The sequence below is a fragment of the Flavobacterium sp. genome, assembly GCF_041392085.1.
In the GTDB taxonomy this organism is placed as follows: Bacteria; Bacteroidota; Bacteroidia; order Flavobacteriales; family Flavobacteriaceae; genus Flavobacterium.
Window position 1 is genome coordinate 115,343 of record NZ_JAWKMW010000006.1, and the last position, 57,671, is coordinate 173,013.

Annotated in this window: 52 protein-coding genes (2 of these 52 running past the window's edge); 14 read left to right on the top strand and 38 right to left on the bottom strand. The window is 32.8% G+C overall.

From position 1 onward, the window contains the following. From R2782_RS05330 to R2782_RS05390, 13 genes are all read right to left on the bottom strand, one after another. A protein-coding gene (locus R2782_RS05330; RefSeq protein ID WP_371267046.1) for a sensor histidine kinase crosses the window boundary here: on the bottom strand, positions 1-859 show its 5' portion. It extends 725 nt beyond the left edge of the window; the window shows 859 of its 1,584 coding nt (coding positions 1-859); it begins with the start codon at positions 857-859; its stop codon lies off the left edge, out of view. 71 nt (positions 860-930) lie between these two features. Next, positions 931-1,515, bottom strand: a complete 585-nt coding sequence (gene coaE / locus R2782_RS05335; RefSeq protein ID WP_371267047.1) for a dephospho-CoA kinase — start codon at positions 1,513-1,515, stop codon at positions 931-933. Then, on the bottom strand, positions 1,508-2,521 hold the full coding sequence (locus tag R2782_RS05340) for a glycosyltransferase family 2 protein (RefSeq protein WP_371267048.1): 1,014 nt from the start codon (positions 2,519-2,521) through the stop codon (positions 1,508-1,510). Before R2782_RS05340 ends, coaE begins: the two co-directional genes overlap by 8 nt. Positions 2,522-2,603: 82 nt before the next feature. Continuing rightward, positions 2,604-5,066 (bottom strand): GEVED domain-containing protein, encoded by a 2,463-nt coding sequence (locus tag R2782_RS05345; RefSeq protein ID WP_371267049.1) that lies wholly within the window; start codon positions 5,064-5,066, stop codon positions 2,604-2,606. Between the two features lie 90 nt (positions 5,067-5,156). Then, a complete protein-coding gene (locus tag R2782_RS05350) occupies positions 5,157-5,969 on the bottom strand; it encodes an enoyl-ACP reductase (RefSeq protein WP_371267050.1) in 813 nt (270 codons plus the stop codon). Positions 5,970-6,015: 46 nt separating this feature from the next. Then, a complete protein-coding gene (gene recN, locus R2782_RS05355) occupies positions 6,016-7,668 on the bottom strand; it encodes a DNA repair protein RecN (RefSeq protein ID WP_371267051.1) in 1,653 nt (550 codons plus the stop codon). A gap of 88 nt (positions 7,669-7,756) precedes the next feature. Beyond that, complete coding sequence (locus tag R2782_RS05360) at positions 7,757-8,641, bottom strand: DUF4835 family protein (protein WP_371267052.1); 885 nt, start codon at positions 8,639-8,641, stop codon at positions 7,757-7,759. Then, complete coding sequence (gene coaBC, locus R2782_RS05365; RefSeq protein ID WP_371267053.1) at positions 8,634-9,845, bottom strand: bifunctional phosphopantothenoylcysteine decarboxylase/phosphopantothenate--cysteine ligase CoaBC; 1,212 nt, start codon at positions 9,843-9,845, stop codon at positions 8,634-8,636. Before coaBC ends, R2782_RS05360 begins: the two co-directional genes overlap by 8 nt. 8 nt (positions 9,846-9,853) lie before the next feature. Beyond that, entirely contained in the window at positions 9,854-10,171 is a 318-nt protein-coding gene (locus R2782_RS05370) for a DNA-directed RNA polymerase subunit omega (protein WP_371267054.1), read from the bottom strand. 12 nt (positions 10,172-10,183) lie between these two features. Then, the gene (locus R2782_RS05375; RefSeq protein WP_371267055.1) at positions 10,184-10,990 is read right to left on the bottom strand and encodes an outer membrane protein assembly factor BamD; all 807 of its coding nucleotides are present in this window, start codon (positions 10,988-10,990) and stop codon (positions 10,184-10,186) included. 170 nt (positions 10,991-11,160) lie between these two features. Beyond that, the gene (locus R2782_RS05380; protein ID WP_371267056.1) at positions 11,161-11,670 is read right to left on the bottom strand and encodes a ferritin; all 510 of its coding nucleotides are present in this window, start codon (positions 11,668-11,670) and stop codon (positions 11,161-11,163) included. A 31-nt stretch (positions 11,671-11,701) separates the two neighbouring features. Further along, the gene (gene dapA, locus R2782_RS05385) at positions 11,702-12,583 is read right to left on the bottom strand and encodes a 4-hydroxy-tetrahydrodipicolinate synthase (RefSeq protein ID WP_371267057.1); all 882 of its coding nucleotides are present in this window, start codon (positions 12,581-12,583) and stop codon (positions 11,702-11,704) included. A 2-nt stretch (positions 12,584-12,585) separates the two neighbouring features. After that, complete coding sequence (locus R2782_RS05390) at positions 12,586-13,104, bottom strand: hypothetical protein (RefSeq protein WP_371267058.1); 519 nt, start codon at positions 13,102-13,104, stop codon at positions 12,586-12,588. 49 nt (positions 13,105-13,153) lie between these two features. On the opposite strand from R2782_RS05390, the gene R2782_RS05395 reads away from it, so the two are divergent. Together R2782_RS05395 and R2782_RS05400 are read left to right on the top strand one after the other, a co-directional pair. Beyond that, positions 13,154-13,933, top strand: a complete 780-nt coding sequence (locus tag R2782_RS05395; protein WP_371267059.1) for a 5'-nucleotidase C-terminal domain-containing protein — start codon at positions 13,154-13,156, stop codon at positions 13,931-13,933. Between the two features lie 10 nt (positions 13,934-13,943). Next, complete coding sequence (locus R2782_RS05400) at positions 13,944-14,858, top strand: bifunctional UDP-sugar hydrolase/5'-nucleotidase (protein WP_371267060.1); 915 nt, start codon at positions 13,944-13,946, stop codon at positions 14,856-14,858. Here the strand turns inward: R2782_RS05400 and R2782_RS05405 are convergent. The 7 genes from R2782_RS05405 to R2782_RS05435 form a co-directional block, all read right to left on the bottom strand. Then, positions 14,804-15,520 (bottom strand): hypothetical protein, encoded by a 717-nt coding sequence (locus R2782_RS05405; protein WP_371267061.1) that lies wholly within the window; start codon positions 15,518-15,520, stop codon positions 14,804-14,806. The genes R2782_RS05400 and R2782_RS05405 overlap by 55 nt on opposite strands. A gap of 102 nt (positions 15,521-15,622) precedes the next feature. Beyond that, positions 15,623-16,285, bottom strand: a complete 663-nt coding sequence (locus R2782_RS05410; RefSeq protein ID WP_371267062.1) for a lysoplasmalogenase family protein — start codon at positions 16,283-16,285, stop codon at positions 15,623-15,625. 124 nt (positions 16,286-16,409) lie between these two features. Then, on the bottom strand, positions 16,410-17,420 hold the full coding sequence (locus tag R2782_RS05415; RefSeq protein WP_371267063.1) for a peptidylprolyl isomerase: 1,011 nt from the start codon (positions 17,418-17,420) through the stop codon (positions 16,410-16,412). A 14-nt stretch (positions 17,421-17,434) separates the two neighbouring features. Next, positions 17,435-18,559, bottom strand: coding sequence for a peptidylprolyl isomerase (locus R2782_RS05420; protein ID WP_371267064.1), 1,125 nt, complete (start codon positions 18,557-18,559; stop codon positions 17,435-17,437). 19 nt (positions 18,560-18,578) lie between these two features. Then, complete coding sequence (gldI, locus tag R2782_RS05425) at positions 18,579-19,166, bottom strand: gliding motility-associated peptidyl-prolyl isomerase GldI (RefSeq protein WP_371267065.1); 588 nt, start codon at positions 19,164-19,166, stop codon at positions 18,579-18,581. Between the two features lie 2 nt (positions 19,167-19,168). Further along, positions 19,169-20,179: a bifunctional oligoribonuclease/PAP phosphatase NrnA gene (locus R2782_RS05430; RefSeq protein ID WP_371267066.1), complete on the bottom strand. Its 1,011-nt coding sequence runs from the start codon at positions 20,177-20,179 to the stop codon at positions 19,169-19,171. A gap of 64 nt (positions 20,180-20,243) precedes the next feature. Beyond that, positions 20,244-21,476, bottom strand: a complete 1,233-nt coding sequence (locus tag R2782_RS05435; protein WP_371267067.1) for a chloride channel protein — start codon at positions 21,474-21,476, stop codon at positions 20,244-20,246. A 489-nt stretch (positions 21,477-21,965) separates the two neighbouring features. On the opposite strand from R2782_RS05435, the gene R2782_RS05440 reads away from it, so the two are divergent. From R2782_RS05440 to R2782_RS05450, 3 genes are all read left to right on the top strand, one after another. After that, positions 21,966-25,673, top strand: a complete 3,708-nt coding sequence (locus tag R2782_RS05440) for a PAS domain S-box protein (RefSeq protein WP_371267068.1) — start codon at positions 21,966-21,968, stop codon at positions 25,671-25,673. A gap of 50 nt (positions 25,674-25,723) precedes the next feature. Beyond that, positions 25,724-26,575: a neutral zinc metallopeptidase gene (locus tag R2782_RS05445; RefSeq protein ID WP_371267069.1), complete on the top strand. Its 852-nt coding sequence runs from the start codon at positions 25,724-25,726 to the stop codon at positions 26,573-26,575. Between the two features lie 155 nt (positions 26,576-26,730). Further along, on the top strand, positions 26,731-28,086 hold the full coding sequence (locus R2782_RS05450; RefSeq protein ID WP_371267070.1) for a hydroxymethylglutaryl-CoA synthase family protein: 1,356 nt from the start codon (positions 26,731-26,733) through the stop codon (positions 28,084-28,086). Positions 28,087-28,134: 48 nt separating this feature from the next. Here the strand turns inward: R2782_RS05450 and R2782_RS05455 are convergent, their stop codons facing one another. Continuing rightward, a complete protein-coding gene (locus tag R2782_RS05455; RefSeq protein WP_371267071.1) occupies positions 28,135-29,670 on the bottom strand; it encodes a YifB family Mg chelatase-like AAA ATPase in 1,536 nt (511 codons plus the stop codon). A gap of 73 nt (positions 29,671-29,743) precedes the next feature. On the opposite strand from R2782_RS05455, the gene R2782_RS05460 reads away from it, so the two are divergent. The 5 genes from R2782_RS05460 (at position 29,744) to R2782_RS05480 (ending at position 34,605) form a co-directional block, all read left to right on the top strand. Continuing rightward, positions 29,744-30,475, top strand: a complete 732-nt coding sequence (locus R2782_RS05460; protein WP_371267072.1) for a DUF2490 domain-containing protein — start codon at positions 29,744-29,746, stop codon at positions 30,473-30,475. A 321-nt stretch (positions 30,476-30,796) separates the two neighbouring features. After that, positions 30,797-31,231 carry a GNAT family N-acetyltransferase gene (locus R2782_RS05465; RefSeq protein WP_371267073.1) on the top strand — a complete coding sequence of 145 codons (435 nt, stop codon included), beginning with the start codon at positions 30,797-30,799 and terminating at the stop codon, positions 31,229-31,231. Between the two features lie 5 nt (positions 31,232-31,236). Then, positions 31,237-32,391, top strand: a complete 1,155-nt coding sequence (locus R2782_RS05470; RefSeq protein ID WP_371267074.1) for an amidohydrolase — start codon at positions 31,237-31,239, stop codon at positions 32,389-32,391. Then, positions 32,381-33,532 (top strand): alanine racemase, encoded by a 1,152-nt coding sequence (gene alr / locus R2782_RS05475; protein ID WP_371267075.1) that lies wholly within the window; start codon positions 32,381-32,383, stop codon positions 33,530-33,532. Before R2782_RS05470 ends, alr begins: the two co-directional genes overlap by 11 nt. Beyond that, positions 33,532-34,605 (top strand): alanine/ornithine racemase family PLP-dependent enzyme, encoded by a 1,074-nt coding sequence (locus tag R2782_RS05480; RefSeq protein ID WP_371267076.1) that lies wholly within the window; start codon positions 33,532-33,534, stop codon positions 34,603-34,605. The genes alr and R2782_RS05480 overlap by 1 nt, the downstream gene beginning before the upstream one ends. 28 nt (positions 34,606-34,633) lie before the next feature. Here the strand turns inward: R2782_RS05480 and R2782_RS05485 are convergent, their stop codons facing one another. Genes R2782_RS05485 through R2782_RS05500 form a run of 4 tightly spaced genes read right to left on the bottom strand, consistent with a single transcriptional unit; the run spans position 34,634 to position 39,837 of the window. Then, positions 34,634-36,631, bottom strand: a complete 1,998-nt coding sequence (locus R2782_RS05485; RefSeq protein ID WP_371267077.1) for a protein-disulfide reductase DsbD family protein — start codon at positions 36,629-36,631, stop codon at positions 34,634-34,636. Then, a complete protein-coding gene (gene tilS / locus R2782_RS05490; protein WP_371267078.1) occupies positions 36,631-37,935 on the bottom strand; it encodes a tRNA lysidine(34) synthetase TilS in 1,305 nt (434 codons plus the stop codon). Before tilS ends, R2782_RS05485 begins: the two co-directional genes overlap by 1 nt. 37 nt (positions 37,936-37,972) lie before the next feature. Beyond that, on the bottom strand, positions 37,973-39,283 hold the full coding sequence (locus R2782_RS05495; protein WP_371267079.1) for an anthranilate synthase component I family protein: 1,311 nt from the start codon (positions 39,281-39,283) through the stop codon (positions 37,973-37,975). Between the two features lie 14 nt (positions 39,284-39,297). Next, on the bottom strand, positions 39,298-39,837 hold the full coding sequence (locus R2782_RS05500) for an NADPH-dependent FMN reductase (protein WP_371267080.1): 540 nt from the start codon (positions 39,835-39,837) through the stop codon (positions 39,298-39,300). A gap of 166 nt (positions 39,838-40,003) precedes the next feature. On the opposite strand from R2782_RS05500, the gene R2782_RS05505 reads away from it, so the two are divergent. Continuing rightward, positions 40,004-41,665, top strand: coding sequence for a GLPGLI family protein (locus tag R2782_RS05505; protein WP_371267081.1), 1,662 nt, complete (start codon positions 40,004-40,006; stop codon positions 41,663-41,665). A 45-nt stretch (positions 41,666-41,710) separates the two neighbouring features. Here the strand turns inward: R2782_RS05505 and R2782_RS05510 are convergent, their stop codons facing one another. The 5 genes from R2782_RS05510 to R2782_RS05530 all read right to left on the bottom strand — a co-directional run bounded on the left by R2782_RS05510 (position 41,711) and on the right by R2782_RS05530 (position 48,067). After that, positions 41,711-41,899, bottom strand: coding sequence for a DUF2892 domain-containing protein (locus R2782_RS05510; RefSeq protein WP_371267082.1), 189 nt, complete (start codon positions 41,897-41,899; stop codon positions 41,711-41,713). A 95-nt stretch (positions 41,900-41,994) separates the two neighbouring features. After that, the gene (locus R2782_RS05515) at positions 41,995-42,300 is read right to left on the bottom strand and encodes a hypothetical protein (RefSeq protein ID WP_371267083.1); all 306 of its coding nucleotides are present in this window, start codon (positions 42,298-42,300) and stop codon (positions 41,995-41,997) included. Between the two features lie 65 nt (positions 42,301-42,365). Then, positions 42,366-45,566, bottom strand: a complete 3,201-nt coding sequence (locus R2782_RS05520; protein ID WP_371267084.1) for an efflux RND transporter permease subunit — start codon at positions 45,564-45,566, stop codon at positions 42,366-42,368. A 68-nt stretch (positions 45,567-45,634) separates the two neighbouring features. After that, positions 45,635-46,717: an efflux RND transporter periplasmic adaptor subunit gene (locus tag R2782_RS05525; protein ID WP_371267085.1), complete on the bottom strand. Its 1,083-nt coding sequence runs from the start codon at positions 46,715-46,717 to the stop codon at positions 45,635-45,637. A gap of 36 nt (positions 46,718-46,753) precedes the next feature. Continuing rightward, complete coding sequence (locus R2782_RS05530) at positions 46,754-48,067, bottom strand: TolC family protein (RefSeq protein WP_371267086.1); 1,314 nt, start codon at positions 48,065-48,067, stop codon at positions 46,754-46,756. A 158-nt stretch (positions 48,068-48,225) separates the two neighbouring features. Here R2782_RS05530 and R2782_RS05535 point away from each other — a divergent pair, with 158 nt between their 5' ends. The 3 genes from R2782_RS05535 (at position 48,226) to R2782_RS05545 (ending at position 50,677) form a co-directional block, all read left to right on the top strand. Beyond that, positions 48,226-48,822 carry a Crp/Fnr family transcriptional regulator gene (locus R2782_RS05535; protein WP_371267087.1) on the top strand — a complete coding sequence of 199 codons (597 nt, stop codon included), beginning with the start codon at positions 48,226-48,228 and terminating at the stop codon, positions 48,820-48,822. Continuing rightward, positions 48,822-50,036: a hypothetical protein gene (locus R2782_RS05540; protein WP_371267088.1), complete on the top strand. Its 1,215-nt coding sequence runs from the start codon at positions 48,822-48,824 to the stop codon at positions 50,034-50,036. The genes R2782_RS05535 and R2782_RS05540 overlap by 1 nt, the downstream gene beginning before the upstream one ends. Positions 50,037-50,122: 86 nt before the next feature. Next, positions 50,123-50,677, top strand: coding sequence for a fasciclin domain-containing protein (locus R2782_RS05545; RefSeq protein ID WP_129464826.1), 555 nt, complete (start codon positions 50,123-50,125; stop codon positions 50,675-50,677). Between the two features lie 65 nt (positions 50,678-50,742). Here the strand turns inward: R2782_RS05545 and R2782_RS05550 are convergent, their stop codons facing one another. From R2782_RS05550 to nosZ, 8 genes are all read right to left on the bottom strand, one after another. Beyond that, positions 50,743-51,180, bottom strand: a complete 438-nt coding sequence (locus R2782_RS05550) for an Rrf2 family transcriptional regulator (protein WP_129464827.1) — start codon at positions 51,178-51,180, stop codon at positions 50,743-50,745. Between the two features lie 184 nt (positions 51,181-51,364). Then, on the bottom strand, positions 51,365-52,087 hold the full coding sequence (ric, locus tag R2782_RS05555; protein ID WP_129464828.1) for an iron-sulfur cluster repair di-iron protein: 723 nt from the start codon (positions 52,085-52,087) through the stop codon (positions 51,365-51,367). A 97-nt stretch (positions 52,088-52,184) separates the two neighbouring features. After that, on the bottom strand, positions 52,185-52,556 hold the full coding sequence (locus R2782_RS05560; RefSeq protein ID WP_129464829.1) for a group III truncated hemoglobin: 372 nt from the start codon (positions 52,554-52,556) through the stop codon (positions 52,185-52,187). A 19-nt stretch (positions 52,557-52,575) separates the two neighbouring features. After that, entirely contained in the window at positions 52,576-53,343 is a 768-nt protein-coding gene (locus R2782_RS05565; protein ID WP_129464830.1) for an ABC transporter permease subunit, read from the bottom strand. Next, positions 53,340-54,047 (bottom strand): ABC transporter ATP-binding protein, encoded by a 708-nt coding sequence (locus R2782_RS05570; RefSeq protein WP_371267089.1) that lies wholly within the window; start codon positions 54,045-54,047, stop codon positions 53,340-53,342. The genes R2782_RS05565 and R2782_RS05570 overlap by 4 nt, the downstream gene beginning before the upstream one ends. Next, on the bottom strand, positions 54,044-55,270 hold the full coding sequence (locus tag R2782_RS05575) for a nitrous oxide reductase family maturation protein NosD (RefSeq protein ID WP_371267090.1): 1,227 nt from the start codon (positions 55,268-55,270) through the stop codon (positions 54,044-54,046). Before R2782_RS05575 ends, R2782_RS05570 begins: the two co-directional genes overlap by 4 nt. Positions 55,271-55,281: 11 nt before the next feature. Then, positions 55,282-56,289 carry a nitrous oxide reductase accessory protein NosL gene (locus R2782_RS05580; protein WP_371267091.1) on the bottom strand — a complete coding sequence of 336 codons (1,008 nt, stop codon included), beginning with the start codon at positions 56,287-56,289 and terminating at the stop codon, positions 55,282-55,284. Positions 56,290-56,338: 49 nt separating this feature from the next. Continuing rightward, a protein-coding gene (gene nosZ / locus R2782_RS05585) for a Sec-dependent nitrous-oxide reductase (RefSeq protein WP_371267092.1) crosses the window boundary here: on the bottom strand, positions 56,339-57,671 show its 3' portion. 644 nt of this gene lie beyond the right edge of the window; only the last 1,333 of its 1,977 coding nucleotides appear in the window; the start codon falls outside the window, past its right edge — the gene reads right to left on this strand; the stop codon is at positions 56,339-56,341.

Here is a 57,671-nt window from a genome sequence, read left to right on the forward strand (position 1 = left end):
TGGAATAAGCAATAATAATAATCAACGTAAAAATCAAGGATAAGATTGCAATTCCGATTAAATCAGAAAAAATAAACTTCTTTTTTTCCGGAAAACTCACCAATAACTGGTATTTACTCATCCCTTCATTGTCGGTAAAAATAGGAATACTGTACGTATCGTTTTTATTGAATTTAAAATTATCCGATTTTACTTTTGTGGCCAAACCATTACTGTAAATTCCAAATTCGAAAGAAGTGTTTACCCCATATTCTTTTAATTCTCTTTGCAAAAGTTCTTTTAATTTTTCTTTTGAAATTCTTCGCTGAATAGGATATGTCAAGGCTATATCATTGAAAGACATATCATAAAGTAACTTATCTAAAATAGCCAAATTTCCTGATTTTTCAATTTTTAAGTCAGGAGTAGATGTATTCTGCAAATTAAATTTATCGATACCATTATGGTAAATTTCAGTTTTTCGTTTTGAAGAAAAGCTTTTAATTTTTAAACTATCTTTATTTTTATCAAAGAACGAAGATGAAATAGTAAAATCTTGAGAATTAATACTATTTGAATAAATTATTGTTTCGTTTGTTTGAGAATTTCGCTCATAGTAGCCAAATTCTAAAAAATCAGTATTTTCAACCTTTTCAGCTCCGGTACTGTCCTTAAATTGATTAATCTTATCAACAAAAGCTAATATTTCTTGATTTTTTATATCTTCCGAAACATTCCCTAAAACCTGTTTTACATGAAACTTGAATTGCTCTTGGTTATTTTCTAATGAAGAATTGAACCAATATACCTGTACAAAAATTATTCCAACGAGCGATAAACTCATTAAGATAACAAGCAATCTAAACAATACCTTATTCATCAACGCAAAATTAAGATTTTAACATTTGTTTTGTTAATAGATTAACCAAACATTAACATCAAAGTCGTTTATTAAACTTTATTCAATTTTTTAAAGATATTTTCAACTTGAATCTTAGTTTGTTCTAAATCAATATTTTCAATCACAAAATCACTTAATTCAATTTTCTTTTCATCAGTCCATTGGTTGTTCATTCTTTGTTGAACACTTATTTCATCTACTTTATCTCTACGTATAACACGTTCTAATCGTATAATTTTTGGAGCTACAACAGTAATTATTTTATCACATTGTTTATAACCTCCTGTTTCAAATAATATTGCAGCTTCTTTCATTACAAATGGAGCTGTTTCATTTAATTTCAACCATTCTTTAAAATTTTTTTGTACTGCAGGATGAATAATTTTATTGAGTATTTCCAATTTATCAGGTTTGTTAAAGACAATTTGAGCCAATTTAACCCTGTCTACACTTTTATTTGAAATAACCTCCCCGCCAAAAGCATTTTTTATTTGCTTAATTATCATTTGAGATTCCATTACTTTTTTTGCCTTATCATCTGCAATATATACCGGAACACCCTTCTCCATAAACATCTTGGCTACGGTTGTTTTTCCGCTACCTATGCCACCTGTTAATCCTATAATTTTAGTCATTGATTGATTTATTAAAAAAAAGTTCCGGAAATACTTCTTTAGGATTTTTATTCATCAATTGAATAAGTATGAATGATTGTAAAAAACCAAAACCATATCCATAAAACTGGATAATAACTGCGATGACTGATAAACTCCCTATTGATATGCTTTTGTATGAATAAGTTGCTATACAAAACAATAACAGAAAATATAACCCATATAGTGCCAATGGAAAAAACAAGCCTAAAAATAACACCAAAGCCACTGCAATAAAGAGACCTATAATAAATAACGTAGGGAAAAAAAAGGTTGGTTTGTTGTATTCAGGATACCAAGTATTTAAGATAGGCCTAGCTTTTCCAAACTTATACACTTGATGATAAAACTTAGACCAATCAATTCTTCTTTTGTGATATACATAAGCAGTTGAAATCAACTGGGTTTCAAAATTCAACATCCATAAACGGATTGACAAATCCGGGTCTTCTCCAGGATGAATATTTCCAAATCCCGCTGAGGCAAGAAATGCATTTTTTGAAATTCCCATATTAAAACTTCTCGGTTGAAATTTATCAATTTTTTCAGATGCTCCACGAATTCCTCCAGTGGTCAAAAATGAAGTCATACTAAAATTAATTGCTTTTTGAATATCTGAAAAGGAATCTAAAGCTTTATCTGGGCCACCAAAACAGTCTGTAAATTTCTTCTTCAAAGCTAAATCCACTTCTGAAAGATAGTGTTTAGGAATTATGCAATCAGAATCAAAAATGATAAAATAATCTCCGTTTGCATTATTCATTCCGTAATTTCTGGAATCTCCCGGACCAGAATTTTGTTTAAAAAAATAATTTATGTTTAATCGGTTGGAATATTTTTCAACTACACTTTTACAATCTATACTTGAACCATCTTCTACAATGACCACTTCAAATGGAGATTTGTAATCCTGCTTTACAAGACTTTCCAAAAGTTCGTCAATCTCATCAGGACGGTTGTAAACAGGAATGATAATTGAAAAATACATACCAAAATTTTAACAAATATACACTATAAAAAACAAAAGCCATGCTAGATGCATGGCTTTTGAAAATCTATTAAATTACTTTCTATTGCTTCACAATTTTGATTGTTTTTTCAAGATTATCTTCGGTTGTAATTCTAACTAAATAAGTTCCTGCTGATAACGTTGACAAATCTAATTGACTTTCGTTGGCGTTTATTGATTTGGAGATTAATTCTTGACCTAAAAGATTAACTACATACACTTTTGAAATCGAAGTTTCATATGAAATAGTTAATATATCTTTTACTGGGTTAGGATAAAACTTAAAGTTACTATTATCAAATGATACAGTGCTTAAAGTTTCACCACAGATAACTGAACGAGTTCTATCTAAATTTTCTGTTTCACATTGATCATTTAAATGTATGTAAAATCTAACAACACCTGTTACATCAGAAGTCCATATTAAAGGTGTAGTTCCATAACTGATAGGAGTAGTACCATCTTCTGAACCAATAGTAATAAAATCAGTAGCAACAGAGCTGTTGAAGGAATAAGTCTGACCGGAAATTACACTAATATTAGCGTATTCACCTGCCCAAGCATTGTCAACGATTGCGTTTTCAGTTACACCATCACAAACATCAGGCGTTAAAGTGTCTTCAGGAAATAACCCTCCATTTAAACAAAATCCTGGTGAAGGTACAGTTGTGAATGACCAAACTGAACAACCAGTTGCTTCACCTCCCGAATTGATAGGCACGATCATCCAATAAAAAGTTGTATCATAACCATCTAAATCAATATCAACAGTAGTGTCAGTAAAATTACCAACAAAATTAGTAACATCATCTGGAGTTAATCCATAGTACATATCATATGAAGTTGCTGCTCCTCCTGTAGTAGCTGGTTCCCAAGAAAAAGGAACAGTTCCTACCGCTACATCAGTAGCACCATCAGCAGGAGAAATAACTGTTGCACAATCAGGCAAAATACTTAGCGTTGTAAACACATAAGGTCCTGACCATAAACTATAACCATCTCCTTCACAATTTGCTCTTACATAAAACTCATAAGCTGTGTCTGGGGATAAACCATCTACTTCTAGAGGACTTACCGAATTAGGATGAGAAGGTTCACCACTTGGCAAACCGCCTCCGGTTTCTACCACATGAACATCCCATGATGTTTCTGCACAACCTATTACCCAACTCAAATTAGCTAAAGACGAAGTAATATCTGATGCTGTCAAATTACTTGGTTGAGGACAAGCTACTGCTGCTGTAATGGTTACATCATAATCTTCGGTTTCACCCCAACCATAAGAGATACATGGATCAATTGTATTTCCTGCAGTATTCCAAACATCTCTTACTCTCATTCTGTGTGTACCAAGTGGTGGATTACAAGCAAGAGTAATTGTAAAAGTTGCAGAGCCATCTCCATCAATTGAAGTTGTTGTAAATCCAACTCTTTCATTTATTTCAAAAAGGCCATTATCATTATAATCTATCCAAACTGCTACATTTTGACCACCGAACGAACCAACAGTAACATTTACATTATAACTGTTTCCTGCTTGTAACTCTGCAGTATAATTAGGCTGACCAAAAAAGTAACTGTAAGAAGATCCGCCTGGAACTGCACCGGTATTATTGGATAAAGTCGTACCCTCAATTTCAATGTTAGAAATTAAATCGCCATCCACAGTTCCATCAGTATAAATTGGTGTACAATAACATTGATTTCCGGGATTTAATCCCACCATAATTGGTGTGCTTATTTGAGTTGATGCAGAAGGAACACAAGTTACAACACATTGATAATAAGAAGCCTCATTTTGACTTGTAGTAAGTGTTGAATTAGTTTCACCATCAATATCTGAATAATCTACTCCATTTGTTGATACTTGCCATTGATATGTAATGCCAGCAGCAGCAACATTATTTTGTAAACTTAAATCAAAAGAAATTCCAGCACAAACAGATGCGTCAGACGAAACTGTATCTCCCGGCGTAGGAGTTCCGGCACAATCAGAAGAAGCAGTTACATTCAATGTATAGTCTTCAACTTGACCATAAGCAGTTCCTAAACAAGGATTAGTATAATCAACTTCAGCAAAAATTTTCTTTACTCTCATTCGAGTGGTACCACCCAAAGCTGTAACAGGTACAGCTAATGATTGTGTGGCTTCGATTGCATCTAATCCTGTTGAGTTTGTTATGGTTTGTGTAATTTGATACGCTTCATTTTCATCTGCAAAATCATTATCTTGATTCCAATCAACAAAAACCATAAATCGATTTACGTAATTTCCGTCTGTATTTCCTTTTAAAGTAACAGTGTAAGAAGCTCCTGCAGTAACCGAACCGGAAACACCGGTATAATCTTCATGAGCAGTTGCTCCCGCAACAACATTACTGGAAGAATTGTTAATACCTGCAAAATTCACTAACGTAATGGGTTCCACCGCATTAGTAAAGGTAATTGGTCCGCAATAAGGAGCTGGAAATTGAGCAAAAGCACTCACTCCTATCAACATGAACAAATAAGTAATTTTTTTCATTTTTTGTTATTTATTAATTAAGCCATAAAATTATAAAAAAAAACACCTACAAAAAAATTTACAGGTGTTTTTAGATTGTTAAAAAATGGTTTATTCTTGGGTGAAATATTCCATCACATCTTGGCTAACTCCCATATTTGAAAAGCCTCCGTCATTATATAAATTTTGTAATGTTACCCTTTTTGTTAAATCAGAAAACATAGCTACAGTATAATTTGCACAATCTAAAGCAGTTGCATTTCCAAGTGGAGACATTTTGTCTGCATAAGTAATAAATCCGTCAAAACCTTTCACGCCCTGGCCAGCTGTTGTTGGAGTTGGAGATTGCGATATTGTATTAACCCTTACTTTTTTATCTTTACCAAAGAAATAACCAAAACTTCTGGCAATAGATTCTAAATAGGCTTTATTATCAGCCATATCATTATAATCAGGAAACACACGCTGAGCAGCCATATACGTCAAAGCTACAACACTACCCCACTCGTTCATGGCATCTTTTTGATATAATACCTGCATTACTTTGTGAAAAGAAACTGCAGAAACATCCCATCCTTTATGGGTAAAATCATAATTTTGGTTGGTATAGTGATTTCCTTTTCTCACATTAACAGACATTCCGATGGAATGAAGCACAAAATCTAATTTTCCGCCAAGGATTTCTGTCGCTTTTTCTACTAAATTTTCTAAATCGGCTATTGAAGTGGCATCAGCGGGTATTATTTGAGAACCGGTTTTTTCTGCTAATTGATTAATGGTTCCCATTCGCATAGCAATTGGGGCGTTGGTCAATACAAATGTTCCTCCTTCTTCGTGCACACGCTCTGCAGTTTTCCAAGCAATTGAATTTTCGTCTAAAGCTCCAAAAATGATTCCTCTTTTTCCTTTTAATAAATTATACATATTGGTATTATTTTAGTTTGTAGATCGTTCAAATATACTTCTTTTTTTAGTTCAATAAAGCTTTTGCATGATTTAAAGCCGAATCTGATACATTGGTACCGGAAAGCATTTGTGCTATTTCAATTACTCTGTCTTCTTTGCTTAATAATTTTATTTCAGAATTGGTTTGATTCCCTTCATCGGACTTAAAAACTTTGTAATGTAATTTACCTTTGGCGGCAATTTGAGGCAAATGCGTGATGGCAAATATCTGCATTTTAGAACTCATTTCTTTCATAATATCACCCATTTTATTGGCTATTTCACCTGAAACACCTGTATCAATTTCATCAAAAATGAGTGTTGGTAAATTAGAATAATCGGCTAAAATAGCTTTCACTGCCAACATAATTCTTGACATTTCTCCACCGGATGCTACTTTTTTTAATACTCCAAAATCAGAACCTTTATTCGTTGCAATTAAAAATTGAAGCCTATCTTTTCCATTATTATAAAAAGTATCAGAAAAATGAACCTCGATTTTAAATTGTACGTTTGGCATTCCAAGTTGACTTAAACTTTCTACTAATTTATTACTTAAAACAGGTAGTGATTCACTTCTTTTAGAATGGATTATTTTAGCTAAATCATTCAATTCAGCTTCTGTTAATTTCAATTGATTTTGTATTAATGTAATTTCATTTTCCAGTGAAGTAACCGAAAAAACCTTTCCTTCCAAATCATTTTGAATTTGTAATAATTCTTCAACAGAATTTACTTGATGTTTTTTCTGTAAACTGTAAATGACTTGCAATTTTTGATTGACTAAAATGAGTTGATCAGGATCATTAATTACTGATTCAGTAAAGTGATTTAACTCGTTCACGATATCTTTTAACTCGATAGAAAGACTTTCAACACGCTCAAAAAGTTGAGCGTAATCTTTTGAAAATGAACTAATTTTTTGAATTGCGGTTTTAAATTCTTTTACAGTAAGCAATAAACCAAATTGTTCGCTATTTGCCAAAGCAATACCTTTTTCAAGCTGTTCTTTGATTAATTCAACATTACTTAATTGCTCCAATTTAGCTTCTAATTCTTCCTGTTCTCCTTCAATTATTTTCGCTTCAATTAATTCATTGTATAAAAATGAATTATAATCTTGTTCTTTTAAAGCATTGGCTAAAAAATGTTTTTTTTCTTCTAATTGAACTTTTTGTTTTTTAAAAACTTTTAACTTTCTTTCATAATCATCCAACAATAATTGATTAGATGAAATAGCATCAATTATTTGAAACTGATACAACTCATCTGTTAATTCACGTGTTTCATATTGGGAATGAATATCGAGTAACAACTCTCCTAATTCAGCCAAAATTGTTAAATTAACCGGACTATCGTTGATAAAAGCTCTTGATTTTCCGGATGGTAAAATTTCTCTACGAATAATAGTTCGATCATCATAATCCAAATCATTTACTTCAAAAAAATCATTTAAATTATAATTAGAAATTGAGAAATGAGCTTCAATTACACATTTTTCTTCTTTGTTTTTCAGCGAAGTTAAATCGGCTCGTTTACCTAAAACCAAACCCAAGGCTCCTAATAGAATGGATTTTCCGGCTCCAGTTTCACCTGTTATAATAGAAAAACCATTAGAAAAATCAATCGCTAATTTTTCAATTAAGGCATAATTCTTTATAGATAACGAAGTTAGCATTTCTTGTTGTAAAAACTAATACACAAGCAATGTACTCAATTTATTGTTAGATTTAAAAAGGAAAGAAAAGATAATATTGACAAAGTTATCAAAATTTTATTTTAGACCAATTGGATGCGTTCAAAGGAGAAACACGATTCAAATTATCAACTAAATCGGCATTATCAATTTTTGGCCCTCCTGTGAATATAGATAGAATTTCATCTGCTTTAGTATCAAAAAAAACTCTTGTTAAATAGGCATTGGGTCGGACAGCATTAATTTTTGATAGCGTTAATATTGCATTTTTCACTCCCTCTTTTCCTTTGGTTAAATCATCAGCCATTACATCTAAGCCCTTGGTATGGTAATCGTAAAAACCCAATCGAATTGGGTCGAATGTACTTGATAACAAATCGTTTACCAAGAAAAATCTGTTTTGCAATCCGTCTGATTGCGACCATCCTTTTCCTCCCGATTGTGATACGCTAACAATATTTTGTGCAATTTCTAAATATTCATTTCCTCCTTGATTTTCAAAAGAATCGGCATCCATTGCTAAAATCATGTAAGCATAAAAAGCAACTACTGAAACCAAATTGGAATCAAAACTATTGGGATTAAAAAAAAGATTTTCAAATTCTACATAACGAAAAGTAAAATCTTTATCATTAATGTTCAAAATTGGTGTACTGTAAGTTGAATTATAAACAGGTCTCGAAGCTTGAACTTGAATAGACGCAGTAAAAACATTATTGGCAAATTCAGAAACATTAATAAACATCGAACAATCAATTCGTTCGTTGCTGCTAAAGTCTTTTGAACTCCACTTTGTTTTGTTTACAAACTCATTTAACGATGTCTCAAGCGTTTTAAAAATCTGTTGATTTGTAGCCGTTACTCTTTCTGAGTTTACTTTTACACTACAATTTAATTCTTGTGCATTGGTAACATGCAACGTTACCAAAAAAATAAAAAAGACTAATTTACGCATGATAATGTTGTATTATTTTATTCACTATATCCATTGCTACTTCTTCTTTTGATTTAAGTGGCATGGGCTCTATTTGAAATGCATAATCAATAAAAGTAATCTTGTTTGTCGCTTTGCCAAAACCAGCCCCTTCATCATTTAGCGAATTTAAAACAATCAAATCTAAGTTTTTTTTCCGGATTTTCAATTTCGCATGCTCAATTTCATTCTCTGTTTCCAGAGCGAATCCAACAATGAACTGATGTTTTTTAATAGCTCCCAACGAAGCCAAAATATCTTTTGTTTTTTCCAACTCGATGGAAAAAGCACTATCAGTTTTTTTTATTTTTTGACTCGCTACCGCTTTAGGTCTGTAATCTGCAACGGCTGCCGCAGCAACAACTGCATCAACATTATCGAAAAATAAATGACACTGTACATACATTTCTTCAGCAGATTGTACCCGAATTAATTTTATTCTTTCATTGTTCACATTCAAATGACTTGGTCCGGATATTAAAATAACATCAGCTCCCAATTGAGATGCTTCGGTTGCAATATCAAAACCCATTTTTCCAGAGGAATGATTACCTATAAAACGTACAGGATCTATTGCTTCGTATGTAGGTCCGGCTGTAATGAGTATTTTTTTTCCTTTTAATGGCAATTTTTGAGAAATATCATTTTCTAAAAAAGAAATAATATGCTCAGGTTCAGCCATTCGTCCTTCACCAGAAAGACCACTAGCTAATTCACCGGATTCGGCCGGAATCATACAATTTCCAAAAAGTTGTAATTTATGAAAATTATCTATCGAAGTGGGATGCTTATACATATCCAAATCCATTGCAGGTGCAAAATAAACCGGACATTTAGCTGATAAATATGTCGCCATAAGCAAGTTATCACAATTACCATTAGCCATTTTGGCAATAGTATTTGCTGTTGCAGGAGCAATAACCATTAAATCGGCCCAAAGAGCTAATTCAACATGGTTATTCCATACAGAATTTTCATCTTCATCGTTATAAAACTCTGAAAAAACCGGATTCTTTGAAAGGGTTGATAATGTTAGAGGTGTAACAAAGTCTTTTGAAGCAGGTGTCATAATTACTTGTACCTGAGCACCTGCTTTTATAAAAAGTCTAACCAACGAAGCAGTTTTATAGGCAGCAATTCCACCGGTGATGCCCAGTAGTATTTTTTTCCCTTTTAAAACTGACATTTGGATTTTTATTTGGTTGTATCTCTGTGATAAATTTTTCCTTCTAACCACTCTTGTACAGCTAACGCATGTGGTTTAGGTAATTTTTCATAAAATTTTGAAACTTCAATTTGTTCTTTATTTTCAAAAATTTCTTCTAAACTATCATTGTAAGTTGCAAACTCTTCTAATTTTTCAATTAATTCTTTTTTTATTTCAGAATTTATTTGATTTGCTCTTTTGGCAATGATTGTAATTGCCTCATATACATTTCCTGTAGATTGCTCAATAGCTCTCTTATCATAAGTTATTGTATTAACAGGAGCTGTGGTCTTTTTTAAATCCATGACAAATAGTTATTATTTTGAATATTGTGCTAACATTTTAGTAACATCCTCTTTTATTTTATCGGCTTTTTCTTTGTACTTTGATTCCGGAAATTGCTTCAAAAACTTATCGTAATTTTCAAGTGTTTCTTCTAATCGCATTTTAACTTTATAGTCTACACTATTAACGGCATATTTATAACTTGCTTCTATCTTGTAAAAAAATGCATCTTCGCGGTAAGGTGTTCCAGGATAATCTGCAATAAAATTATCTAATGCAACTATTGGGGCTTTAAAATCTCTAATTGCTTCTGCAATTGTATGGTATTGTTTTGCTATTTCAAAAGCTTTGAACTCTAATTTTTCTCGTAAATCTTTTACAACCACATTTGCTTGAGTAATATATTGAGAATCTGGATAAACATCAATAAATGCTTGCATTTTCTCAATTGCTTTATCTGTATCTATTTGATCTAATGAATATCGTGGTGATAGTTTAGAGTAACAATAAGCTCCCAAAAAGGCAGCTTCTTCCACTTTTTCACTTTTCGGATAACCAGAAGCAAAGCTTTCAAATTGGTAGCCGGCTGTATAAAACTGTTCTGTTTTATATAAACTTTGGGCATACATATAAAACATTTTTTCTGCTTGAGGTTTGCCTCTATAAGACTGTGCTATTTGTTCAAACAATCGAATTGCTTTCTTGTATTTTTCTTTGTTGTATTTTTCTTCGGCTGCCGCATATTTCATTCCAATATCTTCACTTTTCAATGCTTTTTGATAGGGACTGCATGAACTGAGGATTACAGCTAGGAGAAAAACAAAATATAATTTATTCATTGGGTGAATTTTATATACAAATTTTCAAAAAAATACTAAGAAAATTAAGATTGCAAATGTAGTTAATAATTACAGACTACAAAACATTTTTTTCAGAGTATTATAAAGGTGGTAAAAAAACAAAAAGATGCGTAAAAAATCGCATCTTTTATATTTACATTAACATTGTTTTATTGCGTTGGAGGTGTGGGACTCACAAAGTTTTTCATTTCGTTGTCAAAAAGATATAACCCTCCTTTATCATCTCCAATTAAATTAATTTTATCTAAAATGTAACGTGCTGTAGCTTCTTCCTCAATTTGCTCAGCTACATACCATTGTAGGAAATTATGCGTAGCAAAATCACGCTCGTCAAGTGTAATTCCAACTAAATTATTAATACTTTCTGAAACTTTAATTTCATGTTCCAAAAGTTGTTTAAAAAGAGCTTTATAATTTGTTAAATCCAATTTAGGTTCCAATGTTGCTCCAACTTTAGCTTCTCCACCGCGTTGGTTTACATATTTGATTAATTTAAGCATGTGCATTCTTTCTTCGTCAGATTGATTGTACATAAAAGTTGAAATACCTTCAAAACCTTGTACTTCAGCCCAAGAGGCCATTGCTAAATATACTTGAGAGGAATCTCCTTCCATTTTAATTTGATTATTCAATGCTTGCAATACATTTGCTGATAACATAATTCTGTTTTTCTAATTAATAAATTCAGTGCTAATTTACGATTTTTTTTACGGCTAAACGAATTCTTTTTGCTAAGTCTTCGTTAACATTAACCAAAGGAAGTCTTAAAACATTTTCACACAAGCCTAAAACATGAAAAATTTCTTTTATACCAGCCGGATTTCCTTGTTCAAAAATCATATCAATTGCATCCGCTAATTGATAATGAATCCGATAAGCATCATCAACTCTTCGTTCTAAACCAAACCTAACCATAGTTGAAAACTGTTTTGGGAATCCTTCTCCAATAACAGAAATCACGCCCGCTCCACCTGCTAAAACCATCGGTAACGTAACCATATCATCACCCGAAATAACTAAAAAGCCTTGGGGTTTTTGTTGGATTATTTTCATGGCTTGTACAATATCACCGGCAGCTTCTTTAATTGCCACAATATTTTTAAAGTCATTTGCCAACCTCAAAACGGTGGAAGGTAATATATTACTGGCAGTTCTACCCGGCACATTGTATAAAATTATCGGAATTGGTGATGCTTGAGCAATCGCTTTAAAATGTTGATAAATACCTTCTTGAGTGGGTTTGTTATAATAAGGTGAAACCGAAAGTATGGCCACAAAATCAGCTAAATTTCTTGTTTTTAGTTCTTCTATAACCTGCAATGTGTTGTTGCCGCCAACACCTAACACTAATGGTAGTTTTTTATTGTTAGCCCTAACAACAGTTGTAATAACTAACTCTTTTTCTTTTGAAGTGAGCGTAGCAGTTTCAGCAGTTGTTCCCAAAACAACTAAATAATCAATTCCATTGTCGATTTGATAATGAACAATTTTTGTTAAAGCTTCCGTATCAACGGATAAATCTTTTTTGAAAGGAGTAATCAAAGCCACTCCTGTTCCAATGAGTGATTGCATAGCTATAGTTTGTTTAGTATTCGTAAGTATTTGAATAATTCATCTACAAAAACATTGTAATTCTGAATTTCTGTATCAATCATAAAATGATTTAATCGTTTGTCTGAAGAAACAAATCCCACTTTAAAATCTGCCTTTGACTTGTAAGTAACAATTTGTAAAGGTGTTTTCTTTTCGTCATAATAACTAATCAACAAATCGAATACACAGGATTTGAAATCTTTAACTTCTTTTTTTTCAATAGTCCCAAGCCAAGTTATATCTTTTTTGCTGTAATGAGGATATGTTATATTTTCCTTCTTTTTATACTTTGCTTTGTAGGCTAAAACGGATATGTTTTCCGGCTTAATTCCTTTTGCAATTAAATTTTGAATCAAAGCTTGTTTGTCGTTAAAAACCGTCTCATCAATTAAAACACCAACTGTTTGAATTGGATGATTAGAAACGGTAGAATTTACATTAATTGAACTTTTTTTTAATACTCTTTTAGCGGAAAAAGTTCTAAAATATTTTAAAAACATCGTACCTTTACTTGGTTTACAAATTTATAGAATTAAAGTCATTTTTTTGATGCTAAAACTAAAAAACTATATCATTAGAGTAATACATTTTGTGTTATTTATAACATTTCTACTATCCCTTTTCAGTTGTAAATCGAGTTATGAAATTGTAAAAATAGAAGGTAAACAATTAAGTATATCAGCAACCTCTGCAGCAGAAACTGAAATTGAAAACTTTATTAAACCCTATCGTGAACATATCAATAAAGATTTGGATAGTGTTTTAGCTTTTTGCCCAGAAACCTTAGACAAAAGTAAAGGAGAATGGCAAACCAACATTGGTAACTTTTTAGCTGACGTTTGTTTGAGTGAAAGCAATACAGTTTTTTCTACACGATACGGCAAAACAGTTGACATTTGTTTGTTGAATCACGGTGGAATTCGTTCTATCATTCCAAAGGGAAACGTAAGTACAAGAACTGCTTTTGAAGTAATGCCTTTTGAAAACAATATTGTAGTGGCTGCTTTAAAGGGAAGCCAAATCATGGAAATGATTCATTATTTAATAACTGAAAAGAAACCACATCCTTTAAGTGGAATACTTGTTACATTGGATTCAAATAAAAATGTAAAATCCGTTACTGTGAACGGACAAGAATTAAATTTTGAAAAAGTTTACTATGTTGCCACTTCAGATTACTTAGTTAATGGCGGCGACAATATGCTGTTTTTTCAAAAAAACATAAAACTCTTTGAGCTAGACTACAAGATAAGAACTCTTTTAATTGATTATTTTAAATCTGTCGACATCATTGAAGCTTCTACTCTACCAAGAATAATTGTTGAATAAAACAAGTAAAATGAAAAGAAGAGAATTTATAAAAAATACTATAGCCGGTTCAACATTAGTTAGTTTCGGAGGTGTGCCATTATCTGGATTTGAGGAGTCAAAATTAAAGCACTTAACTATTTTACACACTAATGATGTTCACAGTCATATTGATCCCTTTCCTACAAATCATCCCAAATACCCCAATATGGGAGGAGTTGTTAATAGAGCCATACTTATCGAAAAGATAAAAAAAGAGAATCCAAACGTTTTACTTTTAGATGCCGGTGATAGCTTTCAGGGAACTCCCTATTTTAATTATTATGGAGGTGAATTAGAGTTCAAACTAATGTCAAAAATGGGTTATGCAGCAACAACAATTGGAAATCACGAGTTTGACAATGGTATTGAAGGCTTAGCCGCCCAAATGCCTCATGCAAAATTTGCTGTTTTATCTGCTAATTATGATTTCAGGAACACCATTATGGCTCCATTTGTAAAGCCGTATAAAATCTTTAACAAAAATGGTTTCAAGGTAGGTGTGTTTGGATTGGGTGTAGAATTGGCCGGCTTAGTGGATAAAAAAATGTATCAAGAAACAATTTACAACGACCCGGTAGAAATTTCCATAGATATAGTAAAAAAGTTAAAGTCTGAAGAACAATGTGATTTGATTGTTTGTCTCTCCCATCTCGGTTACGCTTATAAAAATGATCCTAATAAAATTTGTGATATAAAATTAGCCTCATTAACACGCCATATCGATTTAATTATTGGAGGTCATACACATACGTTTTTAGAAAAACCAACGGTAGTTAAAAATCTAGATAATCAGGATGTATTAATTAATCAAGTTGGTTGTTATGGAATTAATTTAGGAAGAATAGATTTCTATTTTAGTTCAGATTCTTCAGTAGCTTCGCAAGGCAAATCAATTATTGTTTGATGTTCTGCAAGTAATACATATCTCATAAAAAGATAATGTCCTCCAAAAAAACAAATTGTACGAATGGGTTTAAATACCTGAACGGACAAATAGTACTTCTCAATCATAAAAACAAAAATCAACATAGTAAACAATAATGTACTGATGAGTAAGAAGCTGTTTTTCATGTTGTCTTCTTCAATAACATAATTGGAAACAGCTAATCCGCCAAGAAATGAAATTATAAAAGCATTAAGAATGGATGGTAAATAATTGATTCCTAAGGAAGAGTAAGTTAAAAAAATTAAATAAAAGCAAATAGATAAAAAGGGTAAAAAACCCAAAGCAATGGGAATAAAACTGATTTTTTTTGAATAATTAAATACTATGGTTATTGTTAAAATTTCAAAAACTAAAAAGAAAAGAGTGGCATATAAAACTCCCTCTTCTGTCTTAAAAAACAATAATAAAATAGACATTAACGAAAAGAATAAGGAAAGTAAATAAAGTCTGTTTCTTCTTAACGATTGTAATAAATAAATCAAAAAAATAAGCAAAAGACCACCCAATCTTGACATAAGAATGATCCATTCTATTTCAAAATAAACAGCAAAAGACAATGTACCAACAATTAAATAAAATAATAGTGTTAACGGTATTATTAATTTGTGAGCAGATTTCAAAAAAATATGGTATTTCTATTTATTGATTATTAAGCATCTAAGATAGAAAAATAATGAGGTGCTTCAAAATTAAATGAAAATAGTTTGAAAAATCTGTCTAAATTAATTCGAATTAGATTTTTCAATGATTAAAATAAACTTGTAAAAAGCATAATAAGCAAAGGCATTCAAGCTCATTGCAATAGGTCGAAAAATTTGCAATTGAATGTAAAATTTTTCTATAAAAATGATAAAGTGTAATGTTACGAATGTCAATACACATATTAACAACCATGAACTTCTTGAACTATCGTTCATAATGTAATGAGACAAAGCAATACCACCAAATATCGAAATCAAACTATTGTGCATAATCATGATATAATATATTTTTTTTGAGAGCAAATCAATATCAAAAAAAATATAGAAAAAAATAATAAAAAAAGGGATTGAAGCTAGAATAACCGGAATAAAATCTCTTGTTTTCATTACCCTAAGTACATAAAAAATATTAATTATTCGATGAAAACCAAATACAATAAGTCCAATAAAAATGTAGTGAATATCCTGGGGAATAAATAATACATTGGTAAGTAGCGAAGTGAATATTGTTAGAAAAAACAAAATATCTTTTCGCTGTGAACTATACCAATATAAAATCATTAACATTACTGAAATAATTGGTTTGAATATATAAATCAGAGGTAAAAACCTAAAATATTCTGCAATTACTTCAATAATAACAACAATGAACAAAACAACGGTCAATCCTTTTACTTTATTCATTTCAAGAAGCTATAAAATTCTGAATAAAGTTACTAAAAAAGCAGCATATTAAAATTATTTTAAGCAATAGAAATAAAAAAGTCAAATTTCTTAAGAAAATTTGACTTTTAAAAACAGATTCAACTTACTTTATGTCTACTAATTCTGTTGTAAATATGAGTGTTGATTTGGCCGGAATAACGGGTGGTCTTCCATCAATCCCGTAGGCAAGCCAATACGGAATGATTAATTTTGCCTTTGCACCTTTATTTAACAGAGCAATACCTTCTTCCCAACCCGGAATTACCATTCGATTACCCAGCTTAAAATCAATTGGTTGATTACGATCATAAGAACTGTCAAATTTTTTACCATCAGAAAATTCACCTATATAATGTACCGAAACATTATTTCCGGGCATAGCTTTTGAACCCGTTCCTTCTGTTTCCATAACATATGCTAATCCTGAAGGAAGAATTGTTGCTTTTGGAAATGCTTTATGCACGTACTCATTAAACTTTACTTTATCTAACTTTAACTCTTCTGCTCTTTTTTTCTGCAAAGCTTCTTCCGCAGCATGTCTTCCAGTAAATACTTTTGGAGCATCAAATTTCTTAGCAGCATCACCAATACGAATAATTCTTACTTTGTCCATCACATCATTCTGGGCAATCGCATTTACAACATTCTGCCCCTCAACTACACTCCCAAAAACAGTGTGTTTACCATCTAAATGAGGTGTTGGAACATGCGTAATAAAAAACTGTGAGCCATTGGTTCCTTTTCCTGCATTAGCCATGGAAAGAATTCCGGGTCTGTCATGTTTTAAATCGGTAATTTCATCGGCAAATTTGTAGCCGGGTCCACTAGTACCTGTTCCTGTTGGATCGCCTCCTTGAATCATAAAATTGGATATCACACGGTGAAATTTTAAACCGTCAAAATAAGGTTTACCTTTTAAACTCTCAGAAACTTCTTGGTTTGTACCTTCTGCTAAAGAAACAAAATTAGCAACTGTAATCGGAGTTTTTTCATATTCTAGTTTGAGTAGAATATTTCCTTTCAATGTTAGTATTTCGGCGTAAAGACCATTTTCATTTTGAGCCAATAGAATTGTTGAAAAATTCAAGAGTACAATAAAAAATAACTTTTTCATAGTTTAATTATGTTTTAGTTTGGTAAATTTTCTAAAAGTTCTAATTCAAAAATTAAATTTGCGTTGGGCGGAATTACTCCTCCAGCACCGGCTTCACCATAGCCTAAATGGGAAGGAATAAATAAAACGGCTTTGTCACCAATATTCATTTTTTCTAAACCTTCCAAGAAACCCGGGATTAAACCGGTTTTATTACCATATTGAAATGGAAAAGGCACGTAAGCACCGGCATCTGCTTTTTGTTGATTAAACTTTCCAAACGCCTTTGAAACATCTTCATAACTGGAATCAAACAATTCTCCACTTTCAAAAAAACCGGAATAATTTACATATACTGTAGTTCCAGTAGCAGGCTTTTTACCATTACCTTTTTCATAAATTGAGTATTGCAATCCATTAGATGTTTTTTTAGCTAATTTCTTTTGCTCTTCAAAAAAAGTTAATTTTAAATCGATTACATCTTTGTATTGAGCTAAAAATTTTGCTTTTTCAACAGCTGCCTTTTCTTCTGCTTTTTTTCTGTTTTCTGCTTCCACTCGCAAACGGTCATTAAAAACTTTAACGGCATCAAATTTTTTAGCAGCCTCACCATTTCTAACAATTTTGATTGATTCGATGACATCAGAAGCCACAATTGCATTAACCACTTCCTGTCCTTCTTTCACTTTTCCAAAAACTGTGTGTCTGCCATCTAGGAATTTGGTTTCAACATGAGTAATAAAAAACTGTGAGCCATTAGTGGCAGGACCGGCATTAGCCATAGATAAAATTCCGGGACCATCATGCGACAAATCCGTAATTTCATCCATAAAATTATACCCAGGACCTCCGCTACCGTTTCCGGCAGGGTCACCACCTTGAATCATGAAATTTGGCTCAACACGGTGAAAGGTTAATCCGTCATAAAACGGAATCCCTTTTTTTGAATCATCGGTTACGTGCTCATTGGTACCTTCTGCTAAAGTGATAAAATTAGCGACTGTAATTGGCGTTTTTTCATATTCTAATGCTGTTATAATTTCACCTTTTGATGTTTTTATTACAGCAAAGATTCCATCTCCTAAATGGTCATAATCATTACCGCATGAAATAAAAAAAACTGCAGCTATTGTTAAATATAGAAATTGTAATCTTTTCATTATATTATTCAAATTTTAATTAATTGTTCGTATTATTTTCTTTTTTCATTTTTTTTAATTCGGATTCCTTTTCAAAATCATTTAATGTTACAGTACATCTTATAGGAACATTGGAGCCAATCCTATTTTTGTCACCCAAATAACCATAAGCCATATGAGAAGGAAACAAAAAAGTAACTTTTTCATTTTTTCTCATCAACTTAATACCATCTCTCAGTCCTATCATTATCTCTTGTTTATCCACTAAATAATCTTGCGACCGAAGTTCCAAAGCAGTATAAATAACATTTCCATATATATCATAAATTTCATAGTCAAAAAATGCCACATCACCCATTTTGGGTCTAAGCGTATCTTTTTCATTTTTTACCTCATACGTATACCAATAGCCTTTTTGTGAAGCCAAATACGTTTTTTCAGGATTGCTCTTAATGATAGAATCAATCAACTTTTCTTCTTTGGCAATTAACTGTTTATTCCGATTTACAGATTCCTTCATAAAACTTCCGGACGACTTTTGAATGGGTCTTCTTGCTTCCGGATCTTGGCAACTTATAGCTAAAAACATGCCAATTAAAAGAAAATAATACAACGTTTTAGTTTTCATTGTTATTTCAATTTGGGATGATTTTTTACAATATTCTCAAATCGCGTTATTGTTTCTGACATAGATAATAGCGATTTTCCTCCGGCGGCATTAACGTGTCCCCCTCCATTCCAATATTCTCTTGCAAACTCATTAACATCAAAGTTACCGAGAGAACGCAAAGATATTTTGATAATACCTTCGTCTTTATTTTCAATAAAAATAGCCGTAAAAATAACATCCTTAATAGATAAACCATAATTTACTATACCTTCAGTATCACCTTTCTTATGATTAAAACGATCTAGCTCTTCTTGTGTCAACGTTATGTAAGAAGTTTTGTGTTCCTTTAAAATATGCATATTCTTTAAAGCTGATCCCAACAGTTGTAAGCTTTCAAAAGTGTTATTATTGTAAAGTAAATTGTGTACTTCGGTATTATCAACCCCCCGATCAATTAAATCAGCTACAATTCGATGTGTTTTACCTGTCGTTTTTGGAAATTTAAATGACCCTGAATCTGTTACAATACCAGTATAAATACATGTAGCAATTGTTTTGTCAATACTGTCCGCATTCGCTATTGCCAAGATAAAATCATAAATCATTTCACATGTTGAGCCATAACGAGTTTCTGAAAACGTAACTTGAGCATAATCATCAGGAGCCTGATGATGATCTATCATAATGAATGGAGATTCTACTTTTGTTAACACGTTTTCCATTTCTCCTGTTCTGTGCAACGCATTAAAATCCAAGGTGAGAATTAAATCTGCCTTTTCAAGTAAGTTTGTAGCTTGGTGTTTATCTTTTTCAAAAATTAGTACATCTGATGAACCCGGTAGCCAAGCTAAAAAATCCGGAAACTCATTTGGAGAAATGATAATTGGTTGGTGCTTTAATTTAGAAAGAAAATGATACAAAGCCAATGTTGAACCCATTGCGTCACCATCTGGGTTTCTATGAGGAATGATGACGATTTTTTTTGAATGCTGAAGCAGTTTTTTGGTTTCAATGATTTGATTTTCTTCCATAGGTTGCGAAGTTACTTTTTTTCTGTGAATAACGAAATAATAGCAAGCAATTAAAACTTTTAAGCTACCGATTTTTTATTCCTGTATATATTTGCTTTTTTATACCGCCAATAACTTGTGAAGAATAAATACCATTCATACCAGAAAAAAAATAAGAAACAAAACAAGCAACTCCTACGAAGATTCCTGTTTGTAATCCAAATAACTCAATTCCCATTAGGGTAGAAGCAATTGGCGTATGTGTTGCACCAGAAAAAACAGCTACAAAACCCATCCCTGCTAAAAGAGCAGTTGGAAGAGGAATGTAAAGCGATAGAAAACTCCCTAATGTTGCTCCTACAAAAAATAAAGGAGTTACTTCACCTCCTTTAAATCCTGCTCCTAAAGTAAAACCGGTGAAGAGAATTTTTATTGCAAAAATACCAACCCACTGTTGCATTTCAAATGATTCTAAAATAGTTGGAATTCCCAATCCGATGTATTTTGTGCTTCCAATCAAAAAAACAGTCAAGGCTAATACAATGCCACCTATAAATGGACGAAGAGGCGGAAAGTTGATGTGTTTTACAAATAGCCTTCCCCACCAATGGGTACTTTTAGAAAACAACATAGCTACAATACCAAAAAGAATTCCCACTAAAATAGTCCAGAAAAGGGTTTGTATAGTAATATTAGGTACAAATGGAATCATGTAGTGTGTGTGTTGAACCGGTAAAAATTCAACGGTAAAATAGGCTATAAAAGCCACTAAAAAAGAAGGAACAATACTCTTTAAACTTACTTTACTGAAAAACAATAATTCTATTGCAAAAACAGCACCGGCTAATGGTGTTCCAAAAACAGATGCAAAACCTGCACTTATACCACAAACCAAGATAATTTTTCGCTCTCTATTATGTAAAGAGAAAAATGAACTAAGTTGATCTGAAATACTGGTACTCATCTGAATAGCTGTGCCTTCTCTTCCTGCTGAGCCTCCAAAAAAATGAGTAATTAGTGTAGTAAAAAACACTAAAGGAGCCATCCGAAATGGTATTCTTTTTTTGGAGTTTGAGTATTCTTCCAAAATTAAATTATTTCCACTCACTACCTCTTTTCCATATAAAAAATACAAATAACCTATCAAAAGACCACCGATAGGCAAAAACCAAATTATCCATTGATTTAACTCTCTAAAAAAAGTAACAAATTCAAGACTGTATAAAAATAATCCGGAGGCCAACCCTGAACAAATTCCAATGATTATACACAAGAAAATCCATTTAAAAAAAAACTTAAGTAAAGATTTTAATTCCATTATAAATGATTTGAGCCAAAAATAGTGATTTTAAAATGGCTGTTGTTAATAAAGTATTTGATTAAAAAATTCAAATAACATTAAGAATAAAATAATATTGTTAATTTTATCAACTAATTAACAAAAATAGCCAAACACTTTAAAATGCCCCATTTAAATAATTTATGGTTTTTACCGTTGTTAAATTATCTGAAATACTTCGAAGATTTTTCAATATTTCAATTAAAGTTAAAAATTAGTTTTATACAAAACATAACCTCTACCTCCTTAAGCAGAGACTGGTTGTTTGTAATCATTTTTGTTCTTTTTCTACTTACTGTTTCTTTTTTGGTATTTAGGAGAAATGCAGCTTACAATAGAAGTTTTGTAAAAGATTTTTCTGAAACCGAATTTTCAAAAATTGAATATCAAAAGTACTTTCTATCGCTGTCTATAATTATCCCTTTGATAGAAATTGTTCTAAACGTTTTTGAACTTCGAAACCAGCCTATGGTCAAATCAAATTTAATTTTTGGCTTGGTTTTTTTAGGCATTTATTTACTCAGTAAAAAAAGTATTCGGGTTTTTAATTTGTTACGACATTTGTTTATTTTCTTTTATCTTGTCTATTTATCAATTGTACTTAGAAATTTGGTTGTTTATGAACCAATGGAATTGATTACTTTTTCAGCTATGCTGATACTCTTCTTTTTTTCTTATAATGTTTTTAAAAAAAATAGACATTATTGGTTATTTGTTTTATCAGTTCTTATATTGTTTCTAACCTTAATAATTACCGGAATAATTAATTTTAAAATTGGTGTTATTTGTGTTATCAGTTTTATACTCATCATTATCTTAAATTATGTTCGACACAATTCTATTCTGAATACAAAAGAAAAATTTTTATTTGCCAATGAAATTGTGAACAAAGGAAATTCGCTCGTCATTGCTACCAAAAAAAATGGCGAACTAACGTATTGTAGTGAAAATATTAACACTATTCTTGGTTATCAAGTAGATGAAGTTTTGGGGATGGGTTTTTGGAAATTGACCGAAGATCCGGAGTTTATTGGAGAAGATTACCACCAAGATTATCAAAAAGATCGTATATACAAACGTAAACTCAAATGTAGAGACGGTCAATACAAATTTATTCAATGGGTTGATAAAGAATTTGGAGAAGATTTATTTGTTGGTATTGGAATAGATGTCACGGAACAAATTAATATTGAAAATCAATATAAAAACCTTGTAGAATCTGCTACCGATTTAATTTTTGAAACAGATAAAAAAGGAAAATTTACTTATATCAATTCTTTTTCATGCGAATTATTACAATACACCTTAGAAGAATTAATACAATTTCATTTTGGAGAATTAATTAGAGAAGATTATCAAAAAGAGTTAATTCAATACTATACTGAAGAACTAAATAAAACAGAAATTCCTAGACTATTGGAATTTCCAATTATGAAAAAAAATGGAAGCGAAGTCTGGATTTCTCAAAAGATTACTGTTAAAAAAAATGATTTAGGAGAAATTATTGGTTATTCCGGAATTGCTAGGGATATTACTTTAATTCGAAACTTGGAAATTGAACGAAATCAAAGACAAGATAAAATAAAAAAATACAACAATACATTAACAAAATTATCCACAACAAGCTTTGCAGGTTATGAAAACATTGTACCCATTTTAAAAATTATTTTTGAAAGTGTAGCCAAAGCTTCCGGTATTCAACGGATAAGTTTTTGGAATTATTATTTAGATAGAATTGAATGCATCAATTTGTTTGAACTCAAAGAATTTAAACATTCAAACCATTTGGTATTAAAAAAGAAAGATTTCCCAATTTATTTTGAATCTATAGAAAAAGAACAAATTATTATCGCCTCTGACGTAAAACGTCAAAAGGAAACCTCAGAATTTATAGACAATTACTTTAATGAAAATAATGTAAAATCATTATTGGATTATCCTGTTTTTATTGATGGAAAATTCTATGGTATTATTTGCTTTGAAGCAGTTGAAAATTTGAGGTATTGGGACAATGAAGATATCAATTTCACACGATCAGTTTCTGAAATAATTTCGTTGGCTATTGAAACGTTAAAAAGAAAGCAGATTGAAGAAAATTTGAAATACAAAAGTGATGTTTTAACTGCAATCACTAAAATTTCTGAAAAAATATTATCCAATAGCAACATTCACAGTATTTTCGATGATATTCTAAAAACACTTGGTAAGGCTGTAAAAGCAGATAGAGTCTATTTTTTTGAAGCAAATGAAGAAAAAAGATTAATTTCTCAAAAACACGAATGGGTCAACGAAAATATTGATCCACAAATTAATAATCCTAAGCTGCAAAACGTACCTTATGAAGTATTTTTGGATATTGTTATTCCACTAAAATCAAATAAAATATACAACAGAATTGTCCGAAACATCTTTGAAAGTGATTATAAAGAACTATTAAAATCTCAAAGTACACTCTCAGTACTTATTTTTCCAATTCTTGTGAAAAATAAATTAATTGGTGCACTCGGTTTTGATGATTGTAAAACAGAACGGATTTGGACAGAAGATGAAGTGAATATTCTACAATCGTTAGTTAACAATATTTCGGCTTCATTGGAGAGAAATATTAATGAAACTATTATCAATGACAGCGAAGAGCGTTTTAGATTGTTGGCCGACAACATTCCGGGTACAATTTATTTATCAAAATACGATTCTAAATTTACTAAAATCTATCTGAACAATGAAATTGAAAAATTATCCGGCTATCCAAAAGAATTATTTTTAAATAATGAAATTTCGTATATCGATATTATTCACCCCGATGATAGAAACAGAGTAGTTAATGACCAAAAATATGCACTGGAAAATAAACAAAAAATACATTTTATATATCGTATCATTCACAAGGATGAACGAATTATTTGGGTGGAAGAATTTGGTGATGTAATCATTAAAGATAATCAAATTGAATACATTGAAGGAATCTTCATTGATATTACCGAAAGAAAATTGCAAGAAGCTGCTATCAAAGAAAAAGAAATGGCTGTTGCTGCAAACAAAGCTAAATCTGAATTTTTAGCCAATATGAGTCATGAAATTAGAACTCCTTTAAACGGAATTATTGGATTCACAGATTTATTGATGCATTCTAATCTGGAAAAAGCTCAGTCTAAATACATGAAAACGGTTAACCAATCAGCAAAAGCTTTAATGGGTGTAATCAACGATATTTTGGACTTTTCTAAAATTGAATCCGGCAATCTAGAATTATCAATTGAGGAAACAAAAGTAGCTGATATTGCTGCTGAAGTAATCGAGACGATTAAGTTTGATGCAATTCAAAAAAAGCTGGATGTTGATTTACATATTAATAGTGATGTTCCCGTAACAGTATGGATTGATTCCATTAGACTTAAACAAATCCTTATCAATTTATTAGGAAATGCAGTCAAATTCACATCCAAAGGAAAAGTAAAACTTCAAATAGCAGTTATAGATAAGATTGCTTCTCATCAAACCCGATTACGTTTTTCCGTTATTGACACCGGTATTGGAATTCGCAGAGAAAATCAATCCAAAATTTTCGAAGCATTTTCACAAGAAGACAGTTCTACCACAAGACAATATGGTGGAACCGGATTAGGTTTAAGTATATCCAATAAATTATTAGGGTTAATGAATAGTAAATTAGAACTCAAAAGTATTCCTGAAAAAGGAAGTACATTCTATTTTGATATCGATTTACAAACATCCAGTAAAGAATCAATTGAGTTTCCTAAGAACATTACTGTAAATGAAGAGTTTGTCTACGAAAACCCAATCGAGGCAAAGGTTTTAATTGTTGAAGACAACAATATTAATTCATTGTTAGCTAAAACATTATTAAAAAAAATTCTCCCTAATGCAACAATTACTATTGTATCCAATGGTTTAGAAGCACTTGAATATATTCAAGAAGAAAAAGTAGATATTATTTTTATGGACATACAAATGCCTGTCATGAATGGCTATGAAGCAACTATTGAAATTCGTAAACTGGAATCATCAAAAAACCTACCCATAATTGCTTTAACTGCCGGTACTGTTGTTGGTGAAAAAGAAAAATGTATTGAAATAGGAATGAATGATTATATCTCTAAACCCATCATCAAAGGAAGCTTAGAAGAAATTGTGTCAAAGTGGTTGAAAAAGTAAAATAATTTTATATATTTATGATAGTATAAATCACTAAAATAAATTGCTGTATGAAATGGGAAGGCAGAAGACAAAGTAAAAACGTAGAAGATCGCCGTGGCATGGGCAACACAGGAAAAGTTGTGGCCGGTGGAGGATTAATTGGTATTATTTTACTTCTTATCAATATGTTTGGTGGCGAAGGTGCTCAAAATCTTGCACCAATACTAGAACAATTAAATCAACAGCAATCTACAGAAAGTCCTTCACAACCTTTGAGTGAAGAAGATGAAAAAATGGGCCAATTTGTGTCAACTGTTCTCGCAGATACCGAAGACGTCTGGCACGAAATTTTTGAAGAAAACGGAATGACGTATAAAGAACCGGGTATGGTTTTGTTTAGGGGTTCGGTACAAACAGAATGTGGTGGTGCTACTTCTGCTTCCGGTCCTTTTTATTGCCCTGCTGATCAAAAAATTTATATGGATTTAGATTTTTTTGATGAATTACAAACTCGATTTGGTGCCCAAGGTGGTGATTATGCCATTGCTTACGTTATAGCCCACGAAGTGGGGCATCATGTACAAACACTTTTGGGAACATCCGGTAAAGTAAGACAATTGCAACAAAAAATGAGTAAAGCTGAAGGAAATAAACTATCCGTTTCCTTAGAACTTCAAGCCGATTTTTATGCTGGATTATGGACACATTACAACAGTAAATACTTAGAAGAAGGTGATATTGAGGAAGCCCTAAGTGCAGCACATGCTGTTGGGGATGATGCTATTCAAAAGAAAATGCAAGGCCATGTAGTACCCGATTCGTTTACGCATGGCACATCAGAACAAAGAGTAAAATGGTTTGGTAAAGGATTTAAAACCGGAGATATCAGACAAGGTGATACTTTTGCTGAATTGAATTAATTTCAGTTTAAATGCGTTTTATTGTTCATTTAAAAAATTATCATTCCCTTTTTTAAAGCATTCATAATTCGCTTTTGAATTAAGGATTTTTTATAAAATGTTCAGCCCTTAATGACTGTCACTTTTATACATTTGCTTTTTTAAAAATTCTAAAAATGAACGTTGGCATAGATAGTATTTCCTTTGATATTCCTAAACTCTACTTACCCATTTCCTCACTTGCAGACAAGCGAAATATTGAACCTGATAAATTGATTAAAGGACTCGGTTTACACAAAATGAGTTTTCCGGATAAAAATCAAGATGTAGTTACTTTTGCTGCCAATGCTGCTTTAAAATTAATTGAACAAGAGAACATTAATCCGACAGAAATTACACGGATTTATGTAGGTTCAGAAAGTGGTGTGGATAGTTCAAAACCTATCGCTTCCTATGCTTTATCTTTATTAGAAAGTAAATTAGGGATAGGTTCTTTTCGAAATTGTGATGTGGTTGATTTAACTTTTGCTTGTATTGGCGGAGTCGATGCACTTCAAAATTGTTTGGATTACATTCGGTTAAATACAACAAAAAAAGCAATCGTCATTGCATCCGATAATGCTAAATATGATTTAGCATCTAGTGGAGAATATACGCAAGGTGCCGGTGCCATTGCCATGCTGATTACTTCAAACCCAAGAATTTTAAGTTTTTCAAATGAAGTTGGCGTTTCCTCAGAAGGTGTTTTTGACTTTTTTAAACCAAGAAGAACTTTTTCTAAATCAGATATAACCAATTCATCTGAAAATTCGGAATGGTTTAGCGTTCTGGAAAATGAAGTTTCCATTTACAAAGAACAACCTGTTTTTGATGGTCAATACTCCAACCAATGTTACATCAATCGAATTACGGAAGCTTATAATCATTTCAAAAAAGAAAGTCAGCAAACCGGAAAAGTGTATGAAAATTGGGTTTCTATTTTGATGCATCTTCCTTATTGTTATCAAGGTAGAAGAACCTTAATAGAAATTTTCGCGAATGAAAATCCTGAATTACTCAATAATCAAATTGGCGAAACTGAAAAAGACAAACTAAAAGCATTGACCAAAAGTCAGGAATATTTGGAACTCATTAATCAAAAAATTTATCCATCTGAAATTGCTTCGGGTCAAATAGGAAATATTTATACCGGTTCTATTTTCTTAGGAATGCTTTCCGCTTTATGTTACCATGCAAAAGAAAACACCAATTTAGAAAACCAAAAAGTGGGATTCATAGCCTACGGAAGCGGTTCCAAATCAAAGGTTTTTGAAGCCACCGTTTGTGAAAATTGGAAATCGGTTATCAGCCAAATTAATCTCTTTGAAACATTAGAAAATAATCACTCGATTGATTTTGAAACATACGAAAAACTGCATAAAAAAGAATTGCAACATGCTGTTTTAGCACCCAAAAATGAGTTTGTTTTAGCTTCTATTGAAAAAGAAAATCCGGTTTTGGTGGGTGCGAGATATTACGTTTTCATAGAATAATTAACAAAGTATTATTTATTTATTTTTGATATTAAAGTTTATTTTTACCTACCCCAACCACCCTTCTCTATCTAAACTCCGATATTGAATCGCCTCTGCAATATGATTCGGTTTGATGTTTTCAGCAGCTTCTAAATCAGCAATGGTTCGGGCCACTTTCAAAATTCGGTCATACGCTCGTGCAGATAAATTCAATCGTTCCATGGCTGTTTTTAATAAACTTAATGAAATATCATCCAACACACAAAATTGACGAATGTATTTACTTCCCATTTGGGCATTGTAATGCAAATTTTCAAAGGCTTCAAACCGTTGGGATTGAATTTGTCTGGCGTGAGTAACTCTTTTTCTGATTTCTGAACTGCTCTCTGCCTTTCGGGTTTCGGTTAATTTTTCAAACGGAACCGGATTCACTTCAATATGAATATCAATTCTATCCAAAAGCGGACCGGAAATTTTACTTAAATACCGTTGCATTTCTGCCGGAGAAGTACTTACCGGAGCATTAGGGTCGTTAAAATAACCACCGGGACTCGGATTCATACTGGCCACCAACATAAAGGAAGAAGGATAAGTAATCGTAAATTTTGCTCTGGAAATGGTTACTTCTCTATCTTCCAAAGGTTGACGCATGACTTCCAACACTTCACGCTTGAATTCCGGTAATTCATCTAAGAATAAGACACCATTATGTGCCAACGAAATTTCACCCGGTTGCGGATAACTTCCACCTCCGACCAATGAAACGGATGAAGCCGTATGATGCGGACTTCTAAACGGTCGTTGACTCATCAAACCGGCATCTTTAATTTTTCCGGCAACCGAATGAATTTTGGTGGTTTCCAAGGCTTCCTTCATGGTCATCGGTGGCAAAATACTCGGCATTCGTTTAGCTAACATCGTTTTACCTGATCCGGGTGGGCCAATTAAAATGATGTTATGTCCACCTGCAGCCGCAATTTCCATACAACGTTTGATTCCCTCCTGCCCTTTTACATCTGAAAAATCAAATTCAGGAAAATCTAATGTTCTTGAAAACTCCGTTTGTGTATCAATAACAGTTGGTTGTAAATCGCCTCTTCCTTCAAAAAAGTCAATGACTTGTAAAACATTTTCTACTCCGTAAACATCCAATCCTTCCACGATGGCGGCTTCTTTTACGTTTTGAATCGGGAGAATAAATCCTTTATAGCCTTCTTCTTTCGCTTTAATGGCAATTGATAATGCTCCTTTTATAGGTTGCAATCCACCATCCAATGAAAGTTCTCCCATAATGATGTACCGGTCTAATTCCTCCGCTTGAATTTGTCCGGTAGCAACCAAAATACCTATAGCAATCGTAAGGTCATAAGCAGAACCTTCTTTCCGCATATCAGCCGGAGCCATATTGATGGTAATTTTTTTGACCGGTAAAGAATAATTGTTGTTTTTGAGAGCGGCAGCAATGCGGTAACTGCTCTCTTTGATGGCATTGTCGGGCAATCCGACCAAGTGGTAGCCCACTCCTTTGTCAATATTTACTTCAACTGTAATCGTCGTGGCTTCCACACCAAAAACGGCACTTCCAAATACTTTAACTAACATGGCGTATACATTTAATGTGACAAATATCACAAATTGATTTGAATATTTGCTTTAATTTTGAAAAAAAAATAAAATGTATCGTTCAAAATACCTCAAACTAATATTGATTTCATTTCTATCCGCCTACTGCTCTTCACAAAATAAAATAACTGAAAATCAACAGCTTTGGCTCGGTTACATCACACAAACAAAAATAACAGATAACATTTCATTGTGGAATGATGTCCATTGGGTTCCTGAAAGTTTTGGTTTAATAAGAACCGGAATTACGTATCATTTTGAAAAAAAAAATAAAATGACATCTACCGTTGGTTATGCTTATGGAAAAATTTATCCGCCGGAAGGAAATGAAACTTTTCGGCCGGAACATCGCTTGTGGGGACAAACAACATTAAGTCATAAACAAAATGATTTTTCGTTTTTACACCGATTGCGTTATGAAGGCCGATTTAGAGGAAAAATTATCGAAGACCATCTTCAAAATGAATTTAATTTTAACTACCGATTACGCTATTTACTGCAAACACGATACTATTTTAAAAATCAAGAAAAAGGAAAATTCTACCTAATGGCTGCTGATGAAATTTTATTAAATGTTGGACATGAAATTAAAAATAATTTCCGATTAGACCAAAACAGAATTTCACTTGGTGGTGGTTACCAATTTAAAAAAATGACTTTTCAATTGGCTTATATGAATCAACTAATAGAGTCGAACAGCAGTAATACTTTTAAAATGAATCACAATGTACAACTTATCATTTTTCACCATTTTGATTTAAGAAAAAAACTCGTAAACAATTAGTTTTATAATAGCTATTTTGATTCATTTTTATTTGCTTAAATCCATATTTTAAAAGGATTTTTGTAAAGATTAAAAAGCTTTAGTTTTTTATTTTGTACCTTTGCAACATCAATTTGATTTGTTTAGATTAACTCCATGAAATTTTATTTCATTCTACTAATCCAAATTTTTGATTTCTACACAATGAAATCTTCTTAAAATCAACAAACAGTTTACTGTTCATTTGCCATGGGAAAATCCCAAATACGGCATAAATAATCAAATTTAACAGAAATAGAAAAAAGCCTACTGGCTCATTGCTGTTTTTTATAAAAATGAATTATGGTATTTACACTTATTACTGCTCAAACAGGCAATCATCCAACTTACACTCCAAAAGTTATTGCTGAATTTTTGTTCACTCATTTAGAACAATATGGCGATACAACCGAAGATATTTTGAAATGTATCGAATACGTAATGAACCCGTCCAAAGGTGGCACCATTATAATTGGCGTTGATGATAACAAAATTGTTGGCGTAGTAATTCTTAACAATACAGGAATGAAAGATTATATACCGGAAAATATTTTGGTTTACATTGCTGTAGATAACTCGCAACGCGGAAAAGGGTATGGCAAAAAATTGATGCAAAAAGCTATAGATTCTACCACTGGAGCTATCGCACTACATGTTGAACCCGACAATCCGGCTTTTCATTTATACAAAAAACTAGGCTTTACAAACAAATATTTAGAAATGAGATTAACCAAATAATCGTTATGGAAAATTTAAACCATCGACTGGAATCACTCATTCGCTTTAGAAAAGAGCTACATAAAAACCCTGAATTATCCGGCAAAGAAATTGAAACTGCTAAACGAGTGGTATCTTTTTTGGAACAATATTCACCGGATGAAATACGAACTAATGTTGGCGGAAACGGAATTATCGCTATTTATAAAGGGTTAAAAGAAGGAAAATCAATTTTGTTTCGATGTGAATTGGATGCACTTCCAATAAAAGAAACCAATTCATTTGAACATCAATCAGTTAAAAATAGTATTTCACACAAGTGTGGACATGATGGCCATATGGCTATTTTGTGTGGACTTGCCAGCGAATTGTATCATCAACGTCCTGAAAAAGGAAACGTGATTTTATTGTTTCAACCTGCCGAAGAAAATGGTTCCGGTGCACAAAAAGTGGTAAAGGATGAAAATTTTAAAAATCTAAACCCGGATTATGTTTTTGCTTTGCATAATTTACCCGGATTTACAAAAAATCAAATTGTGGTGAAAGAGGGTACATTTTCCTGTGCAGTAAAAAGTATGATTATTCGATTGAAAGGAAAAGTTGCACACGCTGCAGAGCCTGAGAATGGAACAAATCCTGCATTGGCAATTGCATCAATTATTCAGCAATTTGATTCGAAAAATCAACCTGATAAAACAATAGAAAACTTTAGCATAATTACACCTGTTTATAGTTCATTTGGTCAAAAAGCGTATGGCATTTCGGCAGGAAAAGGTGAAATTCATTTCACCATTCGTTGCCAAACCAATAGAGAAATGGAAAAACTTTCAAATGAATTGCTAAAAGTAACCGAAGAAATTATAAAAAACCATCACTTAGAATGTAAAATTAAATGGACAGAATCATTTCAAGCAAATGAAAATCATGCTGATGCTACTACACACATTAAAAATGCTTCAAAATTGTTAGGATTAGATGTGCTTGAAAAGGAATCACCTTTTAGTTGGGGTGAAGATTTTGGTTTGTTTACACAAATTTATCAGGGTGCTATGTTCGGACTTGGAGCAGGAAAAGAATCGCCGGCTTTGCATCATTCGGATTATGATTTTCCGGATGAAATTATCTCAACAGGCGTAAAACTATTTCATCAAATCAGTAAGGAAATCAATCATGCACACTAATTCGGTTATTGAACTTAATCCCGATTCATATCAAAACAATTTACTTTTTCTGAAGAAAATGTATGGCAAAAACGTCATGCTTTCCTCTGTTGTAAAAGGAAATGCGTATGGTCACGGCATTGAAGAATTTGTGACAATGGCTCACGAAAGTGGTGTTACGCATTTTTCTGTTTTTGATGTTGCTGAAGCTCAACTGGTAAAAAAACAACTTCCCCAAAAAGTTACTATTTTAATAATGGGTTTTGTTTCGGATGAACTGATGGAATGGGTTATTCAAAACGATATTGAATTTTATGTTTTTGAAAAGAAACGATTGGAGACAGCTATTAAGATTAGTAAAAAATTAAATAAAAAAGCCATCATCCATATTGAAGTGGAGACCGGAATGAATCGAACCGGGTTTGTTCAAAGTGAATTGAACGGTTTAACTTCTTTATTAAAAAAAGAAGAAAATCACATCGAATTTAAAGGATTATGCACTCATTTTGCAGGAGCTGAAAGCATGTCTAACTACTTTAGAGTCAAACAACAAATTGAGCGGTTTGAAAAAATATATGCCTATTTCTGTGTAAAAAATTTAGTCCCAAAAATAAAGCATTCCGCTTGTTCTGCCGCTTCAGTCATGTTTCCTGAAACCCGAATGGATATGGTTCGCATCGGAATAATGCAATACGGATTATGGCCAAGTCCCGAAGTTTTTGCAAGTTATATTTCTTCCAAAAAGAAGAAAATTGATCCGTTAATAAGAGTAATCTCATGGAAAAGTCGAGTAATGAACATCAAAAAAATCAATACTGGCGAATTCATTGGTTACGGAACAAGTTTTATGGCAAAAGAAAAAATGAAAATTGCCACCATTCCAATTGGCTATGCTCATGGCTACAGTCGATCGCTTAGTAATAAAGGTCGAGTCATCATCAATCAGCAGCGATGTATGGTGGTTGGAACGGTAAATATGAATATGATGTTAGTGGATGTTTCGGATATTCCTTCCATCAAAATTGGTGACGAAGTAATTCTCATCGGAAGCCAAGAAAAAGTTGATGTTTCTGTGGCTTCGTTTAGTGAAAATAGTAATCAATTAAATTATGAATTACTCACGAGAATTTCAAAATCAATTCCCAGAAAAATTTTAATCTAATGGCTTTTATCAAATTATATCGATCAAAACTTCATGAAAATTATAGGTTTTTGGACCATTTATTTAAATCCAGAAATATCGAATGGGGTGTTGTTTCTAAATTATTATGTGGTAATGTAATTTATTTGAAAGAACTAATTGCATTGGGTGTAACCGAAATTCATGATTCTAGAATTAGTAATTTAAAAAAAATTAAAAAACTCAACCCGGCTATTCAAACCGTTTACATTAAACCACCGGCAAAGTTAAGTATCAAAAAAATTGTGGAATTTGCCAATGTGAGTTTTAATACCGAAATCTATACCATCAAATTACTCTCGGAAGAAGCCATCAAGCAAAATAAAATCCATAAAATCATCATCATGATTGAGATGGGCGATTTGCGTGAAGGTGTGATGGGCGAAGAACTCATCAATTTTTATGGTGAAGTTTTACAACTGCCCAATATAGAAGTTCGCGGAATCGGAACCAACTTAAATTGTTTGAGCGGCGTGATGCCAACGCAAGACAAATTGATTCAATTAAGTTTATATAAGCAACTGATTGAAGTCAAATTCAATGTGTCTATCCCTTGGGTTTCGGGTGGCACTTCGGTTGCCGTTCCACTTATTTTAAAAAATGCCCGACCCATGGCAGTGAATCATTTTCGCATTGGTGAAGCGTTGTTTTTTGGGAAAGATTTATTTACCGGAGAAACCATCGAAAACATGCACAATGATGTTTTTAAATTGTTTGCCGAAATTATCGAAATTACCGAAAAACCGAATGTTCCAGATGGAGAATTAGGCGAAAATGTTGCCGGAAATTCCTTTTCTATTTCTAACGTAGACGACTTGAGCAGCACTTCACTTCGAGCTATTTTAGACATTGGTTTGTTGGATATGCAACCGCAATATTTGAAAACAGAAGATGAAAATATCACCATTGTAGATGCCAGTTCCGATATGTTAGTAGTTGATATTACAAACTCTCAAAACAAATATAACATTGGCGACTTAATTTCGTTTAAATTAAAATACATGGGAGCGTTACACTTACTAAATTCGGATTACATTGAAAAAAGAGTGGAATAAAAAAAGGAGCTCATTAGGCTCCTTTCGGTTATTTTACAAACTTATCAATTCCGTTTCGCAACCATTTTTCGTATAAATCGATGTCCGGATCATAACTGGCAGGTTCCTCTGATAAAGTATTTCCATCAGTATCCAAAATTAAATAATACGGTTGAGCATTGGCTTTGTATTTGGTAATTTGAAAATCACTCCATTTGTTCCCAATGGTTTTGATTTTTTTACCGGTTTCTTTAGAAACATATTTTTCGTTTTCTGGTAATTCCTTTTTATCATCAACATAAAGAGAAATCAACACCACTTCATTTTTCAAAATAGAAAGTATCTTTTTATCTGACCAAACATAGTCTTCCATTTTACGGCAATTCACACATGCATAACCGGTAAAATCAAGTAAAATCGGTTTGTTTATTTGTTTGGCATAAGCCAATCCATCTTCGTAATCATGAAAAGCAATAATTCCGTGCGGACCGGAATGAGCTCCTTTTGGCAAAGCTCCTATATCTGAAGCACCACCTCCACTTCCAATTCCTGTTGGACTTTCACTGTAATTTAGTGGTGGCGGAAAACCTGAAATTATCTTTAATGGAGCACCCCAAAGTCCGGGAATTAAGTAAACTGTAAAACTCAATACAAATAACCCCATAAACAATCTTCCTACAGAAATATGGGTGAGCGGACTATCATGAGGTAATGTTATTTTTCCAAATAAATACAATGCCCAAGCACCAAAAACGGCAATCCAAATCGCTAAAAATGTTTCTCTTTCAAACCAATGCAATTGCAAAACCAAATCGGCATTCGATAAAAATTTAAATGCAAAAGCCAGTTCTAAAAATCCTAACGAAACTTTTACCGTATTTAACCATCCACCTGATTTTGGTAAGGAATTCATCCAACCCGGAAATAAAGCAAATAACATAAATGGTAAAGCAATGGCTGATGAAAAGCCTAACATACCTACAATCGGAGCAATTCCGCCTTTCGATGCGGCTTCTACTATCAACGTTCCAACAATGGGTCCGGTACATGAAAAGGACACGATGGCTAACGCTAAGGCCATAAAAAAGATACCGATAATTCCTCCTCTATCCGCTTGACGATCTACTTTATTGGCCCATGAATTTGGTAAAACAATTTCAAATGCACCTAAAAATGACGCAGCAAAAAAGACTAATAAGGCAAAGAAAATAACATTAAAAGCAACGCTTGTAGATAATTCATTCAACGAATCTGCACCAAAAATTGCGGTGATGGCTGAGCCTAAAGCTACATAAATTACGATAATTGAAATACCATAGATAATGGCGTTTTTAATTCCTTTGGCTCTGTCCTTACTTTGTTTAGTAAAGAAACTTACCGTCATGGGTATCATTGGAAACACACATGGAGTAAGTAACGCAGCAAAACCGGAGAAAAAGGCGATGATAAAAATTGTCCAAAGACCTTTTTGTTCCTCCTTTTTTGTTTCTTTTTCAATTTCTGTTTTTAGCTCTTTCGATGCTACTTTTTCTTGTGTTTTATCATTCGTTGTAGCAACAGTATCAACCGTTTCAACCGGAGCAATAACGGCACTTTCTTTTATTGGCAATTTAAATTCAAAACTTTTAAACTGTTGAATACATTGTTCCAAACAAGCCTGGTATTCTACATCCACTTTAATCGACTTTAGTGCCGGATTTGTCACTTTTACTAATTGTGAAAATTGAGCAGAACCTTCAAACATATATTCCTCTACTTCAAAAATTTCACTATATACTTTTTTGTATTTACTTTCTGTTGTTTTACCAATTAGTTGATAATTATTCTTTGAATTTTCATAAATAAAAACTGTTGGTAATGAACCTCCATCCGGTGTGAATTGAGAGAAAAAATGCCAATCCTTTTGAATAGTTGCATCAAATTTTAATAAAAATTCCGTGTCCGATATTGGTTCGATGGATGTTTTCCACTTTACCGGATCTAAAATCTGTGCTTGTGTAATACTGATTACAAAAAAGGAAAGGAGTGTAAAAAATAAATTCTTCATTAGAGTAATTGAATTTTTATGATGGTTTGTGTGTTTTCGTTTACTTTAAATCGATTGTCTAAGCGTTTTCCAACGAGCCAAACAATTTGATTTTCAGAGCATAAAAGCCAAGCATTTTCTTTATCGATGATCGAAAATTTTTCATCTTTAAAAAATTTACTCAACTTCTTTTTTCCGCTCATTCCAAAAGGGTAAAAATAATCACCTTCTTGCCATTTTCGAAGTTTTAAAGGAAACTTTAACGCATCTGCATCAACAAAGATAGTTTTTGAATCGGATATAGTTATATCACTCACGTTGTAAAACCTCAACTTTAAGGGAAAATTAAGTTCAGATTGGTTTGTCTGAATAAAATATTCTTCCAAAATAACATCCGATTTAGGTTCGATAATCAATGTATCTCTATCTTTCAGCAATCTGAAATGTTCTGAAAAAATTTGCTTTCCGGATTGAGCTTTTACCAAATCATTAATATCTTGCCATGCTGAAAATCCGAAGGGCATTAACCATTGGTACAAATAGGCTTGATAATTAGAAAGTTGAAGCAATTCATCTAAATCGATTATTTTCTGATTATCAATATCTTTCACAACTTTTCGATATACAATTCGCGAAGCATCATCCACCAACGACTGAGCTTGATTGAGGTGTTGAAGTGTAGTTTCAAAAGAAGCTAAAAAACTTAGATTCAATTCTTTTAAAATAGGAACTACGTGATGACGAATTTTATTTCGCACATATTTATCAGAAGCATTACTGGAATCTTCTCTCCATTTCAACTGATTTTCACTTGCAAAAGTTTCAATTTCTGCTCTTGAAAAAATTAAAAGCGGTCGAATAATTTTATCATTTTGGGATGGAATTCCGGTGAGTCCATCTAAACCGGTTCCGCGAGAAAAATTGATTAAAAATGTTTCCAATTGATCGTCTAAATGATGAGCAGTGGCCACAAAATCAAAATTTTCGGTGACTAACAATTCATAAAACCATTCGTATCGCAACTTTCGGGCGGCGACTTGAATGGATACTTTTTTATCTTCTACAAATTGCTTCGTATCAAATTTTTGAAAAAAGCCAGGAACGTAATTTTCTTTACAATAGGATTTCACAAAATCTTCATCTTCATCGCTTTCATCACCCCGAAGTTGAAAATTGCAATGTGCTACTCCAAATTCAATATTTGTTTTGGAGATTAAATCTAACAAAACCATGCTATCCAACCCGCCACTAACAGCGATTAAAATTTTTGCCTCTTGAAGAAAAGGAAATTGAGCAGAAAGGTGATTTTGGAATTTTAATAGCATGTTCAAAAGTAAGGAATTTTGTGAGAATGATATCATTCTAATTCAATACCTCAAACATTGCTTTTGCTTTCAGTAAACACTCTTTATATTCGCTTTCGGGATTGGCTTCTGAGGTAATGGCACTTCCAACGGAAAATGACAAATAACAATTTTTGGAATTGTATAAAATACTTCGAATGACAACGTTAAAATCAAAATCACCATCCGGAGAAAAATAGCCAACCGCCCCACTGTAAAGTCCGCGTTTGATTTCTTCTAATTCTTCTATGATTTTCATTGCAGAAATTTTTGGGGCACCAGTCATGCTGCCCATCGGAAAAGTAGTTTTGATAATTTCAACGGGAGAAGTAGTATTTTCTACTTGAGAAATAACGGTAGAAATTAGTTGGTGTACTTGTTTGAACGTGTAAACTTGACATAACTCTTCTACCGCTACCGAACCTTTTGTAGCTGTACGTGATAAATCATTGCGAACCAAATCAACTATCATAATGTTTTCGGCACGTTCTTTCGGATTATTTTCTAATTCAACTTTTGATTGCTCATCTAAAATGGGGTCTGAATTTCTTTTGGCAGTTCCTTTTATGGGTTGGGAAATCACTTTTGTTCCTTCCTTTTTTAAATACCTTTCAGGCGAAGCAGAAATCAAAAACTGATAATTATTTTTAAAATAAACGGCAAATGGTGGTTGCGAAATGGCGTTGAGTTTTTGATAAATTTCTAAAGGCTCAATACTTGCATTTTTAGCAAAAAATTCCATACAAAAATTGGCTTCATAAATGTCGCCGTGGTGAATATATTCGAGCATTTTGGACACTTTTTTTAAATAATCTTCTTTTGAAATACGCTGCTGAATATTGATTTTGCTTACCGCTCCAAACTCCATACTCCTTTCTCCTAACTTATTACTCTCTATCACCAAAATCGTTCGAAAATCATCCTCCATTTCATCATCACACAAATTCAAATACTGCATTTCAACTTGATTATTTTTCAGAAAAAACAACTTTTTAGGTTGAAAGAAAAACAAATCAGGAAATTCTAATCCGTCAAAATTTTTAGAGGTTAAAGCCTCTGTATCATTTTTTAAATCATACGACAAATAGCCAAACAACCAATCTTTTGTAAGCGTTTGATATTGATTTAAATCATCAAAAGCATTTAAATAGTCGGTTTTGACAGAAGTAAAAGCATCAACAGCCAAAACCACATCGTAATTGGAATATTTCTGATGATAATTGTTTGTGTCTAAAAAAACAACTTCTCTAAACTGATTGGTCCAAATCAACAATTTTTGCTTGAAAATTTCAGGATTTTCAACGGTAAAGACTTTTACTTTTCTTAGCATTTTTAACTAAAAAATTACTTTAATGATGCTTCAAATTGATGAAGTTTCTGTAAAATTTCATTTTTAATTTCATCGTTGGTAATTTTTGTCTCTTCAACAGAAAAATTTTCTTTGAAAGAAGCTAATGAATAAGTGTCAATAACTTCAGCACCAAATCGTGGCAGCATATTTTTAACTACTTCCAACGAACTCATTCCTCCTCGGGCTCCATTTGAAGTACTCAACAAAAATACTTTTTTACCTTCTAAAAACTTTCTGTCCAATCGTGACAACCAATCCAATACATTTTTAAAAAATGCAGACGGATTACCGTTATGTTCATTTACAGAAATTAACAAGCCCTTAGAAGACTGAATGTGTTTGTAAATTTGATTGATAGACGATGGAAATCCATTATCGCGTTGTTCATCTTCGCTATACACGATTAAATCCATATCGGATAATTTGAATAACTCGAAAGAACTTTCTGTTAATTGAGATGTCAAATAGGTAACTAATTGATGATTAATTGAAGTAGAAGAATTACTTCCCGCAAAGGCTAATATAGTTGACATAAAATTTATTTTTTTGTAAAGGTACGGAAGAAAAAAATCCTTTTCAAATAAAGTGTCAAGGTTTAGTTTATCTCATACAAGTATAATTTATTTGGTAAATATTTTTTCTACAAGAGGTCAAAAAACTTTCTTTTAAAAAGTAAAATTTTAATTTTACAGAAAAAAGATGAAATATTCATATTTAGTACTTCTACTTATTACTCAATTAATTTCTGGTCAAAATTATACGCTAACTTATGAAAAGTGGAGTAACGGAACAAGAATTGAAAATCAAGACCCAATTTTAGTTTACACCAATTCTTTTTTAACTTTAGTTAGTTCGGAGGGAATATTTTCCGGTAAAAATGATTTTCCATTAGAACAAATCTATATTGATAGAGCTAATCAAAACTTAATTCAATCGACTAAATTAAATCAAAATAAATCGATTGCCACTAAAGATTCATTAGCCTTAGGAAAACAAACTTTTGAATTATTAAATGAAACCAAAACCATTTTAGGTTATAAATGCAAAAAAGCAAAAACAATCATCAATTCCAATACAATTGAATTATGGTATACCAACGACCTCAACGTAAAAGGTGCTCCAACCGTTTTGGGTCAGAATTTAGGATTGGTTTTAGAAATGACCCGCAATAATAACTTTGTGATTACCGCAACCAAAATTGAAAAACTAAAAAAATTACCAGCTCAAATTGCTTTACCAAACTCTAACTTCGCTGACGGATTAACCTACCGTGATTTACTTTGGAAAAGCCGTTTTATCACACTTACTGTTTTTGAAAACGAAACAATTAATTTTTCAGATAAATCGAAGTCAAACGATAGTATTTTACGATTTGCCAATGGAACCGTAATCTTGAGAAAAGTAAAATTTCCGGAAATTAAAAACGGAAGTCCGATTTTTGCCGAGTTAAAAACCAGTTCTACCGGCGATGCTTATGATAGAACAGGTTCACTATTTGTAATTCCAATGAAAGGAGAAAATACTTTTTTTAATGGTTTAAAGCATGGCATAAATACTTTACCCATTTATCAAAACGGAAATGGAAAAATCTATCAAGGTGTTGCGTTAAAAGATGATTATCAACCTTTAACAGAGTTAATGCGTTTTTTTACGCCGTTTGGAATTAAGCAATACAATCATATTTCGTTAAAAGACAAAACGTGGTATAATGAAGTTCCGTACCGTCAAGACATTTCTGAATTGCAACCTATTTTAAGCGATCAAGAAATGTGGGTAGGAGCTTTTATTGGAAATTATGACCAAGGCGGACATCGTGTTTCAGTAGAAATTACAATTCATCCACAAGAAAACGAAACTAAAAAAACAACATTCGCTTTGCCTCTTTTTAATACGACTAATGTGATGGAAATGGGAGGACAAGAATATGCCACTATGTTTTCGGTTGAAAAAGGTTTGGAAGTTACTTTTAGTTTGGAAAAACCGATTAAAAATGCACAATTGCGATACATTACCACCGGACATGGCGGCTGGGAAAATGGTGATGAATTTGTGCCTAAGAAAAATAGTATATACTTAGACGAACAACTTGCTTTTTCATTTATCCCTTGGCGACAAGATTGCGGTTCGTACAGGTTGTTTAATCCGGCTTCAGGGAATTTTAGCAATGGTTTATCGTCATCTGATTACAGCCGCTCCAATTGGTGTCCGGCTACGGTAACAAATCCAATGTTGATTGATTTGGGTGATTTATCAGCCGGAAAGCATTCCATTCGTATTCAAATTCCGCAAGGAAAACCAGAAGGAAATAGTTTCAGTGCTTGGAATGTTTCAGGAATAGTGTTAGGAGAACCGGTAGAGTAAAATTCCCTACCGATTTCCCTTCAATCAACCAATCAACTAAAACAATTAATCTTTTATTTTAAACACTTTCGTTAAAATATCATCCATTAAACACCATTTGGTTAAGGATGATTGTAATAAATTGGCTCCCACAAAAGCAGTAAACCACAACCAATTTTGGTTGACATAAATAGCCAGAAGTAAACTAATTAAAATAAACGTTCCGGCAATTCCGCGTACGATTCTGTTTTTCATTTTTTTTAAGATTCTAAGGTTCTGAGGCCCTAAGGTTCTGAGGTTGGAGACTATTATTAATTTAGTCCCTAAGTTCCTCAGCACCTTGGTACCTTCTATATAAATTTTTCGATGTTAAAAGTGGCCAAATGCATTTTGGATTTGGTTTCTAATTCTTGATTGAAAGCGAGAATTAATGCATATAATTTTTCTAAATTTTCTATTGGAACAAAAGCATAAAAAGCAATCGATTCATTTTCGTTTACTTCGCTGCCAAACCAATTGGAAGCTAATGCTTCTTCTGATACATCTTTAAATCCGGTTACGTTACGATACGAATAGGTTTTTACACCGGATTCTTTAAGCAAATGCTGTATCTCTCTTTTGAAAGAATGGACAGCGGTTATAAGGACTAATTTCATTTTTTTAAGGTGCTAAGGTTCTAAGGTTTACTAATTACTATTCACTAAGGACTATTCACTAAAGACTAATCACTTTTCTTTTCCCATTTCTTCCGTTCAGTAATGTAATAAATTAAGGGTACTACAATTAATGTTAACAAAGTAGAAACAATCGCTCCCGCCACTAACGAAATCGCTAATCCTTGGAAAATCGGGTCAAACAGAATAATTGAGGCTCCAATGACTACGGCTCCGGTGGTTAACAAAATAGGCGTGGTTCGCACCGCTCCGGCTTCGATTATGGCTTGTTTGATTTCGATACCGTCATTTAATCTGATTTCGATAAAGTCGATTAAGAGAACCGAGTTTCGCACCATCACTCCGGCTAAAGCAATCATACCGATGAAGGATGTGGCAGTAAAGAATGCTCCTAACAACCAGTGACCTAAAACAATTCCCACCAAGGAAAGCGGAATCGCCACCATCATCACAATGGGTGTTTTAAAGTTTTGGAACCAACCAACAATCAACATATAGATAATGATGATAACCACTAAAAAGGCAGCTCCTAAATCACGGAAAACTTCTAACGTAATTTGCCATTCTCCGTCCCACTTTACGGTGAAATCATTTTCGTCTGTAGGCTGTTCCATATACAATTCGTTTACTTTATACCCTTTCGGAAGTTGCATTTTTTCTAATTTCTCATTCATCCCTAAAATGGCGTACACCGGACTTTCCAATGCTCCTGCCATATCGGCTAATACATACACTACTCGTTTTTGATCCTTACGGTAAATCGTATTTTGCAAGGTATCGGTTGTTACTTTAACCAAATCACTTACAGGAACAACATTGCCTCTACTTCCTTTAATTTTTACATTTTGAAGATCTTCGATGGAGGTTTTATCTGCATCGTTTAAGGATAAAGTAATACCAACCGGATTGTTAGAACGTTCGTCATACAAATTGGAAACAGGTATTTCTCGCAATAAATACGTCAAATTACCCACCACTTGCTGTGGAGCAATTCCGTTTAACATGGCTTTCTCTCGGTCAATTTCCAATTTGTATTCTACTTGAGGAGCTTCTACCATCCAATCGGTGTCCACCACATCGGAAGTATTTTCCAAGATGGATTTCACTTGATTAGCCACTTTAATTTGTTCTTGATAATCAGGTCCGTAAACCTCTGCCACCAAAGTTGAAAGCACCGGTGGTCCGGGTGGAACTTCAACAATTTTTACATTGGCTCCATACTTTTTAGCAATTTTTTGCACTTCCGGACGAACCAATTTCGCCAAATCATGACTTTGTAAATCACGGTCTTCTTTGTGCAACAAATTCACTTGAATATCAGCCATGTTGCTTCCTCCACGCATATCATAATGACGTACTAAACCATTGAAGGTTATTGGTGCAGAAGCCCCAATATAATTTTGATAATCTACTACTTCGGGAACGGTTGACAAGTATTGAGCAATTTCTTTGGTAACCGCTGCAGTGCGTTCTAAAGTAGTTCCTTCCGGCATATCAATTACCACTTGGAATTCATTTTTATTGTCAAACGGCAACATTTTTACGGCAACCGATTTGGTAAAAAACATGACCACAGAACCTACTAATAATACAATAGTTACCAAGAACATTGCATTTCTTTTTTTTGAATTATCCAATAACGGTTGTTCTATTTTTTTGTAAATTCTATAAATCCAAGACGTTTCCAAACCTTGTTCTTCTTTGTGTTCTTGCTCCTCTTTTTCATGCAATAAATGATAGCCTAAATAAGGTGTTACGGTTAATGCTACGAATAAAGATAACAACATCGCAATAGATGCTCCTATAGGCATCGGACTCATGTAGGGTCCCATCATTCCGGACACAAAAGCCATTGGAAGAATTGCCGCTATAACCGTGAATGTGGCCAAAATGGTTGGATTTCCTACTTCATTTATCGCATAAATCGCAGCTTGTTTAAATGGTAATCGCTTCATTTTGAAATGCCTGTGCATGTTTTCGGCGATAATAATACTATCATCTACCACAATTCCCACCACAAAAACCAAAGCAAAAAGCGTGATTCGATTTAACGTGTAGCCTAACAAATAATAGCTAAACAAGGTCAAGGCAAACGTTAACGGAACAGAGAAGAATACGACCAAACCACCTCTCCATCCCATGGCCAACATTACCAAAACTGTAACGGCTATAATAGCAACACCAAGATGCAATAATAACTCACCTACTTTGTGTGATGCCGTTTCACCGTAATTGCGGGTTACTTCTACCTGTACGTCATCCGGAATAAGTGTTTTCTTTAATGCTTCTACTTTATCCAAGATTTTTTCGGCAATTTTCATCGCATCAGCCCCTTTTACTTTGGCAATTGAAATGGTTACAGCGGGGTATTCTGAATTGTATTTTGTATATTTTTCATTGGCTTTTCCATAGCCAAATGAAACATAGTTTTTGGGTGTTTGCGGACCATCTTGAATGGAAGCCACCTGTTTTAAATAAACCGGTAAATTGTTGTTCACCCCAACCACTAAATTCTCAACATCCTCAGAAGTGGATAAAAATTTTCCGGTGGTGACCAAATATTCTGTATCATTTTGCACAAACGCACCCGATTGTGAACTCCCGTTATTGGCTTGAATCATTTGCATGATACTTAGAGCATCCACTCCATTTTCTGCCATTTTATCTTTGTCTAAAACCACTTTCAATTCGCGTGTTCTTCCGCCAATTTCTTTGGTAATGGCTACATCTTTCACTTTTTCAATTTCAGATGTAACTTCTTCTGCTAACTGACGAATTTCAAAATCATCATATTTTTCACTCCATAACGTTAATCCCAACATCGGAACATCATCGATTGAGCGGGTTTTAACAACTGGTTGCATTACCCCTGCTGGGAACATGTTGCGGTGTTTCATCAATTCATCGTACAATTTCACATACGAATCTTCACTGTTTTCACCTACATAAAATTGCACTACCATCATGGAGTACCCATTCATCGCCATGCTGTGAATATGTTCTACCCCTTTGATGTTACCGATTACTTTTTCTAACGGTTTCACCACTCTGCTTTCAATTTCAGATGGACTTGCTCCCGGATACATCACCATTACATCCGCCATGGGAACATTAATTTGTGGTTCTTCTTCTCGTGGAATTAAGAACGAACTATACGTACCAATAATCATCAACGCAACCATCAATAGAATGGTTAGTTTTGAATTGATAAAGAAATTGGCAATTTTTCCTGATATACCTTCTTGCATAATTTTAATGTGTTAATTTGACAATGTGTCAATATGTCAATTTGCTAATCGGCTAATTGACCAATTGGCTAATTAATTTGAACTTTCGCTCCGTTGAACAATTTCCCTTCAGCTGAAACGATATATGGTTCTTTAGAAGATAAGCCAGAGAGAACTTCTACTTTATCACCGTAATTTTTTCCGATGCGTAACCATCTTAAAATGGCAACATTTCCACTTCCAACGGTATAAATTCCGGTAAGCTGACCTTGTTTTACTAATGCCGATTCGGGAACTAAAACTTGTTCTGAACCTTCATTTACAACTGATGTTTTTTCAATCGGAAATTGCACGTTGACAAACATTCCGGAAAGAATGGTTTTATCCATTTCATCTAAATTGACTTTCACTAAATATTGACCGCCTGTGTTTTTGGCTGATAGACTCACTTCCGTCACTTTTCCAGACACTTTTTTATTTAATGATTTTAGGATAACCGAAACAGCCATACTTTGTTTGATTTTTGAAATATCACTTTCAGAAACCATTGCGGTTACTTGCAATTTTCCAGAACCTTCCACACTAACCAATGGCATTCCCGGATTGGCCATATCGCCTTCTTTGATAAATGTGTTGGTTACCACGCCGCCAAAAGGAGCTGTAATGTTGGCATAACTAAATTGAGCCATGACTTCGTTTCGCATTTGTTTGGCACCTTCTAAACCGGCTTTTGCCATTTCAAAACGAGCAGTCATATCGTCTAATTCTTTTTGTGAAGCACTTTGTTGATTGAACAATGCTACAAAACGATCATAATCTTTTTTGGCATTGTTATAACCAGCAGTTGCTTGTAAAATGGCTGCATCAACTTGTGCTTTTTTGGCTTGTAAATCGGTGTTGTTAATGCTCACTAACAATTGACCTGCTCCTACTTTTTGACCTACTTTCACATGAACTTTGGTTACATAACCCATCATTCGGGTGCTGACATTGGCACTGTTTTCGGCTTCAATTTTACCACTTGCCGTTACAAATGGACTAGTTGAATTTTCGATTGAACCATTAACTTTTACTGCTATTGGAGGTAATTCTTTGGTTTCTTTTCTATCGTTTCCGCAGGAAAATAAAAGGACTGCTGAAAAAATAAGTAGAGATGTTATTTTGATTTTCATAAGATTGAGATTTAGTTTTTTAATTTTTTGATGCTTTTATTTCGTTAAAAATTCCAAATACATTTTGGTGAAATTGTATTCAAAAACAGCTTGTAAATATTCCAATTCCTTTTGAGCCGTTTGTGTTTCCGTCATCAATAAATCAGACGTTTTTTCTAACCCTTGAGCAAAACGATTTTGACGAATTCTGAAACTTTCCTGGGTTTGTTCAAAAGCTAATTTAGAAAGTGATACTTTGTTTTGAGCATCGGCTAATTGGCGATTGGTTTTATTCAATTCTAATTGACTTTGTTTTTTATATTGTTCGGCTTCCGTTGTTGCTTTTTGAAATTCAACTTTCAATTTTTCAAATTTCCCGATGGATTTGTAACCATTAAATAAATTCCAAGACAATTGAGCTCCTACTGTGTAGCCACTTGCTCCAAATTGAAAGATTTCGGTATCGTATAATTCATAACTTCCAAATGCATTTAATCGAGGTAAAAAACTCATTCTACCGGAACGCATCATATTTTTATAAGCTTCAATAGACTTATCCATCGCTAAAAAATCTTTTCTTGATGTTGATAATTGAACGTTTTCTAATGATGGATTGACTTCGTTTTCTAAATTCTCAATCGGTTTATAAATGCCGCCTTTAGTATCTTCGTTCAATAAGAAAGCTAAATAATCGGATGTATTTCGCACATTACTTTTGGCATAGGTAAGCTGGTTTGCGATTTCATTCACACGAACTTGCACATCCAACACATCTGTTTTTTGAAGCATTCCTTGTTTGAAATAATTGTTGACCAAATTCAAGTTGGCTTGAGCAGTTGCATTGGCTTTTTCTAAAACACCAACCGCTTTGAAGGCTAATTGAAGTTGCATAAAGGCTTTGTTTACCTCCAATTCTAAATATTCTTTGGTGCGTTCTGTTTGCAATTGATAGGCTTCCATTTTTGACTTGGCTGCTTTTCTTTCATACAAACCATCGGCATTAAAAATGGGTTGAAGCACTTCAATTCGGGTGGCATAATTTTGGACTTGCGAAGGATCATTCAACAAAGCAGGGTTAAAATCGGCTTGAGTCAAAATTTCTTGGTTCAATTTTGAACCAAAAGCCATCAATGGATTATTGGTAGAAATTGCCGTATGCGAAGCAGAAATACTTGGTAAAAAAAGTGCATTCGATTGACGATAATCCGAACGAGCCGATTCAAAAGTTTGATTTGAAATTTTGAGTTGCAAATTTTGTTCTGTCAATTTGGTTGATAAATCGGTTTTGGATAGTTGTAAAGTATCTTGACCAATTGCGGATAAAGCAAGTAGTATCACCCCAATTGTTAGACTATTTTTTAGTTGTTTCATAGAATTATTTCTTATTTATTACGCAAAATTAAGTCGACAAAAATCGGTGTGCAGTAACATTTGTTACTGTGTAACATAGGTTACAATCCTATTTATGACATTTATCATTTTTATTCGTCTTTTAATTAAAGATATTTGTGTCTTTAATTAAAATTGCGATGCAAGTTGACATAGATTTACTTTTTACTTGGGGTGCTATCGCCAAAAAATATAAAAAAAACGATGTCATTTTTTATGAAGATGATATGGCTTTATTTTATTATCAAATTATAAAAGGTTCCGTTCGTATGTATAATTCGAATGATGAAGGTAAAGAATTTACGCAAGGTGTTTTTTGTGAAGGAAATAGTTTTGGTGAACCTCCTTTGTTTATTAATGAAGTTTATCCAACTTCAGCAATTGCATTACATGATAGTGTAATTATAAAATTATCAAAAGAAAAATTAATGAGAATTTTAGAAGATTATCCTTCAGTAAAACTCTCGTTCTTAGAATTATTGGCACAACGCATTTATAATAAAACCATAACATTTAAACAAATCATTAATCAAAATCCAGAACATCGGATTAAATGTTTTTTAGAAAATTATAAAAAGCAAAATAAATTAAGTTCTACTGAAAAAGTATTTATACCGTATACTCGACAAGAAATTGCAGATTTTACCGGATTGAGAGTTGAAACGGTCATAAGAACTCTTTCAGAGATGAACAAATCTAAAAAAGTGAGCATCGAAAAACATAAATTATATTTTTAATGAAAAAACTAAACTTAACACATTGGATTAAAATATCATTATTTAGTTTATTTGTTGTTGCTTTTTTGGGTGTTTTAATGCGTTATAAAATTGCTTTTGAATTGCCCTTTCTTGCCCAAAAAAATATTCAACATGCTCATTCACATTTTGCATTTGCCGGATGGGTTACGCAATTGTTAATGGTGTTGATGGTTCGCTATTTATCTCTTTATACTTCAGAATCAATAATTTCAAAATACAATATTTTATTCCGGATTAATATAATTGGAGCCTATATAATGTTAATCAGTTTCATCATACAAGGATATGGTTTTGTTTCCATTCTGTTTTCAACCTTGAGTATTTTTGTCTTTGTTTGGTTTGCCATTTTGTTTTACAAAGACGCAAAAGAAATTCCGTCAAGTTCATGGAGCAAAAAATGGTTTTTGGCTGCATTGTATTTTGGAGTTCTTTCTTCTATTGGGACTTTTGCTTTGGCATATATGATGGCTACTAAAAATGTGCCACAAGATTTATATTTATCGTCTATTTACTTCTATCTGCATTTTCAATACAACGGTTGGTTTTGGTTTGCTTGCACGGGATTGTTTGTCAGTTTAATTCCTGCTGATTTAAAGAATACCAAAGAAAACAAAACGGTTTTTCAATTATTTGCTTGGAGTTGTATTCCTGCCTATTTGTTATCGGTTTTATGGTTAAAACTACCGGCTTGGGTTTACGCACTCGCAGTAATTTCTGCTGTAATTCAATTGATTGCATGGTTTAAATTAGTAAAATTATCATTTACAATTTTTAAATTAAACCCTCGCATCGCTGGATTTTTAAAAATTCTCTTTATTGGAATTGCCTTTTGCGTAACACTAAAATTAGTATTACAATTCGGTTCTGTTTTTCCGGCTATCAGTAAATTAGCTTTTGGATTCAGACCCATTGTGATTGCTTATCTTCATTTAGTTCTATTAGCAATCATTAGCGGATTTTTGTTAGCCTATCTATATACCAATGATTTGGTATATCGAACTTCAAAAACAGTATTTTTTTTAGTACTTTTTATTGTAGGAATATTTTTAAACGAGTTAATTTTAGCTCTTCAAGGAATCTTTTCCATTAAATATGTGCTTATTCCTTATGCTAATGAGTTGCTATTTATAGTATCAATTATTCTTTTTACTGGAATTTTCGGAATGGTGTACTTTAATAGAAAAAAAGTCTAAAAAAAGTACATTCTTATGATTTCACTCATAAAATTTCTTTGTTAAATATGTGAACTTTGATTCAGAAATTTTAAAGAAACTTAATTATGAAAAAAACAATTCAACTTCTCTTTATTACCGGGTCTATGCTGGTATTAAGTTGTAAAGAGAACAGTGAAACTCCTCAATCTACTGCTCCAGAAAATGGAGTAGACTTAAGTGTAGGACAAGAAGGAGTCGTAGATGAAACCTCTAATCCGAATATTGTTCAGGTGGCTTCAGGAAGTAAAGACCATACTACATTGGTTGCTGCAGTTCAAGCTGCCGGCTTAGTTACTTCGTTAAGCAATGCCGGACCTTTTACAGTCTTTGCTCCAACCAATGCTGCTTTTGATAAACTTCCTGAAGGAACAGTAGAGGGTTTATTAAAACCGGATAAAAAAGGAGATTTGGAAAATATCTTGGGGTATCATACTTACGTTGGTTCTTTAAAAACAGAATATATGCAAGACGGTCAAGAATTTGATATGGTCTTTGGTGGAAAAGTTAAAATTACCAAGGAGGGAGATAAAACATTTGTAAATGGCTCAGAAATTGTAGCCAGTATTCCAACCTCTAATGGAATTATTCATGTAATTGGAGACGTTTTATTACCCAAATAATATACTTATTTTTCTTATTTAATTATTAATTCAAAAAAGCGTGATGTGTCGTACTCACGCTTTTTTTAAATATTTTTCAAGAAGGTTTCGCCCGATTTTAATCCCATCGCAAGTTCTTCCAAACTAGTGGTTTCAAGCATTTGACGCAAATCATTGCGAATAGTTTTAAATTTTTGATGTAACGGACAAGGATGTATTTCATTGCACCTTTTCATTCCTAAACCGCAACTATTAAAAACTTTTTCTCCATCAATGGAATAAACTACTTGAGCTAAATTGATTTTATTAATCAACTTAATTGGTATATAAAAACCTCCATTCACACCTCTAACCGATTGAATAATACCCTCTTTAGAGAGTTTTTGTAAAATTTTTGCGGTAAACGCTTCCGGGGAATCAATTTCTTTTGCGATGTCAACAAATCCAACTTTTCTATTCAACAAAGAATTATTGGCAATAAAAATAACCGCTTTTATAGCGTATTCGCAAGATTTTGAAAACATAATTTATTTTTTACAATAGTAAATAATTATCCACTAAAATCAAAGAAAGAGGATTATTGAAAATACTTAAAACCTTTAGATTAAACTCAATTCTATTCTATTTCCTCCTAAAATTAAAATGACTACCTTTTTAGCAGTCATGTTTAAATTTAACGGGTTAGTAAGAGTAGATTTTTAATTTAATCTAAACAAAGTTTGCTTGTAATTCAATCGCTTTTGGAAATAAAATATTGTTTTCCAAGTGTATGTGTTTGTGTAAATCTTGCTCAAACTCTTTCAACATTTGAAAGGCTACTCTGTATGTTGAACAAGCATCTTCCGGAGGTGTAAATCCATCAGTTAAGGTTGCAATCGTTGCAAAACGTTCGCCTTCAACGGTATGCTCGTCTTGCATCATGGCGATTGGATTTTCAACGGTACCAAAATGAGGTTCTTGAATGGATTGATTTTCTTTTTGAGCTTTCACCATTTTTTGAATAAAAGGGAAAAGAATTAATTCTTCTTTTTTCATGTGTTGAGCTAAATCACCGGCACTTAATTTGAATAAAGAATTAATTTCAAAAAGTTCCGGATGACGCTCACCATGCACTTTGCATAGTTTATCCAAAAATTGTAGTATCAAAGGTGTTTTTTCTTCCACATACGAATGATGTTTTTCAACAATATATTCTATTAGTAAGGAAGGTGACCATGATTTAAAATCAATTGCATGATCGCTTTTAGTTTCTAAAATCGCTTGGATTTCATTTTCTAAATCTGTCGGATTGATGTCTTTTTTTGCACAAACTTCTTCCAAAGTTCTGTTGCCTTTGCAACAAAAATCGATTCCGTATTTAGAAAACAAAGCTGCCGTTCTGAAGTCGTTGGCAACATATTCGCCTACTGTTAATTGTTCTAATGTATTCATTGAATGTGATTTTTTAATTATACGTCAAAGATAAAGTGATACATTTCCTTTGTTTATGACCTCAATCATAATCAACTTATATTTAACTTTTTTTTAATTATTGTATGGTTTTATACATAATCACATCTGAAATATTTTTCGCTCTATCTTTGATTTCTTCGGCTTTTTCCCCTACAAAAAGTTCATCTACCGTTTGTCTGAAAACTTCATTCCAATGATTAAAATGAGCATGGGTTAACGGACATTTGTTGTGCAATTCTTTATGTTTTTGCATTGGATTTCCGTCAAAGTTTCCGGTAAAAAACAAAACATTATCCCAAAAATCATACATTTTAGGCAAATGATCTTCCCAATTCACTTGGGCAACATCATTAAATATAAAACCTATTACTTGATCGGTTTTAATTTTATCATAAAAAGCATCCACTAATCGGATGATGTCACTTCGATTTTTTATATCTTTTCTCATCGTACTTTAAATTTGGTGATTATAAATCTTTTCGGATGAATTTTCGCAAGGATAAATAAAAAGGAATGATTACCCAAAGAAGCAATAACCCGAAGGAAGCAAAAAGTCCTACTGTTGTTCCGAAAAAATCTTTAAAAATAGCTCCGGTGTAACCCATCATCGCAGAAACATCTAAATGCAATAATATTTGAATTCGGGCTAAATCTATCGGACTTAACGCTGTTACGGCAACCATAGCCTTTTCAATAGGATATTCAGACAATTGAAACAATAAAAACAATACTAATCCATCAAAAAGTAACGCAAAATACAACCAGGTTAAGATGGCAAATCCAATACCTTTTGCTTTGTCACGCGTAAGAATGGAACATAAAAAAGCCAACGCAATAAACACAACCGAAATCAAACATCCAATTAAAATCATCATCAATCCAACAGCATTCGGGGCATTGATTAACAGTGGAATTCCCGCTCCAATAAAAAAAGCCAATACCATCGAGGCACTCAAACCAAAAAATAAACTTTGCCAGATTTTGTTTCGTTTAATGGGCTGACTTAATAGTAATTCTATAAACTCGGAACTATTGTATAAATAGATAGTGGTGAATAAAATTGACACGAGTGGAACCGTAAATAGAATGACATTTAATATGGTTAAAAGTCCTTTGGCACTATTATCTTCTAAGCCAAAAGCACTCCATGACAACAGACTTAAAACAATGGTATAAACTAAAACAATTTTGTTTTTTAAGATGTCGGTTAATATGATTTTGATGATTCTATTCATTTTTTCTGTTTTAAAATACTTGCAATGGCTTTGGAGATTTTCGTTTCATTGGTTTCCATTTTCAAATCATCTACTTTTTTATGAAAATGAATGTTTCCCTCTTGCATAAAAACAATCTCGGTGACCAAATCGTCTAATTCACTCAATAAATGTGATGTAATTAAAATCAGTTTTCCTTTTTCTTTCTCTTTGATGATTTTATCTTTTAAAATTTCAGCAGCCAACGGATCTAAACCGGCTGTTGGTTCATCCAAAATCAGCACGTCAGGATTAAACAAAAAAGCCAACGTTGCACTTACTTTTTGTGTGGTTCCTCCTGAAAGTGTTCGCATTTGCTTATCCGCCATTTTATCCAACTCAAAACTGTGCCATAATTCTTCATCCAATACCTGATTGGTATTCCGAATGGATTTAATCATTTCAACGACACCTCCAATAGACATAGTATCCGGATATCTTCCAATTTGTGGCATGTAACCAATAGAAGAACGATATAAATACTCTTTTACGATGCTTTTATTATTAAATTCAATTGCACCACCATCGGGTAAAACCATTCCTAAAATGGTTTTTATTAAAGTGGTTTTTCCACAACCATTTGGTCCAATCAACGCAATACATTCTCCTTTTTTACAAGAAAGTGTAACATCATTTAGTACGTTTAACTTTCCGAATTTTTTAGTTATATTTTTTATTTCTATCATAATTTCAGGGGCTTCATCAATGGAGAATTGTCTACAAAATTATCGGGGGTTATACTGGGTAATACTTTTTCGGATTTGTCTAACAATGTAATCATGAAACTACGAAACAGTAACATAGCCGAAGGATTTTTTTCAACCAAAACCGCAAATAAACTGAGTGGGTGATAAGGAACATCGCCCAATCCATCTTTATTAATGTCATAACCTTCGTATTTATCCCAATAATTATTGTTAAACGTATTTAAAACTAAACTTCCATTGGTTCCCATGTCGAAAGTATTGCCTTGAAAATTATTGTTTACAATTTCATTATCCATGCAACTTGCTTGAATTTTCATGGCCCAACCATTACCTTCAAAAACATTTTTTTCAATTTTGATACGGTTGGTTCCTTCCATGTAAATACCTGAAGTGTTGTTTTTAAAATAATTGGTATAGATATAACTATCTGAAATCTCTTTTAATAAAAGTCCGTACGAAGAAGCTCCCCAATTTTCATCAAAGTAATTATTTATCATGGTCACATCTTTTGAAAACATGACGGCTACTCCTGCACCATTGTTTCTGAAAATATTAGTGATGTACGAATCATTGGAGGAGAACATAAAATGTAACCCATACCGAATATTATTAGTTGCGATATTTCGCCAAATAACCGAATCATGAACAAATTCAAAATAGATACCGTCACGATGACCTTTGACAGAGTTTCCAATAATTTGTAAATCATTACTTTTCCATGCATGAATACCGTTTCCGATTTGTTGTTCTTCTTTGCCGTAAGCAATAATCGTGTTGTTTTTAACAATACAGTTTCTTCCGTTTTGGATGTAAATACCAAAGAAATTATCATCCAATTGATTTCCTTCTATAACCACAAACGATTTATTGTACACTTTAATTCCGCAAGGATCTTCTAAAGCTGCAAATCCGGAATTAATTACTCTAAATCCTTTCACAATCACACTATCCGCATGAATCGAGAGGACTTCTACTTTTTTCTGTCCGTCTAAAACCGGAAAATCTTTTCCCAGGAAAACAATTTTCTTATCAATACGAATGTTTCCTTCTTTGTAAATACCTTTATGAACCAAAACTGTATCGCCATCATTTGATGCATTCAATGCTTGTTTGATGGTTCTGTACGGTTTGTTTGCTCCAACTTCAAGTTTTTGAGCTTGTAGCGAAAAAGTACAAAGAAAGAAAATGAAAAGTAGTCGCATTAATAGAGTTTTTATTTTAAAATTTCATTCCATTTAATTGCTTTTGCTTTTAGTTTATCACCAAAAATTTGAGCGTCAGCCTGTGTTGAAAATGCAGCAATGTTGCCATTCATGGGACTATTGATGTCACCTCCAGAAATGTAAAAGGCAGTTGTGGCATCAATCAGTTGATTATTTTGAGTGTAGTCATGCACGTAATAACTTTTGACCTTTGTAGATTCATTTTCTTCACAGTATTTTACTAAACAAGAAATGTCATCGAATGCATAAAAACGTCCCTTTTGGGTTTGAATCTCAGCACCATATTTTCCGTCAGAAATGGGCATTTTACAAAATTCACAAGCATCCACATTTAATTTAATAGGTTTGGGCTCATTACTTCCACAAGCCGTTAGTAAAAAAACAGGAATTAGTAATAAGGCAGCTTTTGGTTTCATAAACCTTTTGTACCATTTGAATTCCAATGTCAGCACAATAAAAATTAACAAACCACTACCAATTAACATCCATCCGCCAATATCCGGAACCGAATAGGCACCAAAATTTAATAATTGTTTATACCCAATTAATGGTGGTTGATAAGACATTCCGGGAACTTTAATCGCTGCATTAGGATCCAAGTTGTGGCCGTATTCGTAGTTCCATCGATAAAAATCGACACCTGCGAGAATGGTAAAAAGTATAAAAGAAGCAAATAATGCTAATACAAATTTTCTCTTGGCAATCAAAACCGATACTAAGGCAAAAAGTCCAAAAAAACCAATAATGTAGGGTAGAATTTTAAACTCTATAAAGTTTTCGGTATGTAAAGTAGCCATACCAATGTAATGGTTGAGGCCGTTAATAATTTCTACATCACCACCAATTTTGTTTGCATACAATTTTAAATTTAAACCTTCAGGATATTGAGGGGCATCTAAATCAATCTGCCACATTGGAAAATAGAGCGAACCCAAAAACAAACCAGTTACAATCAAAAGTAACACTTTTGAGAGTAAAGATATTTTTACTGTTTTCATATTTTTTGAATTAAGGGAGCGTCCAGAAACAGATGCTCCCTTTGAGTTATTATTTACTAGCCGGTAAGTTTGTACCTAAGCTAAACTGTAAAGGTACATTTGAACCTTTTGGAGATATACGAATATACCCTTGCATTTCTTGATGTAACGCACTACAGAAGTCCGTACAATAGAATGGGAATGTTCCCACTCTGTCCGGAACCCATTTTAAGGTTGTGGTTTCACCCGGCATGATTAAAAGTTCGCCATTATCGGCACCTTTAACAGCAAATCCGTGAGGTACATCCCAATCTTGTTCTAAATTGGTTACGTGGAAATATACTTCATCACCTAAGAATACACCTTCAATATTATCGGGAGCAAAGTGCGAACGCATCGAAGTCATGTATACATGTACTTTATTACCTTCACGAACTACTTTAGCTTCTTTTTCACCTTTGGCGGCATATGGATGTTTGTTATCCTCAAGCTTATAGAATTTCAATTGTCCGTTGTTTCGAATTAAATCGGCTGGAGCAGCTTGAGCATAATGAGGCTCTCCAATAGTTGGAAAATCTAAAATCAACTGCATTTTATCACCGCTGATATCATATATTTGAGCACTTTGGCACAATTCGGGTCCGGTTGGTAAATAGCGGTCTTTTGTAATTTTGTTGTAAGCCACTAAATACTTTCCAAAAGGCTTTTTACTATCACCTCCGGGAACACATAAGTGACCTACTGAATAATAAGTTGGAACTCTATCTAACACTTCAAGTGTCTTAATATCCCATTTCACTACTTCCGAAGAAACAAACATGGTTGTATAAGCATTTCCTTTACCGTCAAATTCGGTATGTAATGGTCCTAAGCCTGGTTTTTGAACTTCACCATGTAAAACATCTTCATATTTTAATACTGGAATTCCTCCATAATCGCCTTCATATGATTTATTACTAATAGCTTTTTGCAACTTGTCATAGCTAAATACGGGTATCAAAGCGGCTAATTTCCCTGAACCGATAATGTATTCTCCTGTTGGATCCACATCACAGCCATGAGGAGATTTTGGACAAGGAATCATATAACAAATATCTTTTAACTCTGAGGCATCCAATACTAAAACTTCTGTTTTAATTTCAGATTTTGCTGAATGGGTAGCTTCATCCCAAGTGTTATGGGCATAACGAACTTTTTGTTTTTTACCTTTACCGGCTTTTACATATTCCTCGGCTTTTTTCCAGTTTACCGCCATGATAAAATCTTTATCTCTTTGAGAAGCGTTTACTTCTAACAAAGTATTAGCTTGTTCAGAATTATAACATGAAAAGAAAAACCAACCGTGAGATTTACCTTTACCGGCATGCGATAAGTCAAAGTTTACACCGGGCGTCATAATTTGA

Bases quoted from the DNA above. Each gene is read 5' to 3' on its own strand.
- R2782_RS05535 (WP_371267087.1), top strand. From the start codon at position 48,226: ATGCAAGTTGACATAGATTTACTTTTTACTTGGGGTGCTATCGCCAAA.
- R2782_RS05435 (WP_371267067.1), bottom strand. From the start codon at position 21,476: ATGGAATTAAAATCTTTACTTAAGTTTTTTTTTAAATGGATTTTCTTG.
- R2782_RS05460 (WP_371267072.1), top strand. From the start codon at position 29,744: ATGTATCGTTCAAAATACCTCAAACTAATATTGATTTCATTTCTATCC.
- R2782_RS05485 (WP_371267077.1), bottom strand. From the start codon at position 36,631: ATGAAGAATTTATTTTTTACACTCCTTTCCTTTTTTGTAATCAGTATT.
- dapA (WP_371267057.1), bottom strand. From the start codon at position 12,583: ATGCAATCACTCATTGGAACAGGAGTGGCTTTGATTACTCCTTTCAAA.
- R2782_RS05570 (WP_371267089.1), bottom strand. From the start codon at position 54,047: ATGATAGAAATAAAAAATATAACTAAAAAATTCGGAAAGTTAAACGTA.
- alr (WP_371267075.1), top strand. From the start codon at position 32,381: ATGCACACTAATTCGGTTATTGAACTTAATCCCGATTCATATCAAAAC.
- R2782_RS05520 (WP_371267084.1), bottom strand. From the start codon at position 45,566: ATGCAAGAAGGTATATCAGGAAAAATTGCCAATTTCTTTATCAATTCA.
- R2782_RS05390 (WP_371267058.1), bottom strand. From the start codon at position 13,104: ATGTTTTTAAAATATTTTAGAACTTTTTCCGCTAAAAGAGTATTAAAA.
- R2782_RS05360 (WP_371267052.1), bottom strand. From the start codon at position 8,641: ATGCGTAAATTAGTCTTTTTTATTTTTTTGGTAACGTTGCATGTTACC.
- R2782_RS05560 (WP_129464829.1), bottom strand. From the start codon at position 52,556: ATGAGAAAAGATATAAAAAATCGAAGTGACATCATCCGATTAGTGGAT.
- recN (WP_371267051.1), bottom strand. From the start codon at position 7,668: ATGCTAACTTCGTTATCTATAAAGAATTATGCCTTAATTGAAAAATTA.
- R2782_RS05540 (WP_371267088.1), top strand. From the start codon at position 48,822: ATGAAAAAACTAAACTTAACACATTGGATTAAAATATCATTATTTAGT.
- R2782_RS05545 (WP_129464826.1), top strand. From the start codon at position 50,123: ATGAAAAAAACAATTCAACTTCTCTTTATTACCGGGTCTATGCTGGTA.
- R2782_RS05395 (WP_371267059.1), top strand. From the start codon at position 13,154: ATGCTAAAACTAAAAAACTATATCATTAGAGTAATACATTTTGTGTTA.
- R2782_RS05345 (WP_371267049.1), bottom strand. From the start codon at position 5,066: ATGAAAAAAATTACTTATTTGTTCATGTTGATAGGAGTGAGTGCTTTT.
- R2782_RS05470 (WP_371267074.1), top strand. From the start codon at position 31,237: ATGGAAAATTTAAACCATCGACTGGAATCACTCATTCGCTTTAGAAAA.
- R2782_RS05525 (WP_371267085.1), bottom strand. From the start codon at position 46,717: ATGAAAATCAAAATAACATCTCTACTTATTTTTTCAGCAGTCCTTTTA.
- R2782_RS05495 (WP_371267079.1), bottom strand. From the start codon at position 39,283: ATGCTAAGAAAAGTAAAAGTCTTTACCGTTGAAAATCCTGAAATTTTC.
- R2782_RS05550 (WP_129464827.1), bottom strand. From the start codon at position 51,180: ATGTTTTCAAAATCTTGCGAATACGCTATAAAAGCGGTTATTTTTATT.
- R2782_RS05530 (WP_371267086.1), bottom strand. From the start codon at position 48,067: ATGAAACAACTAAAAAATAGTCTAACAATTGGGGTGATACTACTTGCT.
- R2782_RS05350 (WP_371267050.1), bottom strand. From the start codon at position 5,969: ATGTATAATTTATTAAAAGGAAAAAGAGGAATCATTTTTGGAGCTTTA.
- R2782_RS05420 (WP_371267064.1), bottom strand. From the start codon at position 18,559: ATGAAAAGATTACAATTTCTATATTTAACAATAGCTGCAGTTTTTTTT.
- R2782_RS05410 (WP_371267062.1), bottom strand. From the start codon at position 16,285: ATGAATAAAGTAAAAGGATTGACCGTTGTTTTGTTCATTGTTGTTATT.
- R2782_RS05370 (WP_371267054.1), bottom strand. From the start codon at position 10,171: ATGGATTTAAAAAAGACCACAGCTCCTGTTAATACAATAACTTATGAT.
- R2782_RS05450 (WP_371267070.1), top strand. From the start codon at position 26,731: ATGAACGTTGGCATAGATAGTATTTCCTTTGATATTCCTAAACTCTAC.
- R2782_RS05465 (WP_371267073.1), top strand. From the start codon at position 30,797: ATGGTATTTACACTTATTACTGCTCAAACAGGCAATCATCCAACTTAC.
- R2782_RS05415 (WP_371267063.1), bottom strand. From the start codon at position 17,420: ATGAAAAAGTTATTTTTTATTGTACTCTTGAATTTTTCAACAATTCTA.
- R2782_RS05455 (WP_371267071.1), bottom strand. From the start codon at position 29,670: ATGTTAGTTAAAGTATTTGGAAGTGCCGTTTTTGGTGTGGAAGCCACG.
- R2782_RS05580 (WP_371267091.1), bottom strand. From the start codon at position 56,289: ATGAAAACAGTAAAAATATCTTTACTCTCAAAAGTGTTACTTTTGATT.
- tilS (WP_371267078.1), bottom strand. From the start codon at position 37,935: ATGCTATTAAAATTCCAAAATCACCTTTCTGCTCAATTTCCTTTTCTT.
- R2782_RS05445 (WP_371267069.1), top strand. From the start codon at position 25,724: ATGAAATGGGAAGGCAGAAGACAAAGTAAAAACGTAGAAGATCGCCGT.
- R2782_RS05430 (WP_371267066.1), bottom strand. From the start codon at position 20,179: ATGGAAGAAAATCAAATCATTGAAACCAAAAAACTGCTTCAGCATTCA.
- R2782_RS05565 (WP_129464830.1), bottom strand. From the start codon at position 53,343: ATGAATAGAATCATCAAAATCATATTAACCGACATCTTAAAAAACAAA.
- R2782_RS05480 (WP_371267076.1), top strand. From the start codon at position 33,532: ATGGCTTTTATCAAATTATATCGATCAAAACTTCATGAAAATTATAGG.
- R2782_RS05575 (WP_371267090.1), bottom strand. From the start codon at position 55,270: ATGCGACTACTTTTCATTTTCTTTCTTTGTACTTTTTCGCTACAAGCT.
- R2782_RS05515 (WP_371267083.1), bottom strand. From the start codon at position 42,300: ATGAAATTAGTCCTTATAACCGCTGTCCATTCTTTCAAAAGAGAGATA.
- coaBC (WP_371267053.1), bottom strand. From the start codon at position 9,845: ATGTCAGTTTTAAAAGGGAAAAAAATACTACTGGGCATCACCGGTGGA.
- R2782_RS05340 (WP_371267048.1), bottom strand. From the start codon at position 2,521: ATGTATTTTTCAATTATCATTCCTGTTTACAACCGTCCTGATGAGATT.
- R2782_RS05400 (WP_371267060.1), top strand. From the start codon at position 13,944: ATGAAAAGAAGAGAATTTATAAAAAATACTATAGCCGGTTCAACATTA.
- R2782_RS05375 (WP_371267055.1), bottom strand. From the start codon at position 10,990: ATGAATAAATTATATTTTGTTTTTCTCCTAGCTGTAATCCTCAGTTCA.
- ric (WP_129464828.1), bottom strand. From the start codon at position 52,087: ATGAATACATTAGAACAATTAACAGTAGGCGAATATGTTGCCAACGAC.
- R2782_RS05500 (WP_371267080.1), bottom strand. From the start codon at position 39,837: ATGTCAACTATATTAGCCTTTGCGGGAAGTAATTCTTCTACTTCAATT.
- R2782_RS05505 (WP_371267081.1), top strand. From the start codon at position 40,004: ATGAAATATTCATATTTAGTACTTCTACTTATTACTCAATTAATTTCT.
- R2782_RS05510 (WP_371267082.1), bottom strand. From the start codon at position 41,899: ATGAAAAACAGAATCGTACGCGGAATTGCCGGAACGTTTATTTTAATT.
- coaE (WP_371267047.1), bottom strand. From the start codon at position 1,515: ATGACTAAAATTATAGGATTAACAGGTGGCATAGGTAGCGGAAAAACA.
- R2782_RS05380 (WP_371267056.1), bottom strand. From the start codon at position 11,670: ATGTTATCAGCAAATGTATTGCAAGCATTGAATAATCAAATTAAAATG.
- gldI (WP_371267065.1), bottom strand. From the start codon at position 19,166: ATGAAAACTAAAACGTTGTATTATTTTCTTTTAATTGGCATGTTTTTA.
- R2782_RS05440 (WP_371267068.1), top strand. From the start codon at position 21,966: ATGGTCAAATCAAATTTAATTTTTGGCTTGGTTTTTTTAGGCATTTAT.